This window comes from Bradyrhizobium sp. JR4.3 (assembly GCF_040547695.1).
Lineage (GTDB): Bacteria > Pseudomonadota > Alphaproteobacteria > Rhizobiales > Xanthobacteraceae > Bradyrhizobium > Bradyrhizobium canariense.
Genome location: NZ_JBEPQF010000045.1, coordinates 1 through 52,759, shown reverse-complemented (window position 1 = coordinate 52,759; position 52,759 = coordinate 1). Strand labels below are relative to the sequence as shown.

Here is a 52,759-nt window from a genome sequence, read left to right as displayed (position 1 = left end):
GATCTTGGCGACCGCACCCGACAGCATCGCGCCCGCGGAGCGGTTGGTGCTGTTGATCTTGGCCTCGATCTTCACCGGCGCACCGCGGTCGAGCGTAGGCGTCGCCTGCTCGATCAGCGTGCGGTCGAGCACCGCTTCCAGATGATGGTTCTGGCGCTCGGAGTGATAGATCTTCTGGCCCTTCTCTTCCTTCTGCTTGACGAAGAGCTTGGAGAAATCGAGGCCCTTGGCCTTCCAGTGCGCGACCAGCTTGGTCTGGTCGAGCAGCTGCACCTGGCCGATCATCTCGTTGAAGCTGCGGAAGCCGAGCGAGGCCATGATCTCGCGGACCTCCTCGGCGACGAAGAAGAAGTAGTTGATCACATGCTCGGGCTGGCCGGTGAAGCGCTTGCGCAGGACCGGGTCCTGGGTCGCGACGCCGACCGGGCAGGTGTTGAGGTGGCACTTGCGCATCATGATGCAGCCGGCCGCGATCAAGGGCGCGGTGGCGAAGCCGAACTCGTCGGCGCCGAGCAGCGCGCCGATCACGACGTCGCGGCCGGTGCGGAAACCGCCGTCGACCTGGACCACGATGCGGCTGCGCAGCCGCTCGCGCACCAGCGTCTGGTGGGTTTCGGCGAGGCCGATCTCCCACGGTGATCCCGCGTGCTTGATCGAGGTGAGCGGCGAAGCGCCGGTGCCGCCCTCGAAGCCCGCGATGGTGACATGGTCGGCGCGCGCCTTGGCCACGCCCGCGGCCACCGTGCCGACGCCGATCTCCGAGACGAGCTTGACCGAGACCGCGCCGTCCGGGTTGACGTTCTTGAGGTCGTAGATGAGCTGCGCCAGATCCTCGATCGAGTAGATGTCGTGGTGCGGCGGCGGCGAGATCAGGCCGACGCCCGGCGTCGAATGCCGGACCTTTGCGATGGTCGCATCGACCTTGTGGCCGGGCAGCTGGCCGCCTTCGCCGGGCTTGGCGCCCTGCGCCATCTTGATCTGCATCATGTCGGAGTTGACGAGATACTCCGTGGTGACGCCGAAGCGGCCCGAGGCGACCTGCTTGATCGCCGAGCGCATGGAATCGCCGTTCGGCAGCGGCTTGAAGCGGTCGGCTTCCTCGCCGCCTTCGCCGGTGTTCGACTTGCCGCCGATCCGGTTCATGGCGATCGCGAGCGTGGTGTGCGCCTCGCGCGAGATCGAGCCGAAGCTCATCGCGCCGGTGGCGAAACGCTTGACGATGTCCTTGGCCGGCTCGACCTGGTCGAGCGGCACCGGCTTGCGCTTCTCTTCGTCCGCGTTCTTGATCCGGAACAGGCCGCGCAGCGTCAGGAGACGCTCCGACTGCTCGTTGAGGATCTTCGCGAAGGCGCGGTAGCGTTCCAGCGAATTGCCGCGCGCGGCGTGCTGCAGCAGCCCCACCGACTCGGCGGTCCATGCATGGTCCTCGCCGCGGCTGCGATAGGCATATTCGCCGCCGACGTCGAGCGAGGTCTTGTAGACCAGCGCATCACCGAACGCGTCGGCATGACGGCGCACCGCCTCTTCGGCGATCTCGCCAAGACCGACGCCCTCGACCCGGGTATGCGTGCCGGCGAAGAACTTGCCGACGAATTCCGCCTTGAGGCCGATGGCATCAAAGATCTGCGCGCCGCAATAGGACTGGTAGGTCGAGATGCCCATCTTGGACATCACCTTGAGCAGGCCCTTGCCGATCGACTTGATGTAGCGCTTGACGATCTCGTAGTCGTCGAGCGAGCCGGGCAGGCGGTCCTTCATCGCGATGATGGTCTCGAACGCGAGATAGGGATTGATCGCTTCCGCGCCGTAGCCGGCGAGACAGGCGAAGTGATGCACTTCGCGCGGCTCGCCCGATTCGACGACGAGGCCGACCGAGGTACGCAATCCGGTGCGGATCAGATGGTGATGCACGGCGGCGCAGGCCAGCAGCGACGGGATCGGAACCCGGTCGGTGCCGACCATGCGGTCGGACAGGATGATGATGTTGACGCCCTCGCGTACCGCGCTCTCGGCGCGCGCGCAGAGCTCGTCCAGCACCTGGTCCATGCCGGCCGCGCCGAGGCCGGCGTGGAAGGTGGTGTCCAGCGTGCGAGACTTGAAGTGCGACTCAGCGACCTCGGAGATCGAGCGGATCTTTTCGAGGTCCGCGTCGGTCAGGATCGGCTGGCGCGCTTCGAGGCGCTTGGTGGTGGCAAGGCCTTGCAGGTCGAACAGGTTCGGCCGCGGTCCGATAATGGAGACGAGGCTCATCACCAGCTCCTCGCGGATCGGGTCGATCGGCGGATTGGTGACCTGCGCAAAGTTCTGCTTGAAGTAGGTGAACAGCGGCTTGGCCTTGGCCGACAGCGCCGAGATCGGCGTGTCGTTGCCCATCGAGCCTGCGGCTTCCTCGCCGGTGGAGGCCATCGGCGTCATCAGAATGGTGATGTCTTCCTGGCTGTAGCCGAACGCCTGCTGGCGATCGAGCAGCGACAGGTTGGAGCGCACGCCGGTGGTCGGCACCTTCGGCAGATCTTCCAGCACGATCTGGGTCCGCTCCAGCCACTCGGTGTAGGGATGGCTCCTGGCGAGCTCGGCCTTGATCTCGTCGTCGGGGATGAGGCGGCCCTGCTCGAGGTCGACCAGCAGCATCTTGCCGGGCTGCAAGCGCCACTTGGTGATGATCTGGTCCTCGGGAATCGTCAGCACGCCCATCTCGGACGCCATCACGATGCGGTCGTCCTTGGTGACGAGATAGCGCGCGGGACGAAGGCCGTTGCGGTCGAGCGTGGCACCGATCTGGCGGCCGTCGGTGAAGGCGATCGCAGCGGGGCCGTCCCACGGCTCCATCAGGGCGGCATGATATTCGTAGAAGGCGCGGCGCTTCTCATCCATCAAGGGATTGCCGGCCCACGCCTCCGGAATCATCATCATGACGGCGTGCGGCAGCGAGTAGCCGCCCTGCACCAGGAATTCGAGCGCGTTGTCGAAGCAGGCGGTGTCCGACTGGCCTTCGTAGGAGATCGGCCAGAGCCGGTTGATGTCCTTGCCGTACAGCTCGGAGCTCACCGAGGCCTGGCGCGCCGCCATCCAGTTGACGTTGCCGCGCAGCGTGTTGATCTCGCCGTTATGCGCGATCATGCGGTAGGGATGCGCCAGCGACCACGCCGGGAAGGTGTTGGTCGAGAAGCGCTGGTGAACGAGCGCGAGCGCGCTCTCGAAATCCGTCTCGTGCAAATCGGGATAGTACTTGCCGAGCTGGTCGGCGAGGAACATGCCCTTGTAGATCACCGTGCGGCACGACATCGAGCAGGGGTAGCAACCGGCACGTCTGCGGTCGCGGCGCTGGTAGATCGCCTGCGAGATCGACTTGCGCAGGATGTAGAGCCGGCGCTCGAAATCGTCCTCGGTCTTGGCGGTGCCGTTGCGGCCGATGAGCACCTGCATGCAGGCGGGCTCGGTCGGCTTCACGGTGACGCCGAGCGAGGAATTGTCGGTCGGCACGTCGCGCCAGCCGAGCAGTGTCAGGCCCTCTTCCTTGATCTGGTCGGCGATGATGCTCTTGATGACGTTGCGCCAGGCGGTGTCGCGCGGCATGAACAACGCGCCGATGGCGTATTCGCCCGGATTGGGCAGCGCGAAGCCGAGCTCCTTCGCCTTGCGGCTGAAGAAAGCATGCGGGATCTGCACCAGAATGCCGGCGCCGTCACCGGCGCGCGGGTCGGCGCCGACAGCGCCGCGGTGCTCGAGGTTGCAGAGGATGCTGAGCGCGTCCGCGACGATCTCGTGCGACTTCTGGCCCTTGATGTTGGCGATGAAGCCGACGCCGCAGGAATCCTTTTCCAGGCTCGGATCGTACAGGCCTACGGCCGGCGGGCGTGAGTTGTGTTCCTGAATCGGATCGGCCGTTTTCGAGGCGACCGTCGCCGACAGTTGCTCTGCCACGATGTTTTCGCGCTCGACTTGCGACCCGTTCATGTCCTCGTCCTCTCCATGCGGCAAGCTGCCTCACCGCCATCTTCGGCGCACCTTGGGCGTCCCGCGGCACCCGCTTCTGGGTCACCGCTCGTCCGCTCGCGAGCCGCATTTTCTTAAATTCAGCCCAAGGCGCTCTTCGTCCCCGAGAACGGCTTTGCCTCCTCATCCTTGTACTTGGCCAAGGTCTCAAGCAACAGCCGCAGGTAGTGCGCCTTCTGTTCAGCCCCCATGGGCCCCGGGCCGTCCAGCGACTTCACCGCCGACTCAACTAACTCGACCGCACGATCGTTGTCGCCGCTTTGGTAATAATACTGAGCGACCGCCACATAGGACAGAAACTTGGGGCCGGCCGGGCCTTCTGGAGAGTTCAGCGCGAGGATGTGTTCGGCCAAGTCTTTGCCAATCGCAAAGCGATCAGAATGCGGGACATCAGAGTTCTTCTCCGCTGGATTAGAGAGTTTGCGGATCGCTTGCACCTTCCACAACTCGGATTGTTTTTCGATCGCATCGCGAGCCAATTGACGCATAACGGGTACTCCCGTCTGCATGTCCTGGATTTTGTGCAGGAGCAGATCCGCGTGCACTAGCCGAACGTTGATGTCGTCCGGCATCACTGCGACGCCCTCTCTAGCGTCCGAAAGCGCCGTCGACGAATTCTGCGCCTTCAGCGGCAGTCCAAGTTTGCCCCAGAATGCTTGCATCCGGGCTTTCTCGCGCATTTCAGCTTCTGCTTCAGCGATTCGCCCAGCGTCCGCTGCTTTGGCTTCATCGCTGGTGCGCCAGGTGCCATTTACGATTTTTGGAAACACGTCATACAGTTGCATCGGGTGACCGATAAAGGCGACGTGACCGTCACGGTCGATGACGAATGAGGTGGGGATAGTGTTAGAAAAGCTGGGCGCCATCCAAGACTTCTTCATTTTTCCCGCGTAATCGAACGCACTCCGAAAGTTCAGCTTGGCGCCTTTCTTGGTCAACCACGCGTCCAAGTTTGTTCGCGCCTCCTCGGCCGTTGAGCCTCGCTCGGAAGCTGCAACTGCAATGATCTCAATTCGGCTATCGTCGTATTTCTCTTGCAGCTTCGCGAGATGGGGCATCTCCGCCACACATCCGCCGCACCAAGTCGCCCAAAACTCGACAATATACAGCGTCCCCGGCTTAAAGTTGGTGAGGGGCTCGCCACGTATCCAGCCTTCCACCCTGATCGGAGGAGCTGGCGACTCCATACGAAGAATCATGTTGTTCTCCGAATCTATGCCCAAACCTTCGCGCGATTGTAAGCGCAAGCTCGTTTGTCTCTAAGAAACGCGGCACGAGTTCAATGAACGAGAGAGCACGTCTCCATGCACTCCGCCCGACACCGTGCTCAATCTCAGCAGCAATGGCCGTGCCAACGCCGGCAACGAACATCACGCACCTGATTCGGTCCAAGATTGCCTCGGCGGCTCAATACGACGTGCGTTTGTAGCTAACGGTCTCGTTCGATGTCAGACATCGGACGCGGGTCGTGCGCTTCGGGCCGCGGGGTTTGTGCTTCGCCCATCATGGCGATCGCTCATGGCGTTTTGACGATCGCTGCCGTAACCGCCGGCGCGCGGCACCGGCAAATAGCTGTTGGTATGAGCCTCGCTCGCTCTGCCCGTCTGACTGCTTCCAAAAGAAAGCGCGGCCGCGGCTGCTGGAAGATAATCCTGTCGCCGAATTGACCGCCTGCGGAACGTACAAAAGGCAATTCGAACTTTAAATCGCGAGCTTTTGTAAGGATACATTCTAAAGGGCAGACAAGACGCAGTCCAGTCACGGTCCTGGAAGATCACGCGCAGTACCGGGCTGAGATACAGCACGCAAGTTAGGTCATAGAGTTGGTGAAGAGAAACGGTCGTTATCAAAGTCCCGGCGAGACGCTAACTCCACCATGCGTTGGTTCAAGCGCGCAGGATCTTGAATCGGTCGTGCGGGAGTTCTGGACGTCGGTCACCGCGCTCTCGCACTGGTCGATATCGTACGAATGTCATTTGGCAATTGCATTACCTGGCTGACGCCTCCCCCTCATGCCAGCCAATCTTGCTCTTCAGAAATTCAAAGCCCAGCGCTTCGAGGCCGGCGCGCTCCTTGTTGTCCTTGCCGTGGCCGTGCCCGCCCGCCGCCGGTTCGTAGAAATAAGCCTCATAGCCCATCGCCTGGAGCTTTGCGGCCATTTTGCGCGCATGTCCGGGATGGACGCGGTCGTCCCGCCGCCTCGTGGCGATCAGGATTGGCGGGTAGGGCTGGCCGGGTTTTGCGTTGTGATAGGCGGAATAGGTCTTCAGCCATTCCCAGTCCTCGGGCTTGTCAGGGTCGCCATACTCCGCGATCCAGCTCGCGCCGGCAAGCAGCTTGGTGTAGCGGCGCATGTCGGTCAGCGGGACGGTGCAGAACAGCGCGCCGAAACGCTCCGGGTATCGCGTCAGCATGTTGGTAATGAGGATGCCGCCGTTCGATCCGCCCTTGGCTGCGATCCGTTTCGCTTTCGTGACACCGCGGCGGATGAGATCGGCGGCAACAGCTGCGAAATCGTCATGCGACAGCTTCTTGCCGGCGAGCCGGCCAGCCTCGTGCCATCGCGTGCCGAACTCGCCGCCGCCGCGCAAATTCGCCTGCACAACGGTTCCGCCGCGCTCCAGCCACAGCTTGCCGAGCGACGAACTATAATATGGTTTCACCGAGCGACCGAGGCTGCCATAGGCGGTCATATAGACCGGCGCATCCCCCGTTTCGCCTGCGGGGCCGGTCTGCACATAGGGGATATGCTTGCCATCGATCGAGATCGCCTCATGCTGCGTCACCACCAAGCCATCGGCGGTGAAGGTCTTCGATGCCTGCTTCAACACGACAGGACTTTCGACGCCACGCTCGATCAACAGCAGCGAGGGCGGCGTGAGCGGGTCCTGCACTTCGGCGAGCAGGTCGCCGTTGCTCTCAGACGGATGACCATCGAGCGGCCAGACGTCGACCACGCCGATTTCGGGAAGCCCGCCGAGTATCGCGCGGCTCCAGCCCGTGGCGAATGGCGTGCAGATCTGGAATTGCGGCTTAAGTTCGTCGAGGATCGAGAGCACCAGCCTGCCGGCAGTCCAGAACAAGTCCTGCAATGCGCGCCGCGGTCCGGGCTCGAACAGGAGCGAAAAGTCGCGGCTGCCTGCAAGGAAAGCCGAAAGCGAGATGCCGAGGACGGCATCGGTGGCATAGGTTCGGCCTCCGGTCGACCAGGGCTGGCGCAGCTTCATCGCAAACCAGTCGCCATGCGCCTGCATCCAGATGCCGGACGGGAGCTCGAGCTTCGTGGTGGTGCCGGCGTGATCGCGCAGCCAGATGCGCTGGTTGAAGAAGTCGATCCGATCGATGATCCAGGTACGCGGGACCGCGCCGGTATGGTCCGCGAGGCCATAGACACGCATGTGATCAGCCGCGGTCTCGAAGATCACTTCTGCTCGATCCACAGGTTCGCCACGACACCACAGGCGAACGGTCCTCGAATATCCGGAGCTCGTGACCATGCCCTCGCCATGGGCGCTGGACAGCAGCAGCGTGTCCGTGTCGAGCCAGTCGACGCTGCCCTTGGCTTCCGGCATCGCAAAGCCGTCCGCAACGAAACTCCTCGTGTTGGCGTCGAATTCCCGCAAGGTGACGGCATCGCTGCCGCCGCGCGAGAGGCTTAAGATGTATCGCGGGCTTCCCGGCAGTGAGCCTATCGAGCTCAGTAGCCAGTCTTCGCGCTCGCTTGCTGCAAGCTGGTCGATATCCAGCACGATCTCCCACGCCGGATTGGGTCTTCGAAACTCCGCCATTGTTGTCCGCCGCCACAGCCCGCGCGGGTTGGTGGCATCCTTCCAGAGATTGTGAAGATGGCTGCCGCGGCGCCTGACATAGGGGATCTTGTCAGCCCGATCGTAAATCGCGGTCAGCGCATCGCGATCTCGTCCCGCGGCCGCTCCGCCGAACAGCCGCAGCGTTCTGCTATTCTGCCGCTCGACGAAGTTCAACGCCCGTCCGCCTTCGATCTTTTCCAACCATAGATAGGGATCATCATCTGGAGTCGAGGCCGTTGGCCTTTCAATCCGCGACTTCAACGGCACACCTTTTTTGACCATGGTTCACTCCAAGCTTAGCATTGACGCGCACTTTCGACAGGGTTCAAGGCTTCGCGCCGTACATGTCGTCGGCGCGATGCCGGATCTCCCGAGCTACCCTTGTTTGTGACAAACCACCCCTGTTCAAAGCGAGAGAAGAGTCGGTTCAAGCAGCTGGCGCGTGGGTCTGACAGTTTGTCGGGCAGACCCGGGCGCAGGCGCCGCAGCCGATGCAGGCCCCCTCGTCCTTCATCACCATGACCTTCTTTTCGACCTCATCATCGTCCTCATCGAGATCGATCATCTCGCCGTCCTCGCTCAGGCCCTTCAGCGTCATGACCTCGCGGCCGCAGACCTTGTAGCAGCGGCCGCAGCCGATGCACTTGTTTGGATCGATCCAAACCAGGTAGTCCGGCCTCCAATCGCGGCCGTCGCGGGTCCTGTATGACATCGCTTGAAGTCCGTTATGCTTTGTGTAGCGCCTGGAGATCTTGGCGCTTGCTTTCGAGCTCGCTGAAGGCGTCGTGAGCCTTCTGCGCCACGCTCAGGATCGCGGTCCAGTTGACGGGCAGTTCCTCGGAGAGGTCGTGGAGGTCCATCTTGGCCTGGGTCGCTTTGGCCGACAGCTTCTTTATTTCCGCTTTCAGGCTTTCATGATCGCTCATACTTGCCTCAATAATTCGCCACTTCCGGGAACTCGCGGATCATCTCAACACCACTATTGACGATTTCGTCGCCTTGGTCGGCAAGATGACACAGATTGTTGAAACCAAAGCGATGCACGTCCCGTAGCTGCTTGCTCGCGACAACGAGCCGGCCCCCGATCAGCACCATCCGACCGAACCCTTCATGATGCATCTTCAGCATTGGCGAGATCATCACGCCCGTCGCCTTCTCGATCGAGAGCGCAATGGCGTCAAAGAACAACTGCAGTCGCCATATCGTGTCGGGGTCGGGATTGCCAACGATCGGCAGCGCACGGCGCTTGCACTTGTCCAGAATGTAGGGGTCTAGCAGGTCGAGGTCCTTCTTGCCCTCCCAGGCGCCGTGGGTGTCCTGGGCGCGCCAGATCTTGATGAGCTCTTTGAGAAATGGCCGCTCTGCCGCGGGGGCGGCTGGAGTGATTTCAGACCGATCGGGCATCCTCTTTCCTTCAGGCTTCGAAATCCACCGTACGTTGCGAGCTTTTGGTGAGCAGCTTCCGCAGCCAGGGCGGCGGCGACCCCTTCAGCACGGTCTCGAGTTTGACGCAAAGGTCGTCGATGGGCTCTGGTTGCAGCACCTTCATCGGATGGATGTTGCTCGCGACGACTCGCGCAGCACCCGAGCCGCCGATCGCCGCAACATAGAGGATTGCGCAGTCCCTGATCGCCTGGATCTTCGGCGTCAGCTTATCCTCATTGCCGTCTTCCGTGAGGTCACCGCCGAACTGAACCGCCTCAATAAACTGATGCCCGTCCGAGTCGACCTCGTAGATCACGATGTTCCTGGCCCAGCCGAAGTGCGCATCGACGTGCTTCAAGTCCTGAGTGGCGAATGCAACTTTCATCCGTGTTTTTTCTCTTCCTGCTCAATGCAACTGGGGCGGATGGACCTGCAGGTCACCGCAGGTGATGGCCAGGTGTCGGGCGTCGGCCCATGGTTGGTTTCGCGGTCGGCGATGATCAGATTGGCGATATCAAAGATCAGATCACGCGTGCCGCGATAGCCAACGCTCGTGAGGTGCGCAGCGCCAAGGCGATCGAACATCGGAAAGCCCACCCGGAGGAACGGAACATTGAGTCGCGAAGCGGCCTGGCGACCGTGTGAATGCGACATCAAGAGGTCGCAGTCACGTGACCTGGCGAGCTCTTCAAGATCCTCCAGATCGCCGATCAGGACGTCCTCGGTCCTGACCCGCTGGAGCACCGGTGAGTTCGTCGTCGTCACCGCAGCCGTTACCTGCGCCCCCATCTCGTGAAGGAAGCTGGAGAGATCGAATAACAAGTCCGGCTCGGCGCCGATCGCGAGCTTGCGGCCGCCGATATGGAAATGGGCATCCAGCATGGCGTCTGCCAGCTGTCCACGCTGCCGGCGGTATTTCGAGGGCACCGACCGGCCGCTGATCTCGCTCAGAAACGCGATGAATTCGTCACTTGGCATAAGGCCGCAGAGCCGCTCGAACAGACGGAACGGCGTGCCTGTCCGCGCCTGCATGATCTCGGCCGCACGGCGCATTTGCGCGCCGATCGCGATCGTCCAGGCCGCCTGCCCCATGGTCGTGATCTCGTCCATTCCAATGCCGCCGATCGTGGTCGGCGTGAATTCGTCGGGGATGTGGCCATCCAGCGAACCGGCAACGTCCGGCAGGAAGGAGGGCTTGAGCCCAAAATCCTCAAACATCGTGCGAAGCTCGTCGAGATCGCCGGGCGTGAGGTGGCAGCCAGGTAGCACGTTGACGCGGGAGCCATCGCGCGGTCTCGCTGCGTCGACGGGAACCACGAGCACCTCGATCATCCGCGCCACTGTTTTGCCCCAGCCATCCTGAAAGGCATCCTTGAAATCCGGCGTCGAGACGTAGACAAGGGGAAGCTTTTCGAGCTGCGGATGCTTCTGCCGGATCAACCGGATGAAGGCCTCGACGTCATCGCCGTTGGTCTCGGTAACGCCAGTCGAATTGATACCAATGATCTCGGGCTCGACGCGATTGTAGATGCTGATGATCGCCTGTTCGAGATTCTCGAGACCGCCGAGCACGGTGGCAACCTCGTTCATGGCGGTCGTCTGCATCGGCACGGCTTCGTTGAAATGGCGCACGAACAGCGTCAGCCCGAAGGAGGCGCAACCTTGCGGGCCGTGCAAAAGCGGCATCGCGCCGCGCAGGCCCATGAAGGCAAATGAGCCGCCGATCGGCTGGCTCATCTTGAGCGGATTGACCGAACAGGCTTTCTTCGAGGCAGTGACGATCGCCATGTCGTTCTCCTACTCCGCCGCCTGCAGCGCCGGGGGCTGGAGATCGGAAAGAGTGTCCTTACAAGCAAGGCCCCTTGCGGTGGAATTGGTGCACGGCTTGGCGGGCTCGACGAAGTTCGGGCCATGCGCCGCACTCGCGCGCTCACCATCGCCGACCTCACTTTTGTTGGAGAAACTTATCGTCTTGACGCCGTTCGTGTTCGCGCTCCGAACTGGATCAACGGTTTGCGCATCCATCTGCGCAACCGTCTTTGCCTGACGCTTCCAATCGAACTCATCCCAAGGCGCCTCTTGGCGGAGCTGATCCCATATCGGATTGTAGAGCGCTTTCTCGATCTCCTCCATGAGCTTGACAATCCCGACATAGCCCATATAGGCGTGGCAGCGCTCCTGGTTGATATCGAGCCATGGCGTCGCCGCCTTTAGTGCGACGAATTGCGACTTGCCGCCCGAAAGCATGATGTCGGCTTTTGCGTCCTTGAGGAACTTGTAGATCTCGGGCGGTGACATGTCCTCGATCATGTGGGCGTGCTGGCCCAATATTCCCTTGATACGTTCCTTGTCCTTCTCGGTCGATTTCTTCACGGACGTGCCGACGATTTCGAGCCCGGCCTCCTGCAAAGCGGCTACCATCGACCAGGATTTCACGCCACCGGTGATGAGAACGACCCTCTTGCCGACAAAACGCGGCTTGAAACGTTCGATCGCAGTCCAGGCTTTGGTCTCTTCGCGTACGATCAGGGCTTGCGTTCGTTCCATCAGCTCAGCCGGCGCGCCACGTTCGATTAGCATGCGGGCGATTTGGCGCAGTGAATCGCTGGAATCCTCAACACCGTAGAACGAGCCTTCAAAAAACGGGATGCCGTAGCGCTGCCTCATCTTGCGTGCGACGTTGATCATTGCTTTTGAGCAGACCATCATCGCGGCCTTGGCTCGGTGCGAATAAGCGACCTCGCGGTACTTGCCGTCCCCCGAGATGCAGGACAGGATCCGAATTCCGAGCTCATCGAGCAGCGGCTTGACCTGCCAGAGCTCGCCGGACAGGTTATATTCGCCGATGATGTTGATGTCATACGGAGTGGTGTAATCGGGCTCTCCGGTACCGATGACGTGCTCCAGCAGTGCTTCGCCTGCGAGCTTGTTACCAAGGTTCTTCGACCCCACAAATCCCGGTGCATTGATGGGAATGACCGGTTTGCCGAATTTGGCGGAGGCCGCCTTGCAGACCATATCGATGTCGTCACCGATCATCGCGGGCACGCACGTCTGGTAGACGAAGATGGCCTGTGGGTCGTATTTCTCTGTGATCTCCTTGACTGCCCTGTACAGCCGTTTCTCGCCGCCGAACACGACGTCGTTCTCGCTCATGTCAGTGGTGAAGCCTCTGCGCCACAGATCGGAGCCGGAGGAGGCGGAACCGCGATTGTCCCAGGAATTGCCCTCACAGGCGATTGGACCATGCACAAGATGGGCGACATCGGTGAAGGGCTGCAGTGCGATTTTGGCGCCATCGAAGGCACACCCGCCGGCGGCGCCGCCCGGCTTCAGCTGCTTGGTGCATCCATTCTTGCGCTCGATGTTCGATTTGCTCGCGTTCCTGGCGCAGCCCGGTTCGTTAAAGACGTCCAGTATGGTCGTGGAAAGCGCAGTCATGGTGTCTCTTTCGGGGATATCAAGACGCCGCACAGACCAAGAGGATGGCCGGCGGATAACCTGTGATCCCCGCCACAGCGCCGCTGTTCCTGCGGACGATGAGGCGGGGCGCTCGCCTTAGCGTATGATGTCGAAGCTGTAGTCTGTCTTGCCGACCGAGCTGGTTTTTCTATCGATCTCATCAAAGATCTTGTCGAGAATCTTGACCAGCACATTCATGCTGCCCTGATAGCCGCACACTGGGTAACGATGGTGATGATGGCGATCGAAGATGGGAAACCCGATGCGGATTAGCGGTGTTCCAGTGTCACGCTCGAGATATTTGCCGTAGGTGTTTCCGATCAGGAAATCGACCGGCTCTGTGAACAGGAGCGAACGCATGTGCCAGAGATCCTTGCCCGGGAAGGCGCGGCAGCTTTTACCGAACGGCGAGCTCGCGAACAGCGCCTGCATTTTCTGCTGCCAGGCCTTACCCCCGTTCGTCGAGAGCACGTGCGTGGGCTCAGCGCCGAGCTCTAACAAGAATGCGGCCAGGCCATAGCAGAGGTCTGGATCGCCGTAGATCGCGAACTTCTTGCCGTGAACATGCGCGCTAGAGTCAGCCATTGCGTCTATCAGACGCCCGCGCTCCCGCTCCAGCGCATTTGGAATTGCCTTGTTGGTGATACGCGACAGCGTCATCAGGAAATCGTCCGTAGCGCTGACACCCAGGGGGTGATTGAAGGCGACGACCTCTTGGTCGTGCCCCTTGACGAAGGCCAACGTCTTCTCCGTACAATATTGCTGCATGGAGATGGTTGCCTTCGCGTGGACTGCGTTCGCGGCATCCTTCAGCGTGGTGCCGCCGTCATACATGCGGAACTCGCCGTCGGTGGGGGTGTCGAATACGTCACTGGCATCCGCGAGGATGGTGTAGCCGATCCCCATCAGCTCGAATATGCGCTTTATCTCACGCATGTTGCCGACAGTGTAGCCGTCGAAGCCGCCGATGAAGTTGATCGTGTTGTTCGCTTTGCGCTGGAGTTTTGGCGCTGTGCCGGCTTTGCCGTCCCAAAAATGCTCGAGGATGCCCTTGAGCATGTTGTCGTAGCCGGTAACGTGGCTGCCGACGAATGCAGGAGTGTGAGCGAATGGTACATCGTAGTCCGCGGGGACTGAACCTTTTTCCTTGGATGTTTTGATGAAGGCGTTGAGGTCGTCGCCGATGACTTCCGCCATGCAGGTCGTCGCGACCGCGATCATTTTCGGCTTGTACATGTTGTAGCTGTTGGCAAGCCCGTCGGTAAGATTGTTGAGCCCGCCGAACACGGCCGCGTCTTCCGTCATGGACGAGGAGACGCACGAGGTCGGCTCCTTGAAGTGCCGTGACAGATGGCTGCGATAATACGCGACGCAGCCCTGTGAGCCGTGGACGAACGGCAGTGTGCGCTCGAACCCGAGCGCGGCGAACACCGCACCTAGCGGCTGGCAAGCCTTCGCCGGATTAACCGTTAGCGCCTCGCGGGCAAAGTTCTTCTCGCGGTATTCGTGTGTCTTGGACCATTCTCTGATACGGTCGACTTCGGCGGGATCATGCGGATTCTCAAATAGCGCCTTCTTATTGGCCAGCATCTGCTGGTATTCGTCTCCCCGGAAAAGCTCAGCGTGGTCGAGTATGTGTTCGGCGTTCTGTGTCATCATGGCACTCTTTAGGTTCTTGTGTTCGTTCTCCTGCCCTTCCCCTCCTCCGCGGAAGAAAGGGCCCGGGCGTCGGGGTTCCTATTCCGCCGCCAGAAGGCTCGGCCGCGGAGCGTCCTTCCAAGGTGCCGTGGTCTTCCCCCAGATCGGGGAATTGATCGCCATGTCCATGTCTCGGGCGAAGATCGCGAAGCCGTCATAGCCGTGATAAGGACCCGAGTAGTCCCAGGAATGCATTTGGCGGAACGGCACGCCCATTTTCTGGAAGACGTATTTTTCCTTGATACCGGAACCGACGAGGTCTGGCCGGATGTTTTCGACGAAGCGCTCGAATTCGTAGCCGGTGATATCGTCGTAGATCAGCGTGCCATCTTTGACGTAGTGCTGAGCGGTGCGCTGGTAGTCATCGTTATGCCCGAACTCATAGCCAGTGCCGACAACATCCATGCCGAGGTCCTCGTAGGCGCCAATGACATGGCGAGGACGTAAGCCGCCGACGAACAGCATTACGGTCTTGCCTTCGAGCCGCGGCAGGTATTTCGCGGTCACCGCGTCGACAAGCGGCTGATATTTCGCGATGACGCGCTCGGCGCCTTCTTTGATCTTATCGTCGAAGAAGCTTGCAATTTTGCGCAACGACTCCGCGATTTTGGAAGGGCCGAAGAAGTTGTACTCGCACCAGGGAATCCCGAATTTTTCCTCCATGTGCCGTGAGATGTAGTTCATCGAGCGATAGCAATGCAATATGTTGAGCTTCGCCTTCGGCGTCGCCTCCAATTCAGCGAGCGATCCATCCCCGGACCACTGGGCGATGACGCGCAGGCCCATTTCTTCGAGCAGGATCCGTGACGACCAGGCATCGCCGCCGATGTTGTAGTCGCCGATAATCGCAACGTCATATGGCGTCGGCTCAAATTTAGAGCTGGCCTCTGGGGCGCTCTTGTCAAAGATCCAATCTCGAACTGCATCGTTCGCGATGTGATGTCCGAGCGATTGTGACACACCACGAAAGCCCTCGCACCGCACAGGCACGATGGTTTTGCCGCCATATTCCTTTGATTTTTCTCTGGAGACCGCCTCGATATCGTCGCCGATCAAACCGATCGGACATTCGGACTGAATGGTGATGCCCCTGTTGAGAGGAAATAGCTCCTGGAGCTCGTCGATCAGTTTTGTGATCTTTTTGTCGCCGCCGAACACGATATCCTTTTCCTGGAAATCGGAGGTGAACTGCAGTGTCACGAAGGTGTCGATGCCGGTCGTGCCGACGTAGTAGTTGCGCCGCGAGCCCCATGAGTACTGACCACAGCCGACCGGACCGTGGCTAATGTGGATCATGTCCTTGATCGGGCCCCAGACCACGCCCTTGGAGCCTGCGTAGGCGCAGCCACGGATGGTCATCACGCCCGGAATGGACTTGATATTCGACTTGACGCCGCAATCCGACTTCCCCGCCTCGTGAACACTGAGATGCTTGGCGCGCCTTTTGGCGGTCTTCTCTGGGTAGGCCTTCAACACCTCATCGATTAGCTGCTTGTTGCGCGCCTTGATCTCAGCGACGCTCTGGGTAGTTGCTCGGCTCATAGAAATTTCCCTTGATTGTCGCCTCGGACCATGAAGCGACGTGTTTCTGGTAGACGGACGGATTTCCGATCCGGCATTCAGGTGTAAGGCGTGCAATCTCCGTGACCGGTCCTACTGATCGCAACTTCGCGGCCTTCTGGATCATGCGGCAGCGGTCGTTCACGATGTTGTAGTTCATCTCGGCTGAGCGCTTGCGAGCGCGGTGTGTGTGACGCTGTTGATTTATCGACGGGATCGCTGACCAAGGTGCGTCTCGGTGAAGTCATGCCTATTCTCCGGCGGGTGGTCATATCGGCTTCTTTACTCACTGCCTGCCATCAGGGGCGTGTCCCTCTGCATGTTGTTGCAAAGGGCTAACAGCCGCCTCCTGCGCAGGGGTTTGCAATGAGTGTGCCAGCGCTGGTTGAATACAAAAACCCACATCTGTAGAGCTAGATAGTTGGCAGGATGCGGATTGTTAGAAACCTGACCCTTTCAGACACCGAGAGGCGTACCCGCCAACGGCCTGTCCGAAACAAAACAATCAGTTGCGCTCTCCGGGAAATTGACGCCGCCGAAGATCGGTTAACCTGCTCCAGCCCGTCGACGAAGTGTTCGATCGAACGCTGCCTCCAATGCGAACCATCCGATACTTTCGCAAAGGCAACGATCAAGCAGAACGCAGAACGTGCAGTGGGCCGCGCAGCCGCGTGACGAAAGCACGGGCACAGCGCTCCGTCGCTCAAGTGAGGCGAGGATCGTGTCGCGGCTAAAGGTATGGCGTCAAGGTTCGCGACCGCTGGCCTGCGCCCGCCACGAACGATCTTGCCGCAGTGTTTGTAGCTGATCCCTGAATGTCGGAGAGGTCCAGTTTACCGAATGCGAGTGCTCGCTCAACTCGCAGACAGTTTCTTCGGCCTCGCCGAGGACCGCGACGTCGAACGCAGCGTTCAGGAACTCATCCGGATGAAAGGTCGGCTCGTAGCCGCAGGCGATCGTCGGGGGTTGTAGACCACGCTGATGAAGCAGCTGCATGACTTCTATTGCCCGAGCCATATTGGATTGCTAGCAGGAAATTCCAATTCAAAGCGGAAGCGGCACCCGGGCTATCGAATCTACGATCTCGTCACTCGTCAGACCGCCCAGCCAACCGTCGATGATTTGAATATTCGCCCCCTTGCTTTCTGAGAATACTGGCCAGGTAACCGAGCCCCAATTGTTGCTCGGCGGCACGGTGCGTGATCGGCGCTGGCGTAGCCAGAACTATCGGCGGAATACCGCGCAAGGTAGAACTGCCTCGCGCAACGCGAACCTCTCGGTATTCCGTGTACAGTTACGACTAGCTGTGAACGACACTCCAGAGGTGCTTCCCATTGACGCTCCGAAGATGCCAGTTGTGTAGAACTGCTCTCTGGAGAGATTCAGGTTGTACGTCAACAAGCTTGGCGCAATGCGGGGCAGATAGGAGCACTCAAGAAGCCGTTTTCCAGCACCGCGCAGAGTCGGGAAAGGCAAACCTCACCCGAGTCGGCAAGAATGATGCGGCACAAGTGAGAAGAAGTAGGTTCCCCTAACCCATAACCAAACCCGGGGGAACCATGAACTTACATGCCGAAGCCGGCGCCATGAGCAGCTTCATCTGTAACTATGCTCGCGCGAACACGAGCATGCTTGGGACCTAGTTCGCGGTGCGGGTTACTCCATAATCGCTTCGGCCTCTGCACGAAACGCGTAGCGCGAGCCATCTCGTGAATAGAACATGTGGCCGCCTGGAAAGACTACGAGTTTGACGCGCGGTGCTGAGGCAAATGGCGGCAATTGGTCGAGCACGATCTGTGATCCGAGATAAGGCGTGGCGAGGTCAAACAGGCCGTGCCCGACTAGCAATTTCATCTTCGGGTCCGTTGCGAGAATCTGGCGCAGCTCCGACAGCGACTCCGGAGGCCCGCGGCCGAAATCCCAAGCCCGCCTGACCGCGCCGTTGACTAGCTCATAGGAGCCGTCTGGCCGCCAGTTTAGCTTGCGCGTAAGGAGATCGACAGTGGCGCTGGTCAGAGGTGCGAGCAGCGTGTCGCTCGACGGATCGCCGGAAAGATGGAAATCGGAGTCCGGAAACGGATCGAGGCCACGCACTGAGGCGTCATATCTGCCGATTAACATGCCGTTCTTACGATCGAACTCACGGCGAAACTCGGCGAGGTCGAAGCGGCCCGCGAGCCTGCGACTCACCGCCTGATCGATGCCGGTCAGCGCCGCGACCTTGTCGGCCAGACGCGTGGTCGCTTCCCTGTCCGCCTGACCTTTGATGAGGTCGGTCAGAAACTCTCCGCGTGCATAAGCTTCCACGTCGGCGAGATCGGCTCGCTTTACCGGACCCTCGGCTTCACGCAGGGTCGCGACGTAGCTCGGCAGTGTTGCGATGTATTGCAGCAAGCCAGTGCGGGCAAATTGGCCGTAGTCGAAGAGCGGCGAGACCATTATCAGGCCCTTGACTCCTATGCCCTGCCGCATCTGCAACTGGTGCACAACCTTTGGCCCGCGAATGCCCCCATAGCTTTCACCCACGATGTATTTCGGCGACAACAGCCGGTCATGCTCTTCGAGCCAGCGACGGACCACCAGCGCGAGCGCGTTGACGTCGCCGTCAACTGAAAAGAGCCGCTTGCGCACATCATCGCCGGTTCCCACGAAACGGCTATAGCCTGTGCCTACGGGGTCGATAAACACCAAATCGGTGAAATCGAGCCAAGTCTCCGCGTTTGGCCTCACCTCCGGAAAAGTGGATGGCGTGACCTCGTCTGCATTGATCGGCAGCCGCCACGGTCCGGCGTTGCCGAGCTGCAGCCAGGCCGATGATGAGCCCGGTCCTCCGTTGAAGAAGAACGTTACCGGGCGCGTACCGCGATCGGTGCCGTCAAGCTGATAGGAGGTATAGACGATGTCGGCCTCCGGCTCGCCTTTCTCGTCGAACAGGCGGATGGAGCCGGCCGTCGCGATGAAAGAAAGCGTCCGCCCAGGGAGATCGAGCGTTTGCCTGGTGCTGGAGTCCGGCGGCAGGCGATGCTGCTCGGCGGCCGACGGCGTACTCGGCGCTTGGCCGGCGCGTTCGCCGGGGCCGCCGTTCTGGCCGGCTGGCGTCGTGGCATTGGCGCGCGGGGGCGGATTGTCTGCCTGCGCGCTCCCCATGATCCCGCTGGCAAAAAGGATCAACGCAACAGAGCTGCTGCGCAGTGCGGTCGACGACATAGAGGATCTCCTGTGCAGGGCTTGCATTGTTGGTGCCCGAAGCGTGTCTGTCAAAATCACCTAGTTACTAGCTCATGCGTGGGAACAACAAACCTACTAGAGTCAGCAGTTGCCACCGTCGGCGGGTGCAGATCATATGCCACCACCATCGCCAATCGCCCCGATTGGCGGCTTGACCGCTGGTCAGCTCAACGCGCTGGGCCTTCACGGCATGGCCAAGGCCTTCGTCGACATCGGAAGTCCCGCTCGATGTCGCGGGAACTGCTTCAGTTTTTGAGGGATCTCCGACAGCGATTTCGCAAAATTCTGGAAATACGTCTCGCGATGATGAATACTGGACAAAGTCGCGAAGTTCGGAGACCCGTGGAAGCTCCCGTCGATACACCGTTTATCCTCCGCCACACCAAAGCGCGGCGACCAGAGCGAAAATCGCGGCGCTAGTGACTGCTGACGTAGGCCTGCTCTGATTGTAGGTGATTCAACAGATCGGCCAGGTCGTCGGCGTCTTCCAGGGGAAGGCTATGGGGCGACGTCATTGATCAGCGCAGCAAAACCAGTGCGGATGTAGTAAACCGTCCAGCCATTCGTCTCGCATCGAATATCGTATCGTACAGTCATTCCTCATAAAGCCAGATCCAGGCTCGGGCTTCCGTCATCGGCAAACGCCTCAAGCGTTATCCAGCCATCGAGTTGTTGAAGTTCTTAAAAGGAAACGATGCTCCAGGCTTCGATATCGATGAACGCTCCGTGTTGTCGCGTTCAGCACTCTTCGGTTTGATACGTTCGTGGCAGTGACCCGACACCGAGACGCGGTTCTACGTTGGCGCTGTGCAAAACGCAACGTTTCGTCAACGGCTCGCACACCATCTCTTGTGGCACGCCGATTGCCCACCCATGTTCGCTTCAACAATATTGTCGCCCGATATGAGCTGCCAGTCTTCTCCGGCGTATTCAGCTTGGCTTGAGGCGTGGATAGCTACAATCCATGCGGCGTTGTTGGCTCAAAACTTAAGAATCCATGAGCACGCCGCCAGGTTCTTGAAGGTTCGCTATGAAACCGCGCTGGACCTAGTCTTACCGCGTCACAAAAGAAGACGCTTCGATTGCCGAATGGAACAGGGACAGCGTTAGAGGTTCCAGGCGATGGCAATGATCATTCGTCGCCGCATGGTCGCAACCGAGTTCGGGATGTGACGTTCGGGTCTTAGTGGCGGAGCCTCTGGGTTGGTAACCGTTCGAAACCGCAAGTTTCTTGAACGGCCTAGCGGAACGAGATCCCGAGGGGGAATCGTCTCCCTCACGGAGACCAGGAATCCGTAGGCCGCGATGCACAGCGTAGCGTGGTGGTGGAAGCCACGCCAACCTCGCCCTTCGAAATATCCGAGCCCGACCTCTTGTTTGAGATCCTGATAATCGCGCTCGATGCGCCATCGCAGCTTGGTTAGATCGACTAGCTTTCCGAAAGTGATCCTTTCCGGCAACGTTGAAAGTCAGTATTTGGTCGGCTAGTCCTCACCTTCTGGCCATTCGATCAAATGCCATTCTTCCGGTCGGCGTCCGGTGAGCTGGTAATCTCGATGCGCGACGCAAACGCGCGCGGGCGAAGCGCGACGATAGCCGCTCGGCCGCATCCTCTCGCCACTCGGTCGTGCGCCAGCCCCCTTAGGAAGGCAAACAGCAAGCTCCTTGACCGAAATCGGTGATGCTTGTGGTCGCGGCGGAGCAGCTTTGGTGGTCGCCCCTTACCCGACCATTTTTTTGGCGGCAGCGGCGCCGTGTCGGATGTCCACACCGTGGTGTTTGGCAAGATACCGGCCACATAGGTCAACCCCAACGCGCTGATGCTGGTCCGCAGGTCTGTTGCAGCCATATCCGGCATCCATCAGCACCACGCCGCGAGTAAGCCCGGCTCTGCAGGCTGCTTCGATTTGCTCAAGTGCGATCTCCTGGATAAAGCTGATCTCCTGGGGCACGCCCGCTTTGTGCCGACGTTTGTTATCTGCTGCCCAATCCTGCGGCAGATAGAGACGATACATCGCCGGCAGACTGGGTGGTGATTGGCAAGCGACAGGAACGCCGCGACTTGGCAGTTATCTTGCTCGCCGAGCTGCCCGCAATATTGACGCGCCACATCGACCGAATGCGCTCCCTTCTTGGGAAAACCGGTGTCATCGATGATCCACGCTTCGATCGGTCCACGGCGCTCCATCGCCGGCAGTACCATCTCGCCAACTTTGGCCAAAACGCCCTCGTCGGACCAAGGCGATTGGCCGACGAAGTGCAGCAGCGACTGATGCTGCGCCGACGTCCGATCAGGTGCTGTCACCGCTGCCATCGGCTCAACGCCTTTATGCTCCCCCGGCATGATTAAGCCGATGCGACAATCAAACAAGGGCCGGGCCCTTTCCGCATATCCGATCACGCTCACAAGTCCCCCGGCAAAAGCCGAAAATCGCCATTCACTGCCGCCTGATGTCCGGAGATCCATATCAGCCCCCGTTGCCGATGCCTGAATCTCAACCGCTAACTGATTCTCACAGGACAACGCCCGCGACCTTCGTAAGACTAGAACGCTGTCAGCATACGCAGCAGCTTTACCACAGAAACCGGCCTGAACTGCTCACGAAGCATCCTGGGCAGGTTGGGCTGCTTCACGCCCGACAGCCTCGCGGCTTCGGTCTGAGTGATCTCCCGCTCCGCCATCAACCGCTTCAGTTATAGGACGAGTGCTGCCTTGAGTTGGTACTCCCGGGCGTTCGCCAGGCCGAGATCAGCAAAAATGTTTCTGGAGCCCCGGCTGTGGGCCGGCAGCTTCTTCTTCGTGCTCAACATCGGGCTGCGTCTGTTCCTTGTCGATAGCTTCGGTGTCGCGCAGGCGCTGCCGAAGAGATGCCCCTTCTGCGAGACCAGTTCGTCCCTGATGCTGATCAGCGCCTTAAAGAGCTGCTGATCGGCTCGGGTGAAGGTTAATTTGAAAGCTCTACAGGGCCCGACTACCTTCGGAGTTTTAGCTTAACTTGTTGCGGGCGTGCTCGCCTTGGAGGACAGCACACAGGCCGGGGAGCACGTATTGTGTGCGGCTAAGAGTATGGACGGTAATTCGTGCGTCCGCGCGCCTGCGGAAATCAGCGTAAGACACGAGTTCACTTCCATAGAAGAGATTCTGGCCAATCTGTGAACTCCAATTCGAAGCTACGTAGGCCAGTGGGTTTGGTCGTGAATTTAAGGGTCTTCCCTGAAAGGGCTGCCAACGAGCCAGATGCGGATTTGAATACTGTCGTGCCGGAAGTAGCGACCGCAATGCCTTGCTCGCCTTCGATGATTGAGAAGCCGGCCGCCTCGTAGAGTTGTCCGATTGCAACTCCCTCCAGCGCGCGGTGAATTTCCAGGGAAGCCAAGTATGACCCTTTGTCAGCAGCCCACTCGCTGACCGACACCACTTTGATTCCCGCTTCGCTCAAGAGACCACCCGCGATCCAGCAGCCATATTGAACGCTGAGAATGACCCGCTCATTCGGAACTCCGACCGGCTCTCGATCGGCGGCAGTGATCGTGCACGCGTACCGCCTTGTGTCCGCAACCGCGCCCGTACTTGGCCCGAGCAACTCGAGAGCGGAACATAATATACAAGCGAGAACGGATCTTATCATTCGGCTGCACCTGGTTTGAAATATCGTCCGCCTGCTCTGTACAATCTGACGCTACGGCCGATTCAAGCTTCTTCAATCACTCTGTCGGGTGAAAGCTACTCACGGTAATCGCGGTGTCGCAGAAACGAGGCGATCGGTATCCCCCGGCGATGGCCGTTGAATGGGTACCCGAACGATTCCATTATCCGCGTTCACGGCGCGCAGCGAGCCAGCACGTCGGTGAACCGAGGCTATGGACCGACGCCTTTCAGCTCGGCGGCGGCCATCAGGGGCGCGACGGCCCGCGGCCGGAGCGCTACGTTCTTGATGCGGGCCCAGGCGTTCTGCGGGCGAATGCCATTTCCGCGCCATTGCCCCCCGCGGCACAGGTCCCGCAATTTTCTTCACAGTGTCAATGTGAAAGGAAACGTGGTCGCCAGGAGCTGGTCAAAGGCAGACTGCCGCTCAAGCAGACCCTCTTCGAGGATCTTACGCTCGAGATCAGTCAGCTCACATTGAAGCCTTCTGCGACAGCGCCAAATGTCATTCCGCACGTATCTAATCTCATTCAAGCGATCGTCAATCGAAGCCATCACCCATACCATATTTAGCCTGAACCAGCCATCGACAACTGGTCAATCACGTCGATCCCGGGAAGACGCCGATGACATCTCACGACCTGCCCATCTGCGGATATGATGTCACGATCTCCTCCCAGCATGTCCTCTTGTATCGCAGTCTTTCAACGCAAGGGCACGAAGTGACGGTTGCTTCTGCAGAAGTTCAGCGCCTTTTGCCATCAGCGCGCAGGACTTCAAAAGCTGCCACTCGCCCGCCAGCGGGCCGAACTGGTTTATCTTATTCCAACCGACACCCGGCCTGATCCGGTGTCAGGCCGGAGAATTAAGCTGGTGCCGAATGGGAGTATCTGACTAATCGGGCCGTCGCACCGTCAAGCTCTGGGTAACCGCGCCTTTCGGATTGAGAACGGCAATTGTCATGCCAGCGAACCTCAGGTGGGAGGCAAGGCCATGTTCAGGCTCGAGGTCGTCCTTACAAAGGGCGGGATGTCGCGGCGGTCGCGCCCCGAAGCGGCCCCGCATATGAGTCGGAGAGGCTTCAGTCGGCAGGGCTCGACGAAATCGTGAGCGATGCGCACCGCCTGGCGCCTCGGTCCAGTGTCTCGCCAAACCTGCGTAGACCTTATTACCGCCGTTCTCGCGTTCGGCGCGCAAGCAGCAGTTCGATCTCATCACAAGACTCTCTGTGCGATGATGTCTAGCCGGGACCGACGCTTGTCGCACCTGTAACACTGCATGTATTCATCAAGCCAAGACATCCGACGCTGTTTGTTCGCCCGGACTCGTTCTAAAAGTAAATCAGCAGCTTGCACGTCAGATACAACTGGCCTGGCGGTTGCTATGGTCCAGCCACACCGTCAGCGCTGAGCGCGACCGGCGGTGTAAGACGCATACGATCAACTTCGAGGGAGCGTAGTGGCCACCCAATCGCTTGATGGAGCACCGATGCAGGTACCGGACAGCTTACCCTTATGCGGCACACCCGTTGTTGTCAGATCGACCATCACGCCGAAGGCGAGGCGCTAGTCTGATCTACCAACACGAATGTCGTGATCTGGCTCAAAGCGAACTCGCGAATCAAATAAGGGCCAAACCTCCCTCCTGGGCGCACACCGGCCGCGAGCACCTCGAAATCCCACGTTTGATGCAGCCTCCCTTTCAGAGGATGCGGTGCATACTGCGCCGACTTGTTGAAAGAACGGAGGGTGGCCTCGTTGTCGACTGTTTCCGCGATAACAACCAAAGCTGATGAGGTGGGTTTATGAACAAATCGATCCGGAAGCTTCGGTTTGCGGCTGAAGCATCTGTTTTGGCGATTGGGCTGCTGATGTCGCCAGCAGCTAACGCTGACGATGATCTGATGAGAACCGCCAATCAGATCTTCCATCCGATCCCCTCAGTCATTCCTGCGGTAAAGGACAATTCAGTCACACATGGAAGGGTTTATCTTGGCAAGATGCTGTTCTTGGATCCGCGGCTATCGGCAAGCGAGATCATGAGCTGCAATACGTGCCGCAATCTCGGCACCGGCGGAGTCGATCCCGGTCCGACCTCAGCCGGTCACGTCTGGAAGGTCGGCTTACGTCGGGCGCCAACCGTCTACAACGCGGTGTTCAAGGTGACGCCATTCTGGCACGGCCGCGCCGCGGACCTGAAGGCGCAAGCCACCGGCCCTGTGCAGCCGAGTGCCGAAATGAGTGCGACTCCGAATCATGTGCTCGACAGCTTGAACGCAATGGCCAGCTATGTCGCCTTGGTCAAAAATGCCTTCCCGAACGAAGCGAGACCGGTCACCTTTGAAAACTATGCGAAGGCAATCGAGGCTAATGAAGCGGCCCTCATTTCACCTGCGGCCCCATTCGATCAGTATGTGGAGGGCAATACACATGCTCCGGATTGATCAGCAGAAATCAGGGTTGGCACTGTTTATAGAGAACGGATGCTCCGCTTGCCACAAGGGAATCAACGTCGGTGGACAGGCCTACTTCTCATTCGGCGTGATGAAAAAGCCTGACGCAAGCCTGCTTCCGGGCCGCTGATAAGGGTTGGTTCGCGGTCACCAAGGCAGTCGGTGACGAATATGTCTCCCGCGCAGCGCCCTTGCGGAACGTCGCGTGGCGAGCCCCTCGGGCCAAGTTTAGAGCGTGAAGCAAGCTGTTGCCCTGATGATTGAGATCCAGCTCTGCGCCAGGCTTAGCGACGAGGAAGAGAACGACATCGTAGCGTTTCTGTATTCCCTGACTGGGCGGGTACCTAAGATCAAGTATCCGACACCACCGACGCGTACGAACATGAGGCCAAAGCCTTCCATAGACAGATAGGATTTAACAGCACCGGCCTCATGCTTGGTGTAGCAGATGCCTTTCACGTACCCGGGGTCGCGCAAAGACGTCAAAATGAATCATCCCATGCCGTCTCTCATAGCCAGTCCTATAAAAAAGCGCCCGGCCTACTCGGGGGGCCGGGCGAAAGTCACGCAGGAGCGACGCTGCTTTACGCATCGCACCAGCTTTCGTCGGTAGGGAGGACTACCGGCGATCGATTTACGGCAAGGGCATTCGCCGTCAAACAACGAGAAGCGGATATCGCCTCCGCGCAAATCTGGAGCCGCTTGCCGTCGCGCAGCAGCATTTGGCTTCCCCAAAACACCAGAAACGCTCGATTATCTTCCCGAAGATCGCGCCAAGGCGCCAATCTCCTATGACATTCCGTAAGGGAGGTAAAATAGATTGTTGTGATGGGACGCATCCACGCGCTGGATAATGAATAGTAGAGCTGTGGTTAGCGTCGAGCGTTAATGACTTCGATCGGCAGACGAGCGCGGGACGCACCTCCTCCCACTTTCGAGTTTTCAGCCCGCAGCCGGGATTGATCCAGAGCTGCCGATCAGACACTCGCTGCGGCACCAACACCATAAGCTACTGCAGGCTCCGCCTGTGAATGGGTTCGCGGTCGATACCCCGTTCGGGTAACCGGATGAGCTCCGCGGCCGGAACGAGCCTGGGCCGCTTTCGATATCTGTGTGATCGCGACGGGCCTGGTTTTTCCGTCAGCAGCTTCTCAAACCCGCCCGTCAGGAAGTTGCGATCATCCTCGGCCGGCGTCCGTTTGGTCACACCGCCATGAGGCTCCTTAGGAATTGCCAATGCCGGATTACTCTAGAACCGCAGGGATGATCAGGTCGGACAGCTTGGTATTCGGCTGGCCCCGCGACGAGCCATGAGCTCGATCGCCTCGGTGCCGTTGGCCAAGATGATCTCCTCGGTGCGGTAGGTATTCACGTGCTGAGCGACTTTGGCGCGCGCCGTCGATGCGTCCGCCACCGCTTGGCAAGTGGAGCCTGGACGCGGGCAATATGCAGGAATAGCTGCTGACCTCGGGCTGCATTCTGAGTTGCGAAACTGGAGTAAGCAGCCAGAGCGCGGGCGGCGGGGTCGGACTATGACCCTACACTCCAGGCACTCGTGCACGGTGACCACCGGTAAGCGGAGGTCGAGCTTCTCGTACCGCTTCAGGATCTCCGGAACGATCTCATCGCGCGAGGAGGCCGGCTCTTCGGCTCCGAAGTGACCAGTTCTAGATATTCTGCAAGCGATCTTGATACATTCGACGCCCGTCCACCTCGCCTCGGCTCGTCAGCCAGCGAGGACAAGCCTCAACGCGGCCACTGGAGCATCGAAGCGGCCTTGTCCTTATTCGAGATAAATTTGAGGTGTCTTCCGACAGAGCCCCTTCGAGCTCGACCTCGACTACTTCGTTCGCGACATCGATGAAGCCTTACACGGGCTGCTTATGCTGTCTTAGACGGGACACAGGTGTCAGGCACCGGACAGACGGCCGCGCATTGCGGCGTGTCGGAATGGCCCTCGCACTCCGTACACTTTTTGGCATCGACAACGTAAATGTCGCGCTTTAGGCTGATTGCCGCGTTGGGACATTCGAACTCACATGCACCACAAATGGTGCATTGCGAAGCGACGATCTTGTAAGCCATGCCTTCCGACTCCTTAGGCGAGCGATGCCATTGGCGATGCCTTCAAATGCCGTGCCAAACACACAGGCTCAATGGCGGGCAATTTGCGCATTGTGCTGTCCCGGGGCTGAGACCATGTTGCATCTCCTACAGCAACAGGCCGCTTCAATTCAAGCTGTGAGAGCCCTCGGCAGTACTCCGAGAGCAAGTCGCGACTCGACCGTCGCGAGCTTCCGTCGGTTTGTCCGGCACGGCAGCGCGGGGCCACGCGACGCTCGATGATACCGAAACCGGCGGCGCGACTAGAAGCCGCGAGCCAGGCACGTCTAGCCGGATCTCGGCAAACCTCCGGTCACACGCCCTGACTGGAGATTTTGTACAAGCCTCGCTCATGGCTGCAACTTTGCTTCCGCGGATTGACTCGCTGGAGGCTTGCCAAAACGGATTTGTGCTACAATAAGCTTCGGTGTCGCTTCGGAGGGAAATGATGCCCGCCAGGAGGAGCGACACTGGCCTTGCAAACTGACCGGTAATTGCAGTCAGCCTGGCGCCGGGTAAGCAGGGCGGTGTGGGCGAGCGCTGCTAGGCTTTGCTTGACTGTGCTCAGCCACTCCTCACGCCTCTAGTTTGGAAGAAGTGGAGGAGTGCTGAAAGATGACTGTGCAAATTGCTTCAGCGGCATGGCTTTTCCGAACAGATGGCCCTGCGCAAGGTCGAAGCCGAGTTCGGTCACAGCGATCAGGTCGGCATGGCTCTCCACACCTTCGGCGACGGTGCGCGCACTGTATTCTTTGGCTAGATCGACGATCTGGCGGCACACCGTTCGCTTCAGGGGCCCATTTCCGCAACCGGAGACGTACTGCCGGTCCACTTTCAATTTCCTGAACGGGAATCTCTCCACCCCCATCAGCTGCGGCCAATTGGCGCCGACATTGTCGATTGCAAGGCCAATGTTGTAAAAGCGAACCTCACGCGCGACCTCGATCAGGAGATCTAGATTCCGGATGGCTTCCTCGCTCTCGATTTCAATCGTCAAACCGCCGAAAGCGGGGTGCGACGGCATGCGCTGACACAGATCGCGTACCGCCTGCGGGTTCATCAGGAATACTGCCGGGAGATTGATGGAGAGATCGATTGAAGTTTTCTGCTCCAAAAGATAGCGCCAATCCTTGATTGCGCGGTCGATCACGAACTCCGACAATTCCCTAAAATGCGGATCGTGAGGCTCTGGGATGAAATAGGCCGGCGGAACAACGCCCCAGGTCGGGTGCCGCATTCGCACAAGCGCCTCGGCGCCGCGGCGGCTGAGGGTACACGCGTCAAACTTCGGCTCATACCAGAGCTCAAGCCATCCAGCGTGTAAGGCTTCTCCGACATGGACCGCGGGACGGGGCGCCGGCTCTCTGGGCAAGAGCATGGCGACCCGATCGCGCAGCGTCTCGGCCGCAAACGGCGTCCTCAGCGGCGGCAGCATAGCAAGTCCATATTCGCTCCCGACCTGCTGCACTGCCGTCATGATGATCGATTCGCGGGCGCCGAATGCCAGCACTCTGCCTGCAAATTTTTCGCGTACGAGTATCTCGAGCAATCTTCCAGGCTCGATGCGATCGGAGCCAATGCCGAGCAGGATCAGATCAGGGAGCTCCGTGCAGAGTACGTGCGGCAGCTCGTCAGCAGTGCTGCATTCGCTGATCACAAATCCTATATCCTCCAGCACATCTCGTAGAAAGGCGCGCAGATGCTGCTTGCCGACGGCCACGCAGGCTCGCGGCCGCACCTTACGCTGCCCGAAGATTACAGGTTTTCGTCCGACCAATTCGGCCTGCCCATGCTCCATCGCAACCACTCCCGTTCCGTGACGACCCTTTAAACGAGGAGCGATGGTCCAAACAAGCTGCGCTTGTCGTTAGCTTTCGATTCTTCGAGGTAAGCTTAAGATAATGCACGGCAGTGCAAAATCTTTCGCGATGTTGTTCTGAACGATTTTGTCTGGCGCACGCGCATGATACCTCTTGGCGCAACGTTGTCGAGTGACGCACGCGAGTGTGGGGAATCTCATCTTCGGACTGATGCGCCCTCTGGCGCGGCGATCATCATGGTGCACGATATACTGCATGAAGTAGCTCGTGAATGACGGTCGGAAACCACTCTTACGAATGTTTGATCGGCATGGCCGGCTTGCCCACGCGCCGATGTGCCGTCTGGTCCATTTATTTTCCGATCGAAGAAAGTCCATCATGAGTTCGCAGCCGGTCAAGCCGCGGTCGATTTTGAGAACGGCAGCATCTTGCACTTACCTCACCTCTGTTGCTTATAGCGGTGCGGAGGTTCTATTCACTACCGAGCTTGATAGTTGCTCTCAGTTGAGTTTTCTGCATCCTTTTGACGATGGATTCCCTCAAAAGGGATTGATGTGACGGTTGGTCGTGTTGGCGCTGAGCGCAAGGCCCGCCCACGGGGGCACGGCTTCGCGCAGAGGCACGCCAGGAGATGAGGACGCCATCGCAGAAGCGGTCGAAAAGCTACTTTCCGAATTAGGTGGCCCCGGACGAGAGTTCAGCCTTGAAGGCGCGAAGCAGGCGGCTCTCCGCCTTATTCAGGATCCCGAACCGGTGCATTTTTGTCATCGAGCAACCCTCAACAGTGATCCGGTAGAGGATTCGGTAATTGGCAATGGGTCGTGCGCCGCGTCCAATACGTTCGTGCAGGTCGCCCCTGCGCAGGACTTGATGCGGGCGATCGTTTCGTCGTTCGGCGCCAATACGACGACGTCGCTGCAGATCGATTTTCCGTAGGCATACCCCCCGCCTATCGTAACCGTCTAGGGGCCTTAGCAGAATAGCGAGGACCCGATTGAGGTGTGCGTGGCGTGGCCACCTAGTATTGTGCCGCTCAGCCCCTTGTTGGCTTCTCGTCGTTTGCGTTCACATCTGTTTCCTCCGGTGATGATCGGCGGGGGAACAGTGCGGGATCCTAGGGCCTTAAGTTGGAATTGGCATCTACCGGATCTTGTAGTGGACGCTCCATCGTCTGCATGACACACGCAATGAACGAGCCCGGAGACTCGTTCTTGCTCGTAATTTCGCGGGTATGTACGCGCCGCGGCTGCGATCTCTGGTCCGGACACCAGCAGGATCGGCCTCGCTTGCCATCGGCACCGACGGAACGAAAGAGGCCGGCACAAGGGAGCCTCGCCGACGCCACCGATGGACTGGCCCCCGACGAGGCCGACCAGACGCGGCAGGCCGTCGCGTACTGCCTGGCTCATTCGAAATGGAAACTCAGGTGCAAGCCCACAAACATCCGGCATCAGATGAAGATACTCGCTATCTTCTTGTGCGTTGCCGACAGCGCCTCCTCGATCTCCGCGCGCATTTCGCACCGCCTGTCGTCTGGTCACTGACCGCTCGGGGCCTCTGCAGTTGTCGATTCCGATTATCGGCGCGCCGACTGTCGCGCTTCCGTCTCTTCGACCCGGTGCTCATGCCGCTGTGGCAGATGCGCGGCGGCCACGCCAAAGCGCCATCTCGCGATCGCGCTAATCGAACTGAAGACGGTGGCGGCGATGTCTGACCGGGACATGCTGCTGCTTCCGGGTGTCGGTCACAAGAACCTAGCGCGGATCAGGACGTGGCTCGCAATGGCCATCGAAGAGAAGAGGGGATGATAATAGACCGCGAGCGCCTGCTCAAATTTATGAGGCTCACGGAGTCCGACCACGACGGCGAGGCTATCGCCGCCATGCGCATGGCCAACAAGCTGATACGCTCCGCAGGCAAGACGTGGGAGGATGTCGTGTCCGGCGTCGCGGCTCCGGCGCCCAAGTCCTACGGCTCCCCCGCCCCGAGCGACTACCGAACTCCGCCGAGCCAGCGCGCGACGAGGCAGTACGGCAGGGCCGATCCGCGGAGTCCGAAGACCGAAGACAAGAAGATATACGACGACAACATCGGAACCTATCTCAAGGAATTGACCAAGCGCAGACACGACCCGAGCACCGTCATGTTTCTCGCGTCGCTGTCCGAGTACTACGAGGCGAAGGGCTACCTGACCGAGCCGCAGTACGAGACTGTGATGCGAATGCACGACAGGAAGCGCGGCAAGTCAACCTGGAGGTTGTAGTCAGCGTTTCTTGGTTCTAATCATATCAGGCGGGGTCGGCGAGTTTGTAGGACCAGGTATGGACGACGGGATGTGCTCCTACAGCGGGCGCATCCGTTAATGCGAGAAACACGGCGCCGATCCACATGCGCCCGAGCGAGCCTTCGACATTGCCCAAGCTGCCCCCCGGACTTTTCGCGAAGGAAGCCAGAACGATACTACACGGATGCGTATAACTTCGAACCGATCGAGGCCGCCCATGCTCGGGAGAAGGCCGACCAAGACGACTATTGGTTGGCGAACAGACACACGTTCGAATGCGAGGACTTCTGCGAGCAAGTACAGCGCGAATACGGCGCCCACGAACCGCTAGTGCTTGCTGTTGGCGCCTTGGCGCAAGGGTGATCGAAGCAAGAAAAACACCCAATCATCGGCAGCTCCTTGGGTCGGACCACTGCGTCTGGGCTGTCCTAAAATTCGCCGCCAGCGGCCGGATTTTGATTGATGGATAGCCGGCGCTCCGCGGCAGCCACTATCTCTAGGGGTGAGCATGATTGCGGTCATGCAATTTCCTCCTCTTCTTGTTGTTTGATTGATGCTGCAGAGCCGTTGGGGCTTTATGCCAAGAAGACGCTGGGCATCCGCCCGCAGTTGGCCCTCCGGCGACACGAAGCGATAGAGCATCTGCCGGGTTATCGAGAGTTCACCGTCTGAACGAGCTTCTGCCATGGAATTGGACGCCAGCATCAGCCATCTCCGCTCAAGCGCCATGACCACCCACCTCAATACGGTCCATCACGTCACCACCGTCACCAAGGTCGCGAGGGACCGCGGCGAAGACGAAGATTGGCTGCGAGACGTCGCCAATGAAATAGAGATCGAGGACCGAGCCATCAGAGTCTATGGCGTCGGCGAAGACGGCATCCAGGCGTTCACCGACTTCGGCATCGAACGTCTCATCGAGATGGCAGGTTCTACAAAGAGAACTCTGGACTGCTCAGGTGCTAACCCTGTGGCATACGCCGAATGGATACTATAAAGTAGCCTATTACGATTCCCTCAAGGCGGCGGAGCAACGCCTTCGAATGGCATGAAGCGCCTGGCTAAGCTTCTCGACATCACCGTGCAGGCAGCTTCCCGAGCAGTGGAGCAGCTTGTCGAGCGCAAGTTTCTTGTGGACGGACCGGCTATGCCCGCAACCGCGTATTCACTGCGCCTGATGCGCTATCGGTTATCAACCATCCGTTCAGTGAAGATCCGATTTTTCCTAACTTGTCGTCGTGACGATCAGCGGCCCGATGATGATCAACACGGTCGGCCATTATCCAGTGGCCTTTTCGGCCCTCTCGTTAACGGACCTCCATGCGAGTTAGCAGGTCATCGGCAGTCATCACGTGCGCAGTACAGAAGCCAAATCGAGAGCGTCGCAAGAATCGACCTCTCCGGATAGAGCGCTCCGTAGCCCATACTGGGCCGGTCAGGTCCGACAGAAATGCCACCTTGTAATCATGAAACATCGCATCGTGCGCAGTCGCGTGACAGTTCGGTAGTCATCCTCGCGCAGGCGCTGCCGAACCCCCTGCGTCAATAAGAATGATGCTTCGAAAGCTGGTTCCACATTCCTTCGCGACAATCTGTGATATGCGACGGCGTTTGACCCACCTCAGGGGAATACACGAGAAGCGACCGAGGGAAGAGCTGCTCGTATGAAAGGTGCCGCTTTGACTTTCCATGTGCGGCCAATGGACCTCTCACAGGGTCTTGAGATACTCGACAAGTGCGCGCCGCTCGGCATCGCTCAATTCTGGCCCGATAACACCAGGGAGCAGCTTCGTTAAGTCGGTTTCCTTGCCTTCAAACGAATGTCCACGATTGCCGTTCCCAAGCAGCGACACATTGAATTCCGTCAGACCGGCCGCACAGGCGTCGCTCGCTTGTGTTTTCGTAACAAGCCCGACATTGACTGGATCGAATTCCCGACTTCCAACGCAGAAGGACGTCGGCCGCTCGTTCTGCGGCAACAACATGTCTCTTAACGTCGGCACGGACCCGTTGTGCAGATACGGAGCTGTCGCCCAAACACCGTCCAGCGGGCGCGCCCGATATTGAGGTTCGAGGGCAAGAACATCTTCGGCCTTTCCGTTACGGTTCGCCCGAGCCCCAACGTAGACTCGTTGGTTTTGGCAATTCTTCCTGGGTCCCCAGATCTGCTGCTTGGCTTCTTCCGAGGTGCCGTTCGCAATGATCCATTGGTCGATTGTCTTTCCGACCACGTCCATGAGTGCGAGTACGAAAAGAGGATCTGCCCCTTTGTTCACTGGAAGCCCGCAAGCCCAGGCTTTGTTGAGGTCATCGACTGGATTTAATCCAAGTGACTCGGGTAGGTGAACGCGGCGCGTCGTGAGGACATCCGATTGTTGACGATCGGTACCGATCGCCGTGACCGGCATCTGAACCACATTGAAATAATGCCGCCCCCCTATGTCCACCCAATTCTTCTCGTTCTTGACGGAGCGATCGGGGTTCTCCGGCTTCCAGAACGAATCCTCCGGCCATCTTTTGTCGAAGGCAGGATCGTTGACCGGGCCTCGGTGGCATTCAAAGCAGTGCGCGCGATAGAGATCGCGGCCATTTTCAACGAGCTTTTCGTCAATGCCCCATGCCGGGTCGCTCCGAAATTTCTCCTGTGCGTCCTTCCAGCTGGGCGCTACGAGCCCGGTAAATTTTTTGCCGCTTGCATCGGCCGCCGAAAAGGGATCGGCGCCGCGCAGAAGCTCTTCGAACTGCGCGATGTCGGATAGATGTATCGATGAAGCAAACAGTGGCCGTCCGGGCGCGGGCGCGGTCATATTGATTTTTGCGCTGACACCGAGCGCCTCGCCTGAATTGCGAACAAGTTCGTTGAGAACGGAGGCGTCATACTGCGCCCAGAGGAAATACGGTGTGTCCCAGATCGGCGGAAAGCTCACGGGCGCATCGTGGCGCGCTAAATTGCCCCTGAGGAGTGGATCTGTGAGTTCGCCGGTCAGGGGGTCGAGTAAGTTGCTATAGAAAACCTGGTTCCCGATGCGATTCAGCGCGTCAAGTCGACCGAAACCTTCATCGAGATCCGCAACTCCCTGTTCCGTCAAAAGGCTATCGCCCTGGGCCTTTTGCTTTTTGATCTTTTGAAGTGCAAGGTCCAGATCGCTTCGAAGCTGCTTTCGATCAACGCCTTGACCTTTGATCTGCTCCAGTCTGCTGGCGAAACGCTCGAACCGCCACGGCAAAATCAGCGTGTAGCCGATAGACAGCCCAACGACTCGTTCAACCTCCCCGAGATTCACCATCGCCGGCCCACCGTCGAACCGAAGGCTGACATTTTTGTACTCCAGATGCCCCGTATGACAGGCGGCGCAGGTCAATCCGATCTGATCTTCGTACGAGGCTCCCGTCGCCGGGTCGATACCGCCCTTAAGGATGGCAAACCCGACAGGCAAGCCATTTGGATTGTCCGGTAGGTCTGGATTCCAACCGGGGCTCCCACCGCCCGCATTCGACCCATCTTCGTGATAACCGTATGAGGGCGCGTTACGGGCGAAGTCCTTTGAGCCAGGACTCGGAATAAAGCCAAGACGGCGCAAGTACTCGTCGTCCGTCAAGCTCGTGTAAGAGAAGGACAGCTCCGGGCGCTCCAACGCCAGGAACCATTGATAAGGGACAGGTATGGTCGCCGTCCCCTGCGAGGTGTGGTGAAACCAGTAACGCTGGCGCGAGCTCCAATTCTGCGGGAGCCAATAGGCGCCTTCGATTTTCGATGGCTCCGGCAAGGTAGCAGGCAGCAGTTGAGCGAGGAGATTTGCGTCGTTCTTGATTTTGAGAGCTGCATCGCGAACCTTCTCAGGCGCGAAATACACCAAGCCGGCCGGCACAATCGCGACGACGACGATTGCGAAGAACAGCCCGGCGACATGAGGCCAGCGCCTCACCCAGGAATAAAGGCGAGAGCCGAAAGAACGTCTCCCCATAGCAAGTACTCCATCTATCTCTTTCGCGCGTTCAGCCGGGCCGGCGGGCAGCCGGAAACGGCGACAGCGTCTGTTACTTGTTCAGCAATTTTCTATTGATGAAGGCGACCACGTCGGCCGTCTCGGCTGCCGCGCGTCGCGTTATCGTCGCCGCCGCCGGCCCGCCCTGCAAGAACGATGGGAACCAACCGAAATTGCGAACATTCCAGTTTTCCTTTGGCAAGACCGCTCGGTCCACGCCTGGCACTGCGAAGTTTGGAACTTTCCTGGCGAGTGGCTGCGCCGTCTCGGTGTGACAGCTGACGCAATCGGTATTGAAGAAGTGGCTTTTCTTCGGGTCGGTAATGATATTGACGATTTCGAGTATGCGACTGTTGGGCACGTTGCCATCAATGAACTCGGATGTCGAAACACCCTTGCGATCGGCGGCTGCTAAAGGCGGATTTTGCAATGCCGCGTGACGACAGGTGATCGGACTCTGATTGTTGGTAATCGGCTGCGGGATGACGTGTTTTCCGCCGACGATGCTGAACATCTGCGCTGCGTGTACGCCATCAAGCGTCGGGCCGGGCACGGGTATTAAGCCAGCCTGCGGGACCCTTAACATCGAGACGAAAATCCAGGGCTCGGGCGGCGAGATGCCCATGACAGCCATGGTGTTGAGGCGTTGCGGTGAAAGATGCTTCTCAAGTAAGGCCTTGAGTGCATCACGAAACGCCTTTGCCGATGCCCCAACAAGGCCCGGATGCACATTCAGATCACCAGCAGTCGAGACTTTGACATTGCCAAAATGTCCGGCTGCAAGTTGATCGCGCAAGGTCGCGACGTCACGAATGATTGCCTTGAAGACTTCATCGTCCGGCTTGAACCGCGGAAACGGCGCACAACCGTCGAGAGGCGGATCCGGGTCGAGGCTAAAGTTAAAGATGAGGTGGCCGGCGGTGTCATGAACTTTGAATCCGTCTGGTCCATTGGTTACCGGCTGAATGATGAGGCGGATTTGCGGTTGTCGGCCAAACTGGGCAATGACATCCGGCGACAATCCCGGCGCGCCCGGGTCGATTCTGATGCCGGCAACAAACCAGGCGTCGATCTTTTTCACGGCATCGGGCAGCTGGATGTGGCGTACACCTGAGTCGGGCACTCCCGGACGCTCGGGATTCTCGGCGTTGGCGATAAAGCGTGCAAAGTCTGCGTCGGAAAAAAGTCGCTGCGGAGATCCTGTGGGCCCGGCGAGATCGGATGCCGCGATCAGATTGGCCAGGTCAGCCGACGACTGCGGTGGAGGGAAGAGGATGGATACATCGTTGGGCGAAAGGGGCTTTGCGGCCGTTTGCGCCGGAGCCGCGCCCACCCCCAGAGCCGTGACGAGCACCACCCCCGCCGCAAACCCTCTTGCAAGCCGTCGACGAAACCTTGATCCGCACATTTCACCCCTTGCCGTCATTGGCAATCACCCTTTGAAACCAAACAGTTCAAACATCAGTGGTCGAAATCTCGACGCAACGTTCACTCAACATGCAAAACGGACCGGCGGCTCAAGCTTCTCATTCCTCACCGTAGAACTGGCTTTGCAGGGTCTTGATTTTCGTCGGATGCAACGCCTCCTCGATACAGCCGAGGAACATCTCACTCCTTGCATTGACGTGCGCGCCGTCAGCCGGGGCATGTTCCATGTCCGTCTGCAATGCACGCACGGCCGTCCAATCCTTCGCACGATCTTTCAGCAACTCGAACAGTGTCTGATGGTTTTCGTAAGGACGGAGTCGAAAGTGAGCGAACGTCACCTTGGCTGCAATCTTTGCATCCCTTAGCGCGTCGGGAAGCGCTAGCAGATCAAGTCCTTCCAGCTCGTCAAGCTGTTGCGTTTGCCTCTGCGCTTCCTGATATTGTTCGCGCCCGACCAATTGATACATTCCTCGCGGACGAAACAGCCATCCGTCATCGGTTCCAGGCTGGTTTCCGAACGGGTTGCCCTCGTAGCCAAGAACGAAGTTGGCCAACTCCTTGGGATGGTTAAGCAATGAGTTCACGTCGACGGCCGGCCTGTTTGCGGCCACAAGCTTTGCGTTGTTCTTGTCGATGCGATCGTGCCATTTCTGCGGGAGTTGAGAAACCGCGCTGTAAGAGAAGTTCTCGCTGCTGCGCGTAAAGTCGGAGCTGTCGTAGGAGACTGATCCCAAAATATAGGCCAGGATGCGGGGATCCGTCTCGTCGACGCGATCCCATTCCTGCAACAAGGCTTTGACCTGCTCGGCCTGAAAATATGCCATATAGCTCTTGCGATATGGCGGAACAGGTGAAGGGGCCGGCGAATGGTCCTTGCTCGATTCAGTCAGCTGGCGCGCGTAGGCGGCGACTTGATCCTGATATTTCTCATAACCGCGCTCTTGCAACCAATTGCTCTCATAACAGGCAAGCAATGGCTGCGGCTTGATTTTTGGAGTTAGTGGATGTTCCTTGGCTAGCTCGTCGGTGTAGGCAGCCTGTGCGAGTTTGGCGTCTTTGAGCGTTTCAAATGCGGACGCGACCGATCCATTCAGAAGATGAAACAACTTCACTTGCAGGCAATCAGCGTTGCTCTGCCTCTGGCGGGACTGATCGAAGTCGTCCTTCGGCACGCAGTCCCAAAACCGGCCACTGCTCAGTGAGATGATATCTTCGGTCTTCTGGGACAACGTCCATCCGAGCGGAAGGCTATAGAACAAGCCCGTTATGTCGGTTCGGCCGAAGGTGGGAAAACGCTGCACGCTGGGGGTGACTTCCGCGTCCGGCGAACGATCGATGCTGGTTGCATGATTGAGCGCGACATAGGTTCGGGAGCTTCGCGTGCTCAAGAGCGCGCGTACCGGCTCCATGAGCTCACCGAACATGAATGAACCATGATCACCGAATTGACCGCTCACCAGGGACAGCAGGTAGATCCGGAATTTTGGCGCGTCAGAAGTGCCCTTGATGCTGTTAAGCTTCTCAATCAGGTCGAGCGCGGTCTCGATTCCCGAATTCTCCACATATCCGCCATCCACCAGGCGCGCCTGCGGGTTCGTGGTTATGCAGTCATTTTTCAATGAGATGGTCGCTGCCGGTGTCACCCATGGAAATCGCGCGCTCGTGAATGCAGCTGTGCTGAGCGGAATCCGAAGTGAGTGGCTCTTGACCGTTTGGTCGGCCCCCGTTGTCACGCGTTCGAGTCCCGCGAGAATACACAGGTCCGTGTCATTCGGGTGTAGCGGATCGAAATCGAAGGGAGAGATTACGGCCCGTTTGCCGCTGCCGGCATCCGTCGTGTTGAACAACAGCGCCGGCATGTTGTTGCCGGCTGTCCAATGGGACTGAAAGTCGGCCCTTAGCAGATTGGATTGATCGCCGGTGCCCTTGTGGCTGTCGAGCATTCTGTCGCCGGCGTTCTCCAAAGTATATTCCAGAAAACGCGCGCGATCGAAGGCGGGGATCGCGACCGGAGAAAACATCTGAGTGAAATCGGTAAACAGGAAGCCGGCAACCAAAGGCGACAGAAAATCGGTCGCCAAGACGCTTGCAACGCGCTGCTCCACCGGCCCAGGGGCATCAATATCTTGGACTCGTCCGACACCGGCCAGAAAATCCGCGATTTTCGGGCATGTCTTTCCGTCGGCGGCATTCGAATCGAGGGACGCATTCTCGGCGTGGAGCGCAGCGGCGAAGATGGCGGAACCGACGCTGCCTCCGGAGACAGCGCTTATCGCAAACAGATGCTGTCGAAATGCCGGACAGAGATCCTGCATTCTCGCAAGAAACCGCGCCGCATTATTCGCAGCATAGATGCCTCCTCCTTGAGCCGCGACAATGAAGACGGGATATTCGCCGAGCCTCATGGCTTCCTCCAGCCGCGGCTTCTGTAAGAGCCACTCACGGAACGCCGCGACCGCAGACATGCGCGCGTCTTTCGGCAGGCTGTTTGCTTCAGCGACGGTGCGCAGTTCGTGGTCGTCGCCTCCCAACAGGGAGGCAAGCAAAAACAAGCCGCCAAAGACAACCGGTATAAATGGAAAGGTAAACTTGATCGTCAATAGGGCAAAGTGGACGGTGAGACCAACGACGCAAACCGCAAAGAGAGCGATCACGCCGAACGATCCGAAAAATTGTGCGAGCGTATCCGGCAGCAGAATGAATGCTGTTGTCAACAGGACGATGCCGCCGATCGTGAGCGCGAGAAACCTGTAGCGGATGAAGTAGGTATTGTTGGCGCGGCTCGCGAGAACAATCGATCGATCTCTTGATCCCATCCGCCACGTAAATATCACGAAGCAAACGAGCATGATCAGCATGGCGATTGCGAGGATGAGCAGTATGTTACGCTCCAACGCCAGCGCCTGGTCCTGAATGCGGAAGATACTTCCGACTTCCTCGACCTCACCGATCTTTCTCGCTGGGCGCGACGCGAATTGACCTGCCGTCGCGGCGATTATCGGCAGCGCCCCAAGCGAAACGGGAGCAAGTCTTATGTAAAAGGCCAAACGGCCCCTAGCGTGGGCGATTTCGGGCAGGGACGCAGTTGTGAGCTGAAACGCGCCTGCCCAGATCGTTACGGCAATTACGCCTAGGGCGGAGAACTCCCTGACGGTTACCCAACCAATGTCGTCAGCGGCTATCCGATAGAGCTCCTGGATCTGATCTGGCAGATATAGCAATATTGAGATGGCTACCGACAGGACAATCATCCACCGGAGGTTGCGTAACAGGGCAAAGAGCTGTTCGCGCACAGTCATCGCATTATTTCCCTAAGGGGTTTGCGGAGATACTCACGGAGTTAGCAAAGCAGACGCGGATTCCGGACATTCGTGCTGCTGGTACCGAACGGGATCGAGCCCGTGGACATACAGGGGACCTGCAACAAAGTAATTATGGCGCGCTCGCGGGAAGAGCGTCGAAATTGATGACTTAACCTACAGTAGCAATCCGGCTTTGTCGACGGTGGATCAAGAGTTTTTCGACGCGGATCAAATCCTCTAGCTCGTCGGGCGGCAACACCCGCTCCTGGGCGGCAACACACGAGGTGCAACGCTGCGATGGCGCTTGAATTCGGCGTTCGGGCGATCGTTTTTGATGAATTCCACCGTATCGATTGTGCAAAGTGCGATTCTGTTAAGCGCAGAGCTGCCGCACGTTAGAAAGACATTCGAGGCCGTTGCCCGGATCCGAACTACGGTCTTTCCGCGTTGGGGCAAGCCGTGGCCAGAGCGCAAGTGATGGAGTGTCGCGCCGGTGCGGGACACTCCGAATCGAGGGTCTCTTTTTGAACGTGCATCTCGGCGAGCCTCGTATATTTGGCGAAGCCAATTGGTTGGCAAGCAGTAGCCGCCGACATGTAGGCCGGAAGTCTCGCTGGGAGCCACATACTTCGGGCCACTTCTCGGCATTCTCCAATAATCGACGGAAGTAAGCGCGTGGGACCCAACAAATTGTCCTGTCTTAAACCTTGTCAGCGAGAACGAGCTGTGGGCAGGGTCCTAACATTCGACGGCACTGCATTTGGCTAAGCAAGCAAGGCGACGGGGAAACGGCTCTGCTGAGAGTCAGGAGCTGGTGCGGCGATTAACGTTGGAGATCAGATGCCTGAACGTCTGTCTGGAGGATTTTCTTCACGTCCGAGCCGAGGCACTCGGCATTAGTGGAACACAATTGGCGATCTTGATGGCGGTGATGGACTTAGACAAGGATGGCGGTGCTCCCGCCGGCGTGGTCGCAAAACTGATGAAAGTCGACCCGTCCTTCATCACGCTACATTCGAAGGCGCTAGAGAAAGTCGGATTTGTGCGGCGCAAGACCGGTATCAGGGATGCTCGGGTCGTCCAGCTCTCGTTAACGGACAAAGCCCGTAAGCGTCTCGCGAACATCGCTGCACAACAGGATGAACTGGATCAATTTGTTTTCGGTGAGCTTGGCATAGAGGAAATGATGAAACTGTCGAGCCGACTTGCAGGGCTCAGGAAGCGGCTGGAGAGAGCTCGCCTGAAAGCCGAACTGGACACCGGCGCGGCGTCAGCCCGACGGAGAGGCCGACGTTAGAATGGAGGCGCTTTGGATCGTCAACGGTTGCTTGAATGCGAGGGCCGCATGCCCGCATGTGAAGCACCGTGGTCATGAGGAGCACATCGGCTCCTCGCGCCGGTCGGCCAGGCGCAGCGGTGACGGGCTAAAGTTACCATTTGTGGATTGGGAGCTAGTCGATTTGGGCGACCAATACGGTTTCGGTAGGGGCCAGAGTTTCTCCGCGGTGCGCGGAGGGCAGCATCTGCGCGGCGACGAGCCTTCTAAGGGCGGAACGCTGGCCAGTCTCCCAAGGCGTACGGATGGGACGGCTTACGAAAGGCTCACGAGTTAGCCCCATCTGTTGACACGTTCTTGACCGACTTATTATTCTTCGCGGTCACTTGCGCTGGCGTCGCATTGACGAGCTGTTCGTACACGAGAGGATCTGTCGCGCCCTCGGTGTTGATCAGGAAGACCCGTGCATTGGGTCCAAGACCAATCTAACCACGCAAGGTCGGGTCAGAAGCAACCTTCAGTAAGGCTGCAAGGCCAACACCACCACTTTCGCCTGGCTGGGGGATGCGATGCGCGGGGCAGATCAGCGGTCGGAAGGCATATTCAGTTACGTGCGGTTGGAGCAGCGCGTTCCGGCGGATCATCCGCTGCGTGCGATCCGCGACTTGGCTGACGCTGCGCTGAAGGATCTGTCGCGCGACTTTGCCAGGCTGTACGCCCGCCATGGCCGACCGTCGGTTCCGCCGGAGCGGCTGTTGCGGGCGCTGCTGCTGCAGGCGTTCTACACGGTGCGATCGGAACGGCAGTTGATGGAGCAGCTCGACTACAATCTGTTGTTCCGCCGGTTCGTCCGTCTGTCTATGGACGATCAGGTGTGGGATGCGACCGTGTTCTGCAAGAACCGGGATCGACTGCTCGACGGCGAAATCGCGGCCAAGTTCTTTGTCACCGTTGCTGAACCTGCCGCAGGTGCGTGGGCTGTTGTCCAGTGACGACTTGTCCGTCGATGGCAGCTGATCGAAACCTCGGCCAGCATGAAGAGCTTCGCGCCGAGGGTGGCGGCGATCCCCATCCGGCAAGCAATCGGGCAGCGGTCAGGGACGCAATGTCGAGCGCGACTTCCATGGCGAGAAGCGCAAGAACGACACGCATTCTTCGACGACCGACCCCGACGCCCGCTTGTCTCGCAAGGGCGCTGGCAGGGAGGCCAAGCTCTGCCAAACGGGGCAACTGATGATGGAGAACCGCAACGGGCTGATCGTCGATGCGCGCCTCACCGAGGCCAACGGTACGGCGGAGCGAACGACCGCTCTCGAAATGATCGAGGACAACGCCAAGCCGGGCAGCACCGTGGGCCTCGACGTGAACTATGACACCACCGACTTTGTCACCGCTTGCCGCGAGCGCGGCTGCACGCTGCATGTCTCGCAGAACGAACCAACCGCCACTCGGCGATCGACGCGCGCACGACCCGGCACCCCGGCTATCGCATCAGCACGATCAGGCGCAATCGGATCGAAGAACCATTGGGGTGAATCAAGACGGTCGGCGGCCTGCGCAAGGCCCGGCATCGTGGCCGAGGCCTGGTCGAGTGGTTCTTCGTGCTCACCGCCGCAGCCTACAATCTCGTTCGTATTCCGAAGATGCTGGCAGCAACGGGATGAGCCTGTCTGGAGCGTCAAACATCAGCGAAAACTGCGCGTACAGCGCTCTTTACCACTCATCGATTGGCTCATCCTCGCCCCGCACATCAGGAAAATCGCCCTTCAAGACCCATTTTTCAGCAGCCTGCTCTCATGTTTGCTGTCAAGGGACTCGATCAAGCGGAGCCGCTTCCGGCTGAGCGCCCGGACGCTGGACTTCGAAGGTGCCCACGGTAGGAGGCAGGGCCAAAGACGACGGTTAATCAAGCTCTCATGCGCGGGTTGGCTACCGCATGACCGTGGTTTCGTCTTGGGGCTGCCTCGGTCTAGGGGGCGAGCGTCGGCAATGCCGGCTCATAACAGGCCACGAGGATTCCCCACCGCGCCCTGCCTCCTGCCCTGGGCACCGATATGGTCGAGCAGCGCCCTTCAGGCGACCGGCCCGAGTTGTACTTGACGAGTGATCGCCCACAGGAAGCCGACCATCTCGCGTGCAATGGCGGTGGTGACGATCACCTTGGGTTTGCCGACCGCCGACAAGCGGCGATAGCGGGCGCACAGCCTGACCTGGGCCTTCCAGGCGATATCACGGATAGCTTGAGGCAGGCGCTCGTTACGGTCATGGAGCTTGCGACTGACGCGAGCTTGCATGCGATAGGTCCATGCCCCCTCAATCAGAGCCCGCCTGGCCAGAGCGTTGCCAGCCTTGGTGATGCCGCCGCGTCGGATGGTTGCGCCGCTCGAATACTCCGACGGCACGAGGCCGAGAAAGGCCATCAACTGGCGGGGGTTGTCAAAGCGAGAGAAGTCGCCAACCTCGGCAACCACCGTTACGGCAACGATGAAGGCGACGCCGCGCATGGCCTGCACGGCCTCTACGAATGGCGTCATCGACCATTTTGGCACCAGCTCCTCGATCCGCTTGGTCAAGCAGTCCACACGGGCCTCAGCGTCGGTCACGGCATGAATGTAGTCCTGCAGAACGATTTGGCTCGCCGGGTGATCGAAGCGCACCGTGGTGAGCCAGCGACGATAAGCCAGAGTCCACCCCCTCTTCCCGGCATAGATGCGCCCATGGCGCAGCAGGAAGCCTTGGAGATGTTGTCGCGCCTTGCCGAGCACACGCATCGCCGTGGCGCGGGCTCTCACCAAGTCGCGCATGGCCTCATGCGCCGCATCCGGAACCCACACGGCTGTCAACTCGTCGCTCCGGTGCAGCTTGGCCAGCATCGCCGCATCGCGCCGGTCGGTTTTTACCCGATCCCCGGCTTTCGTCGGGATCAGCGAGGGGGCCACCACGATGCAGTTGTGCCCCAGTCCAGTCAGTTGTCGATGCAGGCCGTATCCGCAGGGGCCGGCTTCATAACAAAACCTTACCTGCCGGTCACCCTTGCCAAGCTTCTTCGCCAGCTTGGCGATTTGATCGGCGCGATTAGGGATGATCCCCAAGTTACGAACTTCCCCGCCGCGCATCGCTTCGGCCACTGCAACCGAAATCGTCGCCTTGTGCACATCCAGCCCCACGAAAATGCTATCGTTCATCAGGCCCGCTCCCCATGCTTGAGGCTCGGCGCCGGACCATCCGGCGCAACCCTCGATAGGAGCTTGCCGCGGGGCCGGCCGCCCGTCACCTCAGAGGGCAAACATAGGGTCTAGTGCTTGCGGACACGCGACACAGCTTGAGACGGTCGCGGCATTCAGCGGAAGATGCTTTCTCCATTCCAAAATCAGGAAGTGCAGCACGACGAAGATACCGAGCGGCTATGCGCCCTGCCACTCCTGCCGGCGCGTAAACCGCAAGGATGATGCAGACGTCTGACGTGATCTACGGTTCCTACCTGCCCGAAACGGCTCATGCGCGATTCCGCCTTCATCCTTGCACCGGCTCGCATGAACGACGGCTTAGTGGATTCGGGATTGCTCCACTCTGCGCCGCCGTGACACTCCGCCATCAATGCGTATCGGCATTCCTCTGCAGCGGCGCCGTCGGAACGATGTGAACGACGTGATAGCTGTTGTCGTGCAGGTACCGTAGGAAGGCGGGCATCATCGCGGCGGTATGTGCTTTGGCGTCGTGAAGCAGAATGATCCCCTTCCCCTCGGCATTGAGCCGGCTGGTGATCAGCTTCAGCTCCTGGTCTGGCGTCATTTCCTCCCAGTCGCTGGCCCACAGGTCCGCTCCGAACACGACGATGCCCCGAGACTGGAGTAGCTCGAGCGTCTGAGGGGTCGAGTCGAAATAGGGGAAGCGGAAGAACGGCGTCGAAGGCGCCATTGTCGATACTCCATGGAGCGCCATTTCGTCGGCGGCAATCCCGCGATCGATGTCCTCTTTCGCCTTCTCGAAGCTGATCTTCGACGCCATCGAATGCGACCAGGTGTGGTGCGCGATGGTGTGGCCTTGCGCGGCCGCGCGCCGCGCGAGCTCGGGAAATTGGGCTGACGACTTGCCGACCAGGAAGAACGTGGCTCGGACGCACTCCTGCGCGAGCGCCGCCAGCACCTTTTCCGTGTACGGCGGCCGGGGCCCGTCGTCGAAGGTCAGCACGACCTCGTGGTCGGCTAAGGGGAGAGTTTGGGGAAAGCTCTTCAGTCCAACCCGCGGATGAGTCTTGGCGTCAACGGCGAGCACGCGCGAGGTCCCGAGTGCGTCCTTGCGCGGACAGTCGGCCGCCTCCGCAGCCGTGATGCCGGCAAGCACCGCCGTCGCGGCGCTCACAAGCAGCAGGGCCCATTCTGCCATCGAGGTGGTCCCCGAACAGGTGTCTGGTTGCGGCCTTGAACAAGTTAGTCTTGCCGTCATAGCTGGCGTTACATCATCATGCCGATGGCTTCAGCCGCCTCGTTTCCATTTCGGACTAGCTGATCCGTCGCGGTGGACCTGCACTCAGATCGAACTATGTCGCTCCCGAGCGCATCAAATTGTCTGCAGCCAGATGATTTTCTGCTTCGTCCAATTGGAATTGGTTTGGCCGCCGCCATTGTACTTCTGCCGGCCTCCACCAACCGGCTCGTGCAATGGTCAGTTCGCCCCTGCACAGTACCGGATATGGCGATATTAATTCATACAATGCGCGGCACTGACGCCCGAAGTCCGCGTTCTGATGCCGTTTCTCGACGGATTTCACCAATGACTGCTGGCCTGTGCCGACGGCGCTCCAGCGATCGACAATTACAGCGACTGACCGGCAATACCGTCACCTTCATGAGGCGCCGTTCCTCCTCCCAGAGGACATAAAACCGCTTACAAGCGGCGGATTTGCCGCGGAGCCGCCAATGCTGCACAACGCCTACCGAAATGCCGACGCTCAGCAACCTTCACCGCAGCAAGACCATCGGCTCATAATTCCATATGCTCGATGTCGATCGGTTCCTCGTCGTCGGATGCAGCCGCTAAGCGAAGGCAAAGACGAGTAGGCTCGAGCAGAGCAGCGCGAGGCCGGCCGCGGTCAGTGCAGGAAGCTCCCGGAAACAAGGTTATGATTGCGCATGGAAATACCCTCGATTGCACCGCAGAAGAGAGCAGCAACCGCTGCGTTGCGCCGTTTGACCGGTCAGCACCTAAATTGATATTCAAGACCAGCGCATTATTCCTGCTGTTGTTGGGGATAAGCATTTTTGCGTCGGGTTTACGGCTCGCTCCGCCGTCTCGCGGCGGAGATAAAGAAACCGCGCATGAGAACCGTAGGAGTGCTCAGCGCTTCCGCGTTGCAGCTCTAATAGACCCGGTCTCCTAACATTTACCCGCCGATTCCGATAGCAGATGGGCCAACTTGGCCTCGGAAGAAAGGTCACCCTTCAGGCGTGGAGAGCTTACGACGTTGACACGCCGATTTAAGCCGCTTGAACACTGCCCAGGTAGCTGTCTAGTTCGTGCTTCAGCCGAGAGCTTTCCTCAGATAGCAGTTCGGCAGACATCAGCACCTGCATCGAAGCCCCTCCGGTTTCCTTTGCGCGGTTGGTGACTTCACCGGCGCTCGCTGCCACCTGGGTTACCCTGGCCGCCGCTTTCTGCAAATTGAACGCAATGTTCTTGCTGGTCGCCTCCTGTTCCCCGATCGAATCGACCACGGTGATGGCGATATCCGAGATGCGGCCGATGATGACGCCAATTTCGGTAAGCGCGACGACCGACTCAGTCGTCGCGGCCTGAATGCCGCCAATGTGCTGGCTGATCTCAACGGTCGCGTGCGCGGTTTGCGTCGCGAGCGATTTTACTTCCTGGGCGACAACCGCGAAACCTCTGCCGCGATCGCCGGCGCGCGCGGCTTCAATCGTCGCACCGCCACGGCCGTCGCCGTTCTGACCTCTCCCGGCAACCAGGCCGTGTCGGCGCCGGGCGGCGCGGTCCAGACAACCGGCGCCATGGCGCGGAGATCATAGATCATCGGTCGCAGACCGGCTCGATGAAGTTTAGCCCCGTGATGGAGACCGGGCCCCACACCGCGGGGACCCCATTGCATTCGCGCGCGCGCCTCATCACGGAGATCCCACTTGCAATGCAGCTCGCAATTTCTGCTTTCTGGTTGACTGCCGCGAGGATAGTCGCGAACGTGTACCAAATCGCTTATACGTGTTCGGTTTCTGACACGGGTGGCGACACGCTGGCGCGGCAGAACAGCTCAAGACTTACCGGCAGCCGCTCTTTCAGGAAAATCAGCAGCCGAGCGCGTTTTGAATGCTGATGGCACGGACGTTGCTATTGAGAGGCAACGATAGCTTGTGAAGGACGATGGCATTCAGACACGAAGACATACCATGCTCCCATTCCCATAGACTTCATGCCCTGTACAGAGCACCGAGCGTGCGGCAGCTGCCGAGCCCGCTACAAAATTGGAGAGTTGAAATGACCGCCCCCCTAGCCATATCGGCGCGGCGCCAAACGACCGATGTCGACGCAATGATCGCTGATCTGCGGTCATGCGAACATTCGCACGATGTGGAAGTGTGCGGTATGCGCTTGCACATTCTCCCTGGCGTGCTGTCACCACGCCTAAGTCACGCTCCCGATGTCTTGATATCGAAGTGGCACATCGAATCTGGAGCAATAGTGCTAGATCTGGGATGCGGATCAGGTGTGTTGGGGCTGGCAGCACTCCGCGCTGGAGCAGAACGCCTAGTGGCTCTCGATATCAATCCGCAAGCCGTTCTCACCACAACGCTAAACATCGAGCAGTTAGGTTATTCCGAACGCGCAGAAGCGCGCCACAGTGACATCTATTCTGCGCTGCAGCCTAAGGAAAAATTCGACCTTATTCTTTTTGCTGCCCCGTATTGGAATCGAAAAGCAAAGGACGACCTGGAGCGCTCTTGCTTTGACGAAGATCATAGAGTCATGGCCTCGGCTCTAGGGGGAGCACGTGTCTGGCTCAATGCGAATGGCCGAATGTATGTCGTCTTTTCTGATCAGGGAGATATTGGGCGTGTTGTGAACTTGATTGATGACAGTAAGCTGCGCGTTAGAAATATGCATATTTCCCGACCATCGATTCATGGAGGGCACATCCGGATCATCTGGGAGCTCACGGTTCGGTGAAGCCTACCAACAAGAGCCCCGGCCTTGCGCCCCTCCCTCTAGCCGTTCAGCGCATCCTTGAGGGCCTTGGCCGGGGCGAACGTCAGCTTCTTCGCCGCCGCGATCTTGATCGTCGCGCCAGTCGAGGGATTGCGGCCTTCGCGCTCCGGGGTGTGCTTCACCTTGAACTTGCCGAAGCCCGGCACATTGGTTTCAGCATCGCTCGCCGCTGCATCGGCGATAGACTTGAAGATACCGTCCACAATGGTGTTGGCTTGCGCCTTTGGCAGATTGTACGCCTTGGCGATCTCGTCGGCGATTTCAGCTGCGGTGGTCATGGTGTGACGTTCCTCGGGGATGTCGGTTGCAATCGGCTGCGGGCAGCTTCGGCGCCCTCAGCATAGAGGAGCGCGCATCGCAGCTACTTCAAGACGCGGCTTGGCCGCTTGCGCGAATTATCCCAAAAATTCGACTTGGTCGGCAGCTTTCGCGAATGGGCGCTGCCGCAGGACGGGCAGGAGGTACTCCGTGAACTCCTTGTAGGAGCCGAGGATCGTCCAGTTAGTCAAACTGATGCCGTCGATCCTCGTCTCTCGCCAGCGAAGGCGTTCGTCCGCGATTTGCTCCGGCGTTCCGACGAAGCGGGGCGCTCGGCGACGAGCAGGCCGACCGTCGGTTCGCGCTTGCGGAGCCATTCGATAGGCCAAGCAGAAATTGGCGCAGCAGGCTGCATTATTTCATTGGCCAACCCAAGATGTCCTGACGTGCGTCGGACTACCCCGGCGCGGGGTGGCTATGTCGCAAGTAGTTTGGGTATGCAGATCAGGTTGTAGGCGATCAGATTGAGCAAGAAGTGCGGATTCCGGGGATTGCGGCCAGAGATTCCGATTGAACGCGACCATGCATTCCGATCGAAGGCGGCCACCTGTTCCGACGAAGGCGGCCGGGGTGTCGTTGCCGGCATGAGGAGTTGGGTCAGGTTTTCTTCGCGGCGTCAAGATTGGCGCGTTGGGCAGTTATTTTCCGCATGCTGTCTCCTTTGAGGATGAGGCGGTGAGCGTTGTGGACGAGGCGGTCGAGGACGGCGTCGGCGATGGTCGGGTCGGCGATGATCTCATGCCAATTTTCGATCGGTACCTGGCTGGTGATGATGGTCGATCCGCGCTGGTGACGATCGTCGACGACTTCGAGGAGATCGCGACGCTGCTCGCCGGTAATCGGAGCGAGGCCCCAGTCGTCGAGGATGAGCAAATCGACCCTCGATAACGTCTTGAGGAGCCGCGCATAGCGTCCGTCGCCGCGGGCGAGCGCAAGAGCTTCGAACAGCCTTGGCAGGCGATGGTATAAGACCGATCGATTATCGCGGCATGCCTTGTGACCGAGCGCGCAGGCGATCCAGCTCTTGCCGACGCCGGTCGGCCCGGTGATGAGCAAATTTTGCTTGCGGCCGATCCAATCGCCATCGACGAGCTTGGCAAAGAAGGCGCGGTCGATGCCGCGCGGAGCGCGCAGATCGACATCTTCGACGATTGCGGCCTGCCGTAGCGAGGCAAACTTCAGGCGTACGATGAGCCTTTTGTTCTCTCGCTCAGTTGCTTCGCGATCGATCATCAGGCCGAGGCGCTGCTCGAAGGTCAGCGCGGTGACGTCCGGTTGGCGTTGCTGATCATCGAAGGCCTTGGCCATTCCGGCGAGCCCGAGAGCGGCGAGACGTTCGTGGGTATGATTTCTGAGCATAATGCCTCCTTGTTGCTGGTCAGTGGTAGTAGCCGCGGCCACGGATGTTACCGTGCTGGATGGGATCGGCGTCGGGGGTGGTGTCGGGAAGGAAGGACTTGTCCAGGCCGGTCTTGAGGATCGAGGCAATCGACCGATAGCTCGCTGAGCCGATGCTGATCCCGCGGCGGCAAGCGGCTTCGAGACGTTGCGTCCCATAGGTCTTTTCCAACCGCAGGATGCCGAGACAGGATCGGAAGCCCTGCTCGGGATGCGGCTTTGTCCGCATGATCGCCTCGCACAGCGCGATTGTGGACGGACCGACTTTCTCAGCGGCGGCCAGCAGACGCGCCGGCGTCCAGAAGGCGTATCGGCGATGCGCGCTCGGCATGTGCTCGGGGATCGTGGTGTGGCGGCGCTTCACCCCCGAGCGTGCATGGCTGGCGATGCGGGTGCCGCGATGGAACACCTCGATGGTGGCTTCGGTGGCCCGAACCTCGACAACCTGGCGGATCATGCGGGATGGCACCGAGTAGAAGTGTCCCTGAACTTCGACATGGTAATCCGGCGCCACACGGGCACGACGCCATTCGGCGTACTGATAGGCCTCGGCCGGCAGCGGCATCAGGGCCGGACGATCGATGGTGTCGAAGAACTCGCGGCGGCTGGCACCGAGCTTGCGCATCAGGCGGGCGTTGAGTTGGTCGACCAGGATGCGGATCGCAACATTCAACTCGGCGAGCGAGAAGAAGCGCCGGTTGCGCAGCCGCGCCAAAATCCATCGCTGGACGATAAGAACCGCCGCCTCCACCTTGGCCTTGTCGCGCGGCTTGCGGGGCCGCGCCGGCATAATGGTGGTGCCGTAATGGGCGGCAAGATCTTGGTAGGTCCGGTTGACGCCTGGCTCGTAGCGGCTCACCACCGTCACCCCGGCCTTCAGATTGTCGCAGACGAGCGCCTTCGGCACCCCGCCCAGGAAGGTGAGCGCATCCACATGGGCGCCGATCCAGTCGGGCAGCGCCTCGCTGAACCGGGCTTGGGCAAAGGTGTAATTCGACGCTCCCATGACCGCGACGAAGATCTTGGCGGCGCGCACCTCCCCGGTGAGCCCGTCGAACACCGGCATGGTATCGCCGGCGAAGTCCACGAACAGCTTTTCGCCGGCCGCGTGGGTCTGCCGCATGGTCGCCGTGATGCCGTGGCGCCATTCGACGTAGAGGTCGCAGAACCGGCTGTAGCCGTAGCCGTCGGGATGATGGCCGCGGTATTCCTCCCACAGCAGCGCCAGCGTTACGCTGCGGCGGCGCAACTCGGCATGGACATGCCCCCAATCCGGAAGCGGCTTCGATCGTGGCGGGTTGTAGCCGGCCGGCGCAAACAGCTTGCGCTCCAGGGCTGTGTCGTCGAGCTCCTCCGGGATCGGCCAGGTGATGCCGATCACCGCGGCCCGGCGGACATAGTCGTCCGTTCTTTAATCGCGGGCACGGTGTCAACCCCGATAGACAAAAATGATCCGCTGCCGGGTTCATGGTTGTTTCCGCGGTCGTCTCTATGCAGGAGCGCCGCATGATGGTGTTCAAAAGGCGTGGCATCTCGATGTGAAGAGCGCGGTGCGTAAAGCCCGCAGGGAGATTGCCCACACCTTCGTCCCGGCAGGGACGCTTGTTCCGCCGAAGGCGGATCCGGGTTGGTTTAAGACTGGTTCATGCGGTGCGCATCTCTGCCTGGAATTCGGTGCCGTCGGTCCAGATAGCATGGAGGATGACAGCCATTTTGCGAGCCACGGCAACCTTGGCCTTTTTGGCGCCGATGCGTTTGGCCAGCTTGCTGCCCCAGCGCTTGAGCGCAGAACCTCGCCTGACAACGGTCAGCAGGACTTCGCGGCCTCGAACAGATAAGTTCGCATCTGGTGGTTGCCGCGCTTGGAGATGCGGCCAGTACGATCCATCTCGCCGGATTGATAACGTCTTGGTGTCAGGCCTAGATAGGCACCCACGTCGGCGGAATGTCTGAAGCGAGTGGGGTTGTCGATGGTTACGACGAAGGACAGGGCAGTCAGGGGACCGATACCGGGAACGGTCATCATTCGCCGAACAGTTTGGTCGCCTTTTGCCACTGCCAGGAGCTGTCGATCGAACCTCTCAATTTGCTCGGTCAAGCAGGACTGGGCAAGGACCAGCGGTGCGAAAATATCTTGTAAATCCGGCGCTTCAGCAAGCACGGCGTCGACTTTGCGAGCCAAGTTCGTCGAGCCGGCCTTGCCGAGCACTATTCCCAACCCCTTGCACAGACCTCGCATTTGGTTGTCAATGTCCCGCCGCAGATTCACCAGCTTGGTTCGAGCCGCCAGCATCGAACGGGTTTTCCAGCTCTCCGCCCCCTTCACGGCAGCTTCCCGATACCATCCCAT

General features: G+C 59.4%; 33 protein-coding genes and 4 pseudogenes. 8 read left to right on the top strand and 29 right to left on the bottom strand.

Annotated features, from left to right (window positions below):
- The 15 genes and pseudogenes from gltB to ABIB91_RS37410 form a co-directional block, all read right to left on the bottom strand.
- Nucleotides 1–3,957, bottom strand: a 3,957-nt coding sequence (gene gltB, locus ABIB91_RS37480) for a glutamate synthase large subunit (protein ID WP_354172127.1), incomplete at its 3' end; no start/stop codon positions are given.
- Nucleotides 3,958–4,076: 119 nt separating this feature from the next.
- The gene (locus ABIB91_RS37475) at nucleotides 4,077–5,195 is read right to left on the bottom strand and encodes a TlpA disulfide reductase family protein (RefSeq protein WP_354172125.1); all 1,119 of its coding nucleotides are present in this window, start codon (nucleotides 5,193–5,195) and stop codon (nucleotides 4,077–4,079) included.
- Between the two features lie 789 nt (nucleotides 5,196–5,984).
- Nucleotides 5,985–8,087, bottom strand: a complete 2,103-nt coding sequence (locus ABIB91_RS37470; RefSeq protein ID WP_354172123.1) for a prolyl oligopeptidase family serine peptidase — start codon at nucleotides 8,085–8,087, stop codon at nucleotides 5,985–5,987.
- 145 nt (nucleotides 8,088–8,232) lie between these two features.
- Nucleotides 8,233–8,517, bottom strand: coding sequence for a ferredoxin III, nif-specific (gene fdxB / locus ABIB91_RS37465; RefSeq protein ID WP_354129383.1), 285 nt, complete (start codon nucleotides 8,515–8,517; stop codon nucleotides 8,233–8,235).
- 13 nt (nucleotides 8,518–8,530) lie between these two features.
- On the bottom strand, nucleotides 8,531–8,731 hold the full coding sequence (locus ABIB91_RS37460) for a CCE_0567 family metalloprotein (RefSeq protein WP_354129384.1): 201 nt from the start codon (nucleotides 8,729–8,731) through the stop codon (nucleotides 8,531–8,533).
- Nucleotides 8,732–8,738: 7 nt separating this feature from the next.
- Nucleotides 8,739–9,209, bottom strand: a complete 471-nt coding sequence (locus ABIB91_RS37455) for a NifX-associated nitrogen fixation protein (protein WP_354129385.1) — start codon at nucleotides 9,207–9,209, stop codon at nucleotides 8,739–8,741.
- Between the two features lie 10 nt (nucleotides 9,210–9,219).
- Nucleotides 9,220–9,615 carry a nitrogen fixation protein NifX gene (nifX, locus tag ABIB91_RS37450; RefSeq protein ID WP_354129386.1) on the bottom strand — a complete coding sequence of 132 codons (396 nt, stop codon included), beginning with the start codon at nucleotides 9,613–9,615 and terminating at the stop codon, nucleotides 9,220–9,222.
- On the bottom strand, nucleotides 9,612–11,018 hold the full coding sequence (nifN, locus tag ABIB91_RS37445) for a nitrogenase iron-molybdenum cofactor biosynthesis protein NifN (RefSeq protein WP_354172119.1): 1,407 nt from the start codon (nucleotides 11,016–11,018) through the stop codon (nucleotides 9,612–9,614). Before nifN ends, nifX begins: the two co-directional genes overlap by 4 nt.
- 9 nt (nucleotides 11,019–11,027) lie before the next feature.
- Entirely contained in the window at nucleotides 11,028–12,671 is a 1,644-nt protein-coding gene (gene nifE / locus ABIB91_RS37440) for a nitrogenase iron-molybdenum cofactor biosynthesis protein NifE (RefSeq protein WP_354172117.1), read from the bottom strand.
- 117 nt (nucleotides 12,672–12,788) lie between these two features.
- The gene (gene nifK / locus ABIB91_RS37435) at nucleotides 12,789–14,348 is read right to left on the bottom strand and encodes a nitrogenase molybdenum-iron protein subunit beta (protein WP_354172115.1); all 1,560 of its coding nucleotides are present in this window, start codon (nucleotides 14,346–14,348) and stop codon (nucleotides 12,789–12,791) included.
- A gap of 81 nt (nucleotides 14,349–14,429) precedes the next feature.
- Complete coding sequence (gene nifD / locus ABIB91_RS37430; RefSeq protein WP_354129390.1) at nucleotides 14,430–15,932, bottom strand: nitrogenase molybdenum-iron protein alpha chain; 1,503 nt, start codon at nucleotides 15,930–15,932, stop codon at nucleotides 14,430–14,432.
- A 762-nt stretch (nucleotides 15,933–16,694) separates the two neighbouring features.
- A complete protein-coding gene (locus ABIB91_RS37425; RefSeq protein ID WP_354172113.1) occupies nucleotides 16,695–16,967 on the bottom strand; it encodes a hypothetical protein in 273 nt (90 codons plus the stop codon).
- A gap of 639 nt (nucleotides 16,968–17,606) precedes the next feature.
- Nucleotides 17,607–19,097 carry a S10 family peptidase gene (locus tag ABIB91_RS37420; protein WP_502917073.1) on the bottom strand — a complete coding sequence of 497 codons (1,491 nt, stop codon included), beginning with the start codon at nucleotides 19,095–19,097 and terminating at the stop codon, nucleotides 17,607–17,609.
- A gap of 1,269 nt (nucleotides 19,098–20,366) precedes the next feature.
- Nucleotides 20,367–21,645: pseudogene (locus tag ABIB91_RS37415) on the bottom strand (IS701 family transposase); the annotation flags it as partial.
- 77 nt (nucleotides 21,646–21,722) lie between these two features.
- Nucleotides 21,723–21,860, bottom strand: a complete 138-nt coding sequence (locus tag ABIB91_RS37410) for an XRE family transcriptional regulator (protein ID WP_354172109.1) — start codon at nucleotides 21,858–21,860, stop codon at nucleotides 21,723–21,725.
- A 76-nt stretch (nucleotides 21,861–21,936) separates the two neighbouring features.
- Here ABIB91_RS37410 and ABIB91_RS37405 point away from each other — a divergent pair, with 76 nt between their 5' ends.
- Complete coding sequence (locus ABIB91_RS37405; protein ID WP_354129393.1) at nucleotides 21,937–22,107, top strand: hypothetical protein; 171 nt, start codon at nucleotides 21,937–21,939, stop codon at nucleotides 22,105–22,107.
- Between the two features lie 193 nt (nucleotides 22,108–22,300).
- On the opposite strand, the gene ABIB91_RS37400 is transcribed toward ABIB91_RS37405, so the two are convergent.
- A complete protein-coding gene (locus ABIB91_RS37400) occupies nucleotides 22,301–22,618 on the bottom strand; it encodes a hypothetical protein (protein WP_354129394.1) in 318 nt (105 codons plus the stop codon).
- A 2,010-nt stretch (nucleotides 22,619–24,628) separates the two neighbouring features.
- On the opposite strand from ABIB91_RS37400, the gene ABIB91_RS37395 reads away from it, so the two are divergent.
- Nucleotides 24,629–25,267 carry a cytochrome-c peroxidase gene (locus ABIB91_RS37395; RefSeq protein WP_354172106.1) on the top strand — a complete coding sequence of 213 codons (639 nt, stop codon included), beginning with the start codon at nucleotides 24,629–24,631 and terminating at the stop codon, nucleotides 25,265–25,267.
- 913 nt (nucleotides 25,268–26,180) lie between these two features.
- Here ABIB91_RS37395 and ABIB91_RS41850 read toward each other — a convergent pair.
- From ABIB91_RS41850 to ABIB91_RS37380, 3 genes and pseudogenes are all read right to left on the bottom strand, one after another.
- A pseudogene (locus ABIB91_RS41850) lies at nucleotides 26,181–26,267 on the bottom strand (hypothetical protein); the annotation flags it as partial.
- Between the two features lie 890 nt (nucleotides 26,268–27,157).
- Nucleotides 27,158–27,361: a 4Fe-4S binding protein gene (locus ABIB91_RS37385; protein WP_354172102.1), complete on the bottom strand. Its 204-nt coding sequence runs from the start codon at nucleotides 27,359–27,361 to the stop codon at nucleotides 27,158–27,160.
- Between the two features lie 601 nt (nucleotides 27,362–27,962).
- Complete coding sequence (locus ABIB91_RS37380; protein ID WP_354129398.1) at nucleotides 27,963–29,177, bottom strand: EAL domain-containing response regulator; 1,215 nt, start codon at nucleotides 29,175–29,177, stop codon at nucleotides 27,963–27,965.
- A gap of 583 nt (nucleotides 29,178–29,760) precedes the next feature.
- On the opposite strand from ABIB91_RS37380, the gene ABIB91_RS37375 reads away from it, so the two are divergent.
- The 3 genes from ABIB91_RS37375 to ABIB91_RS37365 all read left to right on the top strand — a co-directional run bounded on the left by ABIB91_RS37375 (nucleotide 29,761) and on the right by ABIB91_RS37365 (nucleotide 32,480).
- Nucleotides 29,761–30,135 carry a hypothetical protein gene (locus ABIB91_RS37375; protein WP_354172100.1) on the top strand — a complete coding sequence of 125 codons (375 nt, stop codon included), beginning with the start codon at nucleotides 29,761–29,763 and terminating at the stop codon, nucleotides 30,133–30,135.
- An 868-nt stretch (nucleotides 30,136–31,003) separates the two neighbouring features.
- Nucleotides 31,004–31,462 carry a hypothetical protein gene (locus ABIB91_RS37370; RefSeq protein ID WP_354129399.1) on the top strand — a complete coding sequence of 153 codons (459 nt, stop codon included), beginning with the start codon at nucleotides 31,004–31,006 and terminating at the stop codon, nucleotides 31,460–31,462.
- Between the two features lie 706 nt (nucleotides 31,463–32,168).
- Nucleotides 32,169–32,480, top strand: a complete 312-nt coding sequence (locus ABIB91_RS37365; protein ID WP_354129401.1) for a hypothetical protein — start codon at nucleotides 32,169–32,171, stop codon at nucleotides 32,478–32,480.
- Between the two features lie 712 nt (nucleotides 32,481–33,192).
- Here the strand turns inward: ABIB91_RS37365 and ABIB91_RS37360 are convergent.
- From ABIB91_RS37360 to ABIB91_RS37350, 3 genes are all read right to left on the bottom strand, one after another.
- Nucleotides 33,193–35,448: a di-heme-cytochrome C peroxidase gene (locus ABIB91_RS37360; RefSeq protein WP_354172097.1), complete on the bottom strand. Its 2,256-nt coding sequence runs from the start codon at nucleotides 35,446–35,448 to the stop codon at nucleotides 33,193–33,195.
- 73 nt (nucleotides 35,449–35,521) lie between these two features.
- Nucleotides 35,522–36,895 (bottom strand): hypothetical protein, encoded by a 1,374-nt coding sequence (locus ABIB91_RS37355; RefSeq protein ID WP_354172095.1) that lies wholly within the window; start codon nucleotides 36,893–36,895, stop codon nucleotides 35,522–35,524.
- 100 nt (nucleotides 36,896–36,995) lie between these two features.
- A complete protein-coding gene (locus tag ABIB91_RS37350; RefSeq protein WP_354172093.1) occupies nucleotides 36,996–40,196 on the bottom strand; it encodes a hypothetical protein in 3,201 nt (1,066 codons plus the stop codon).
- Between the two features lie 913 nt (nucleotides 40,197–41,109).
- Between ABIB91_RS37350 and ABIB91_RS37345 the strand changes: the two genes are divergently transcribed.
- Together ABIB91_RS37345 and ABIB91_RS37340 are read left to right on the top strand one after the other, a co-directional pair.
- Nucleotides 41,110–41,496 carry a MarR family transcriptional regulator gene (locus ABIB91_RS37345; protein WP_354172091.1) on the top strand — a complete coding sequence of 129 codons (387 nt, stop codon included), beginning with the start codon at nucleotides 41,110–41,112 and terminating at the stop codon, nucleotides 41,494–41,496.
- A 548-nt stretch (nucleotides 41,497–42,044) separates the two neighbouring features.
- Nucleotides 42,045–43,139: pseudogene (locus ABIB91_RS37340) on the top strand (IS5 family transposase).
- A gap of 408 nt (nucleotides 43,140–43,547) precedes the next feature.
- On the opposite strand, the gene ABIB91_RS37335 reads toward ABIB91_RS37340, so the two are convergent.
- The 3 genes from ABIB91_RS37335 to ABIB91_RS37325 form a co-directional block, all read right to left on the bottom strand.
- Nucleotides 43,548–44,660: an IS110 family RNA-guided transposase gene (locus ABIB91_RS37335; RefSeq protein ID WP_354172089.1), complete on the bottom strand. Its 1,113-nt coding sequence runs from the start codon at nucleotides 44,658–44,660 to the stop codon at nucleotides 43,548–43,550.
- A gap of 409 nt (nucleotides 44,661–45,069) precedes the next feature.
- Nucleotides 45,070–45,861, bottom strand: a complete 792-nt coding sequence (locus ABIB91_RS37330) for a polysaccharide deacetylase family protein (RefSeq protein WP_354172087.1) — start codon at nucleotides 45,859–45,861, stop codon at nucleotides 45,070–45,072.
- Between the two features lie 1,091 nt (nucleotides 45,862–46,952).
- Nucleotides 46,953–47,393, bottom strand: coding sequence for a methyl-accepting chemotaxis protein (locus tag ABIB91_RS37325; protein WP_354213213.1), 441 nt, complete (start codon nucleotides 47,391–47,393; stop codon nucleotides 46,953–46,955).
- A gap of 571 nt (nucleotides 47,394–47,964) precedes the next feature.
- On the opposite strand from ABIB91_RS37325, the gene ABIB91_RS37320 reads away from it, so the two are divergent.
- Nucleotides 47,965–48,654 carry a methyltransferase gene (locus ABIB91_RS37320; RefSeq protein ID WP_354129538.1) on the top strand — a complete coding sequence of 230 codons (690 nt, stop codon included), beginning with the start codon at nucleotides 47,965–47,967 and terminating at the stop codon, nucleotides 48,652–48,654.
- Nucleotides 48,655–48,692: 38 nt separating this feature from the next.
- Here ABIB91_RS37320 and ABIB91_RS37315 read toward each other — a convergent pair whose 3' ends face one another.
- The 4 genes and pseudogenes from ABIB91_RS37315 to ABIB91_RS41845 all read right to left on the bottom strand — a co-directional run.
- Nucleotides 48,693–48,971 carry an HU family DNA-binding protein gene (locus tag ABIB91_RS37315; protein ID WP_354129537.1) on the bottom strand — a complete coding sequence of 93 codons (279 nt, stop codon included), beginning with the start codon at nucleotides 48,969–48,971 and terminating at the stop codon, nucleotides 48,693–48,695.
- A gap of 637 nt (nucleotides 48,972–49,608) precedes the next feature.
- A complete protein-coding gene (gene istB, locus ABIB91_RS37310) occupies nucleotides 49,609–50,370 on the bottom strand; it encodes an IS21-like element helper ATPase IstB (RefSeq protein ID WP_354172932.1) in 762 nt (253 codons plus the stop codon).
- Nucleotides 50,371–50,389: 19 nt separating this feature from the next.
- Complete coding sequence (gene istA / locus ABIB91_RS37305; RefSeq protein WP_354172933.1) at nucleotides 50,390–51,790, bottom strand: IS21 family transposase; 1,401 nt, start codon at nucleotides 51,788–51,790, stop codon at nucleotides 50,390–50,392.
- A gap of 262 nt (nucleotides 51,791–52,052) precedes the next feature.
- A pseudogene (locus ABIB91_RS41845) lies at nucleotides 52,053–52,432 on the bottom strand (transposase); the annotation flags it as partial.
- Nucleotides 52,433–52,759: the final 327 nt, after the last annotated feature.

Excerpts from the sequence above, each read along its gene's own strand:
- ABIB91_RS37315 (WP_354129537.1), bottom strand. The coding sequence starts at position 48,971 with ATGACCACCGCAGCTGAAATCGCCGACGAGATCGCCAAGGCGTACAAT.
- nifX (WP_354129386.1), bottom strand. The coding sequence starts at position 9,615 with ATGAAAGTTGCATTCGCCACTCAGGACTTGAAGCACGTCGATGCGCAC.
- ABIB91_RS37425 (WP_354172113.1), bottom strand. The coding sequence starts at position 16,967 with ATGGCTCGGGCAATAGAAGTCATGCAGCTGCTTCATCAGCGTGGTCTA.
- ABIB91_RS37380 (WP_354129398.1), bottom strand. The coding sequence starts at position 29,177 with ATGGAGCATGGGCAGGCCGAATTGGTCGGACGAAAACCTGTAATCTTC.
- ABIB91_RS37475 (WP_354172125.1), bottom strand. The coding sequence starts at position 5,195 with ATGATTCTTCGTATGGAGTCGCCAGCTCCTCCGATCAGGGTGGAAGGC.
- ABIB91_RS37320 (WP_354129538.1), top strand. The coding sequence starts at position 47,965 with ATGACCGCCCCCCTAGCCATATCGGCGCGGCGCCAAACGACCGATGTC.
- ABIB91_RS37370 (WP_354129399.1), top strand. The coding sequence starts at position 31,004 with ATGATAATAGACCGCGAGCGCCTGCTCAAATTTATGAGGCTCACGGAG.
- ABIB91_RS37395 (WP_354172106.1), top strand. The coding sequence starts at position 24,629 with ATGAACAAATCGATCCGGAAGCTTCGGTTTGCGGCTGAAGCATCTGTT.
- ABIB91_RS37335 (WP_354172089.1), bottom strand. The coding sequence starts at position 44,660 with ATGAACGATAGCATTTTCGTGGGGCTGGATGTGCACAAGGCGACGATT.
- ABIB91_RS37410 (WP_354172109.1), bottom strand. The coding sequence starts at position 21,860 with ATGGCGGAGCGGGAGATCACTCAGACCGAAGCCGCGAGGCTGTCGGGC.
- nifD (WP_354129390.1), bottom strand. The coding sequence starts at position 15,932 with ATGAGCCGAGCAACTACCCAGAGCGTCGCTGAGATCAAGGCGCGCAAC.
- fdxB (WP_354129383.1), bottom strand. The coding sequence starts at position 8,517 with ATGTCATACAGGACCCGCGACGGCCGCGATTGGAGGCCGGACTACCTG.
- nifE (WP_354172117.1), bottom strand. The coding sequence starts at position 12,671 with ATGACTGCGCTTTCCACGACCATACTGGACGTCTTTAACGAACCGGGC.
- ABIB91_RS37460 (WP_354129384.1), bottom strand. The coding sequence starts at position 8,731 with ATGAGCGATCATGAAAGCCTGAAAGCGGAAATAAAGAAGCTGTCGGCC.
- ABIB91_RS37470 (WP_354172123.1), bottom strand. The coding sequence starts at position 8,087 with ATGGTCAAAAAAGGTGTGCCGTTGAAGTCGCGGATTGAAAGGCCAACG.
- ABIB91_RS37350 (WP_354172093.1), bottom strand. The coding sequence starts at position 40,196 with ATGACTGTGCGCGAACAGCTCTTTGCCCTGTTACGCAACCTCCGGTGG.
- istB (WP_354172932.1), bottom strand. The coding sequence starts at position 50,370 with ATGCTCAGAAATCATACCCACGAACGTCTCGCCGCTCTCGGGCTCGCC.
- ABIB91_RS37365 (WP_354129401.1), top strand. The coding sequence starts at position 32,169 with ATGGAATTGGACGCCAGCATCAGCCATCTCCGCTCAAGCGCCATGACC.
- nifK (WP_354172115.1), bottom strand. The coding sequence starts at position 14,348 with ATGACACAGAACGCCGAACACATACTCGACCACGCTGAGCTTTTCCGG.
- ABIB91_RS37330 (WP_354172087.1), bottom strand. The coding sequence starts at position 45,861 with ATGGCAGAATGGGCCCTGCTGCTTGTGAGCGCCGCGACGGCGGTGCTT.
- ABIB91_RS37385 (WP_354172102.1), bottom strand. The coding sequence starts at position 27,361 with ATGGCTTACAAGATCGTCGCTTCGCAATGCACCATTTGTGGTGCATGT.
- ABIB91_RS37420 (WP_502917073.1), bottom strand. The coding sequence starts at position 19,097 with ATGGGGAGCGCGCAGGCAGACAATCCGCCCCCGCGCGCCAATGCCACG.
- ABIB91_RS37455 (WP_354129385.1), bottom strand. The coding sequence starts at position 9,209 with ATGCCCGATCGGTCTGAAATCACTCCAGCCGCCCCCGCGGCAGAGCGG.
- nifN (WP_354172119.1), bottom strand. The coding sequence starts at position 11,018 with ATGGCGATCGTCACTGCCTCGAAGAAAGCCTGTTCGGTCAATCCGCTC.
- ABIB91_RS37355 (WP_354172095.1), bottom strand. The coding sequence starts at position 36,895 with ATGACGGCAAGGGGTGAAATGTGCGGATCAAGGTTTCGTCGACGGCTT.
- ABIB91_RS37405 (WP_354129393.1), top strand. The coding sequence starts at position 21,937 with ATGTTTCTGGAGCCCCGGCTGTGGGCCGGCAGCTTCTTCTTCGTGCTC.
- ABIB91_RS37360 (WP_354172097.1), bottom strand. The coding sequence starts at position 35,448 with ATGGGGAGACGTTCTTTCGGCTCTCGCCTTTATTCCTGGGTGAGGCGC.